Raw genomic sequence first — 45,576 nt, forward strand, 5'->3', positions numbered from 1 at the left:
GCACCATGTGGGTACCGGAGTGCCCCTGGGTTGCACCCTTGCGCCACTCGGCGTCGACGTGCGCGAGCACGACGTCGCCCTCGGTGATCTCGCCCTTCTGCACCGTCACCTTGTGCGTCCAGACCTTCTTGGCGATCTTCTGCACGTCGTTGACCTTGGCTTCGAGGCCCGGCGCGGTGAGCGAACCGATGTCGGCGATCTGTCCACCGGACTCTGCGTAGAGCGGGCTGCGGTCGAGGATGACCTCGACGTCCTGACCGGCCTTCGCGACCGGCACGCGGACACCGTCGACGATCAGTGCGAGGACGTGAGCCTCGGAGACGAGCTCGTCGAAACCGGTGAACTCGGTGGCACCTCGATCGAGCAGTTCCTTGTAGACCGTGAGGTCCGCATGCGCGTGCTTGCGCGCTTGAGCGTCGTCCTTGGCGCGCTTGCGCTGCTCGGCCATGAGCGTGCGGAAGCCGTCTTCGTCGACGGTGAGACCGGCCTCGGATGCCATTTCGAGCGTGAGATCGATCGGGAAGCCGTAGGTGTCGTGCAGTGCAAACGCCTGATCGCCGGCGATGACCGACTTTCCGGACGACTTGACCGTCTCGGCAGCATTCTCGAACAGGGCCGAACCCGACGCCAGCGTCTTGAGGAACGCGGTCTCCTCACCGACGGCAACGTTCTCGATGCGCGTGAAGTCGGTTTCCAGAACCGGGTACGACGGCGCCATCGTGTCGCGGACGACGATCATGAACTCGCGCATGGTGGGCTGCTCGCTGCCGAGCAGTTTGGCCGAGCGCACGATGCGACGCAGCAACCGGCGCAGGACGTATCCGCGGCCGTAGTTGCCGGGGTTCACACCGTCGGCGATCAACATCGCGGCGGTGCGTGCGTGGTCGGCGATGACGCGGAAACGGACGTCAGAAGTGTGATCGGTCCCGTACACGCTGCCGGTCAGTTCGGCGGCCTTGTCGATGACGGGGCGGAGAAGGTCTGTCTCGTAGACGTTTTCGACGCCCTGCAGGAGGAACGCAACGCGCTCGACGCCCATGCCGGTGTCGATGTTCTTCTTCGGCAGCGGTCCGAGGATCGGGTAGTCGCCCTTGTTGGTGCCCTCGCCGCGCTCGTTCTGCATGAACACGAGGTTCCAGATCTCGATGTAGCGATCCTCGTCGGCTTCCGGGCCACCCTCGACGCCGTACTCGGCGCCGCGGTCGTAGAAGATCTCCGAGCAGGGGCCGCACGGTCCGGGAATGCCCATGGACCAGTAGTTGTCCTTCATGCCGCGGCGCTGGATGCGCTCTTCGGGCACACCGACCTCGTCGCGCCAGATCGAGAACGCTTCGTCGTCGTCGAGATAGACGGTTGCCCACAAGCGCGTGGGATCGATGCCGTATCCGCCGTCCTCGACCGAACCTGTCAGCAACTGCCAGGCGTGGGAGATGGCTTCCTTCTTGAAGTAGTCACCGAAGGAGAAGTTGCCCGCCATCTGGAAGAAGGTGTTGTGGCGGGTGGTGATGCCGACCTCTTCGATGTCCAGGGTGCGGACACACTTCTGCACAGACGTCGCGCGCGAGTAGGACGGCGTCTGCTGCCCGAGGAAGAACGGCACGAACGGAACCATGCCCGCGTTGACGAACAGAAGGTTCGGGTCGTCGAGAATCAGCGAGGCGCTGGGCACCTCGGTGTGGCCGGCCTTGACGAAGTGGTCGAGGAATCGCCTGCGGATCTCGTGGGTTTGCACTAACCGGTCCTTACCTTCAAGAGCGTCGAGCTATGGGTGTCCAGACTAACGCGTCGACCGGTGGAACCTGGCAGGCGTCAGCCACGAACGATTCGGCGGAGTTTGCTCACCCGATCGGCGATCTCTCGCTCGTTGCCGTGTGCGGTGGGCTGGTAATAGTCGACACCCACCAGATCGTCCGGTGGATACTGTTGCCGCAGAACACCATCACGTGTGTCGTGCGGGTACTTGTATCCGACTGCGTTGCCCAATTGCTCGGCACCCTTGTAGTGCCCGTCACGCAGATGCGGCGGTACCAGTCCGGATTTTCCGGCGGCCACGTCGGCCATGGCTGCACCGAGAGCGGCGATCACCGCACCCGATTTGGGAGCCGTCGCCAGATGAATGGTGGCCTGTGCCAGCGCCAGACGAGCCTCCGGCATACCGATCAGCTGCACTGCCTGGGCAGCGGCGGTGGCAGTCTGCAGCGCCATCGGGTCCGCCATGCCGATGTCCTCGCTGGCATGAACCACCAGACGCCTCGCGATGAAACGAGGGTCTTCGCCCGCGGTCAGCATCCGAGCGAGGTAGTGCAGGGCGGCATCGACGTCGGAGCCGCGAATGCTCTTGATGAAGGCGCTGATGACGTCGTAGTGCTGATCCCCGGCACGGTCGTACCGAACCGCGGCCTTGTCGACACTGGCCTCGACGGTCGCGAGGTCGAGCACCACCGGGCCCGGAGCGTCACCGGCCGTGTCCAGTGCAGCTCCGGCAGCGGCCTCGAGTGCCGTCAGGGCTCGGCGTGCGTCACCGGCTGCCAGACGAACGAGGTGTTCCATCGCGTCGTCGTCGATCGCGATCGCTCCCCCGAACCCGCGCTCGTCGGTGACCGCACGCTCGAGCAGTTCCTGGACATCCGCAGCGGTGAGCGATTGCAGTTGCAGGACCAACGAGCGCGACAACAGCGCGGAGACGACCGAGAAGGACGGGTTCTCGGTGGTCGCGCCGACCAGGAGCACGATCCGGTTCTCGACCGCGGCGAGCAAGGCGTCCTGCTGGGTTTTGGAGAAACGATGGACCTCGTCGATGAACAAGACGGTCTGTTCGCCGTTCAGCAGACGACGGCGGGCAAGTTCGATGACACCGCGGACTTCCTTGACGCCGGCGGACAGGGCAGACAATGCCTCGAACCGACGGCCGGTAGCGCCCGAGATCAACGACGCGAGCGTGGTCTTGCCGGTGCCGGGAGGTCCGTACAGAAGTACCGATGCAGCGCCGGACCCCTCGACCATTCTGCGCAGCGGAGCACCAGGGCCGAGCAGGTGCTGTTGACCGACAACTTCACCGAGAGTGAGGGGGCGCATGCGGACAGCCAGAGGAGCACCAGGCGGCACCGAGGACAATGCGCGCTCGGCGACAGACACGACATCGGGTTCGTCGACGATCGCGGATTCCTCCGGAGTTGCCTCGAACAGGCCGTCTTCCGCCACCACGCCGTCTTCCGCCACCACGCCGTCTTTCGCCCCCACACTGTCTTCCGCTTGCCAATCGCTCACGAATCGACGCTACTAGAGACCACCGACGCTTGACACAACCCGCAGTTCCGCCAGCCCTCACGTCCTCGGCAAAGGCGCTGTAATAGCGTTGTCGCCATGAGCACCTCCGAGATCGCCACCGTCCTCGCGTGGCACGATGCACTCAACTCCCAAGACATCGACACGCTTCTGCAGTTGTCGAGTGACGACATCGAGGTAGGCGGCCCCAAGGGCGCGAGCCAGGGACTCGCTGCCCTGCGCGAGTGGGCCACCAACGCCGGCATCACGCTCGTCCCCGGGAAGATGTACGTCCACCATGGCGTGGTCGTCGTCGAACAGACCGCAACGTGGGCGGCCGAACCGGACAAGTCCGCGACCCTGGCCTCGGCTTTCCGAGTCGTGGCCGACCAGGTGACGTCGACGTTCCGCCATCCTGATCTGGCGACGGCGCTCGCGGCGACGGACCTGTCCGAGAACGATCTGGTCTCCGACAACTGAGCGGACTCGACCGAAAAAGGGCGCTCGTGCTGCATGCACGGGCGCCCTTCTGCGTGTGATCAGTCAGAAACTCAACTGAACTCGGTGCGCAGCGCCGCCACGACGTCGCGGGCGTGTGCCTCGACGGCGTCGTTGCCGGCGAGCTTCGCCGAACGCGCGAGTCTTGCCCAGCGTCCCACCAGTGCGTCGGCCCGTGGAATCGAGAGATAGTGCTCGCGGACAGCGGCGATACGTGAATGATCCTCGGGCAGGTACAGATAGGTGCTGAGCCAGACCCAGATGAGTTGGGCCTCGACGATCCTGCGCCCCAATTCGGCCTCGTCGGCCAGGGCCGGCCACATCCCGACGACCTCGGCCCGCCAGGCATCGACCATCGCCGACGCCCGCTCTTCGGTCAGGTCGATGTTGCACAGGCAACCGGGGAACGACACCAACGCGTAGGTGATGTCGAGGAGGGCGTCCCGGTAGCCACCCCACTCGTAGTCGAGGAACTGCACGCCGTCGTCGTTGACGATGATGTTGTCTGGGCACAGGTCCGACGGACTGAAGGCGCGGAATCGACCGCCACTGAACAGTGTCTGCGCGTGCTGAACCTGCTCGAGAATGTCCGAACTCACATCGATGCCGAGACTTTCCACCAACATCGCGGGAACACCGGCCACTGCGCGTCCCACCTGATCCGCCACTTCATCGGAGCAATGGGCGACCTCGGCTCGACGCAGCAGTGCGGTGAAGTCGTCCTCACGGCCGACGGTCGCGGCGTGCATGCGCCCCATGGCCTGCGCCATGGCCATCAGCGTGTGAGTGACGGTGTCCGGGTCGGAGTCTTCGAGTCGGACGCTGATTGCGGTGGCGTCGCCGAGATCACTCAGGATCAAGAGGCGAGCATCGAGGTCGGACGCCAACAGTTCGGCGCCGGGGCGTGCGTCCTTGGCAAGCGCGTTGGCGAACTGATACGACACCGCTTCACGAAGGAAAGCGGTCTCGACGTCGAAGTCACCTTCGGACGCGGCGGGGAGCGCAATCGCGGTTTTGGTGGCTCCCTGGAAGTTGTCGCGGACCTGCTTGATCACCAGCGTTCGAGGCAGCGAGAACGGGTTCTCGGCGACACGTACGCGTAGCACGACGGTGCGGCCACTCCCCCCGAGATCGACTGGATCCACCAGGGTTACGGGTGCCCCTGTGCGGCGTGTCAGCAACTGCTCAGCAGCTGCGACGACTTCGGAAACGGGGTCTGCCAGTAATGCGGTCATCACCGACCAACTTACCCGTTAGTGACTCCGATCATGCCCAGCTCATCCACTCACAGCGGCGAATTCAAGCTCTCACAGCGACAGAAATTGCCGTCTACCTGCGGTGATGACAAAAGTCCCTAATCGCCACACCGGCACACAGTTCTCGCGAGAATTTTGCTGTCGGTGAGCAGAACTCCGAACCGGCGATGTCATGGAGTTTTGTCCTCGTCGACAAATCGAGAAATGCCTTTCAACGCTGCTTCGAATTCCTCGTCGGCCCGGGTTCTGACCCAGAGGACGAGCACGCAGGCAGTGACGATCCCGACCAGGTTGACAGCCAGTTGCAGCGACGACAACCCGGCGATCCGCCATTCTCCGTTTGCTGCCGCAACCACCGCGAAACCGGCGGCAGGAACCGTGGTGACGGAGATGAACACTCCGACCAAGGCAGCGGACTTCGACGAGACGAGTGCCAGCATCCCAGCCGCACCGGCAAGAAGCGCGACGACAAACGAGATGGGCCCGACCTTGTAGACGAAATCGACCTCGTGGAGCGATTCGAGACTCACGACGTCCATCCACCCGAAGAACTTCACCACGAACGTTGCGGCGAGAGTCACGCCCATCGCGATGGGGAATCCGACGGCGAGCGCGAGAATCGAACGTCGACGCAACCGTCGATCCCGCCGTACGAGTGCCACAGCCAGCGCGGCCAGCGGCCCGAACTCCGGGCCGACGACCATGGCTCCCACGATCGTGATCTGAGAGTCGGTGACAACGCCGATTGCCGCGAGCAGACATGCGATCGTCAGGAACGCGACGAACAATCCGTTGAGAGTTGATTCTTCCCGAGTGCGGGACAGCAATTCCTCCCAGACGACGGAATCCGCGGGATCACCCGGCACGTCGCGCTCGGCTTTGCGTGCCGCCGCCGACAACACCGTCTCGACCGGTACGAGCGTCATTCCGCCGTCCTCGGCGACGCCGAGAGCCGTCAGAGCATCGACGACGTCGTTGGCCGCCTCACGGGCGACGTCGGCCTCCACCATGTCGCCGGCGGGATGAACCGCGACATCACGTAATACGACGATGTGTGTCGCGCCCCGCTGCGACGCGAGCGCACCGAGAACTTGCTCGGTGCGCTCGGTCGGGCAGATCACCCGCAAATGCAGCATGGCGATCCGGTGTCGGCTCTACTTGGCTTCGACGGTGTCGCCTTCGGACTTCTTGTCCTCTGACTTCTTCTCGGGCTTCGCGTCAATACCCGATTCCTTGCGCTGCTGCGCAGAAATCGGTGCCGGAGCATCCGTCAGCGGGTCGACGCCGCCGCCGGACTTCGGGAACGCGATGACCTCACGGATGGAATCCATGCCGGCGAGGAGAGCGGTGATGCGGTCCCAGCCGAAAGCAATTCCGCCGTGCGGAGGCGCGCCGAAGGCGAAGGCGTCGAGAAGGAAGCCGAACTGCTCCTGCGCCTCTTCCTCGGAGATACCCATCACCTTGAACACTCGTTCCTGAATGTCCTTGCGGTGGATACGAATACTGCCGCCGCCGATCTCGTTGCCGTTGCAGACGATGTCGTAGGCGTAGGCGAGAGCGGAATCCGGATCGGTGTCGAACGTGTCGAAGAACTCCGGCTTCGGCGACGTGAACGCATGGTGCACGGCCGTCCAGGCGGAGTGGCCGAGCGCAACGTCACCGGATGCAGTGGCGTCTGCGGTCGGCTCGAACATCGGAGCGTCGACGATCCACACGAAGGCCCACGCGTCGGGATCGATGAGATCCTTCTTGCGGGCGATCTCACCACGGGCCGCGCCGAGGAGGGCGCGCATCGGCTTCGTTGCGCCGGCTGCGAAGAAGATGCAGTCACCCGGCTGAGCTCCGACGTGAGCAGCAAGGCCTTCACGCTCGGCGTCGGTCAGGTTCTTGGCAACGGGACCACCGAGAGTGCCGTCTTCGCCGACCAACACGTACGCCAGGCCCTTGGCCCCGCGCTGCTTGGCCCATTCCTGCCAGGCGTCGAGTTGCTTGCGCGGCTGGCTTGCACCGCCGGGCATCACGACGGCGCCAACGTACTCCGCCTGGAACACGCGGAACGTCGTGTCCTTGAAGAAGTCCATGCACTCGACGAGTTCGATGTCGAAACGCAGGTCCGGCTTGTCGCTGCCGTAACGACGCATTGCCTCGTTGTAGGTCATGCGGTCGATCGGCGTCTTGATCTCGTGGCCGACGAGCTTCCAGAGCGCCGTCAGGATTTCCTCGGCAAGCAGGATGATGTCGTCCTGGTTGACGAAAGCCATCTCGATGTCGAGCTGAGTGAACTCGGGCTGACGATCGGCGCGGAAATCCTCGTCGCGGTAGCAACGCGCGATCTGGTAGTAGCGCTCGATGCCGCCGACCATGAGTAGCTGCTTGAACAGCTGCGGGCTCTGCGGCAGTGCGTAGAAGCTACCGGGCTGCAGGCGTGACGGTACGAGGAAGTCGCGGGCACCCTCTGGCGTCGAACGCGTGAGCGTCGGAGTCTCGACCTCGACGAACTCGTGGTGCGCGAGAACGCCGCGCGCTGCAGCACTTACCTTGGAACGCAAGCGAATTGCGGATCCGGGCCCTTCACGACGCAAGTCGAGGTATCGGTACTTGAGGCGAGCTTCTTCGCCGACCTGATCGTCGAGCTGGAACGGCAGCGGTGCGCTTTCGTTGAGAACCTCGAGTTCGGTGGCGTTGACCTCGATTGCTCCGGTGGGGATCTCGAAGTTCTGGTTGCCCTCGGGGCGAACCTCGACCGTTCCGGTTACGCGAACGCAGTATTCCGCGCGCAGACGGTGCGCCTGCTCGGCCACGTCACCTGCCCGGAAAACTACCTGCGCAACTCCGGATGCATCACGGAGATCGATGAAGATCACTCCGCCGTGATCACGACGCCTGGCTACCCAACCGGTGAGCGTTACGGTCTGCTCTGCCTGCTCGGGTCGCAATGAACCGGCGAGATGTGTGCGCAGCACGGGATTCCTTTCGAACTACTTCCAATAACCGACGACCGACTACTTTGCCTGCGATCCTACGGAGCGAACTGCGCAGAGCGGAAACGCGGACCCGCATCGCATGCGAAGCTATCTCCAGAAGTGACGGCAAGCACTTGTTCACGACAGCAGAAAGCGGACATAGATGACCTTCAACGAGGGGGCCCGCGCTGAAGCGGGACGCGTTCAGGTTCAAGGCGGCGGGGGCGGCGGTGGCCGCGGCGGCAAAATCGCGATCGGCGGTGGCGCGGGTGGCATTATCGTCCTGATCCTGGCGCTGTTGTTCGGCGGTGACCCCGGCTCACTACTGGGCACGTCCACCGAGACTTCGAGTTCGTCGACCGGACTGTCGTCGGTCGACGACTGCACCGGGGCGATGGCAAATACGGACATTAACTGCCGAGTCGCCTTGACTGCGGAAAGCCTCGACGATGTCTGGGATCAGCAGTTGGTCAAGCAGACCGGCACGGCGTACGTGCGACCCGAAGTCATTCTGTTCAGCGGTTCGGTCAACACCGGTTGCGGCCAGGCGTCGAGTGATGTCGGTCCGTTCTACTGCCCGGCGGACCAAACGGCGTATTTCGACACGAGCTTCTTCCAATTGCTCGTCGACCGTTTCGGTTCCAGTGCCGGACCGCTCGCACAGGAGTACGTGGTCGCTCACGAGTTCGGACATCACATCCAGAATCAGCTCGGCGACATCGGCCGCGCGCAAGCTGACCCACAGGGTGAGCAGTCCGGCGCGGTTCGCACCGAACTCCAGGCCGACTGCTATGCAGGCGTGTGGGCACACTTCGCGGCTACAACTCCCAACGCCGACTCCGGTCAACCATTCTTGAAGCCTTTGTCCGAGAGCGATATCCGGGACGCCCTCTCGGCGGCGTCATCGGTGGGCGACGACCGCATCCAGAAGTCCACGACTGGTCGGGTCAACCCCGAAGGCTGGACACACGGCTCCTCCGCACAGCGGCAGGCGTGGTTCAAGACCGGATACCAGACGGGCCAGATCTCGTCGTGTGACACGTACTCGGCGCGGGATCTGAACAATCCGCCCGATCTGAAGCGGTAGAGAACCCCCGAAATACCATCCCGTCGACAATTTTTTCTGTCTTGACAGATTTGATTGTCGGTGGGATGGTTTTCTCATGTTGGAAGTTGCAGTCATCGATCGTCCCGCAGCTGCCGAGGCCTCGCTCGATCCGATCCGCCAACGGATTCTGGCTGAACTGGCAGTCCCGGCATCAGCATCCTCGCTGGCACCCCGAGTGGGCTTGACGCGCCAGAAGATCAATTACCACTTGCGCACTCTCGAGGAACACGGACTCGTCGAACTCGTCGAGGAGCGCAAGCGGGGAAACATGACGGAGCGGATCATGCAGGCCAGCGCCGCGTCGTACGTCATCTCCCCCGCTGCAATGTCCGCGCTCGCGCCGGACCCGAGCCGGTTCCCGGATCAGCTCTCGGCGCGCTGGCTCGTCACTCTCGCGGCGCGGATCGTCCGAGAGGTCGGCGAACTGATCGCCGGCGCAACTGCGGCCGGAAAACCGTTGGCGTCCTTTGCCATCGACAGCGACATCATCTTTGCCACGGCGGCCGACCGCGCCGCCTTCGCCGGCGAACTCGGGGAGTCGATCAACTCACTTGTGGCCAAATACCACGACGGCAATTCCGAAGCCGGGCGCAAACACCGCTTGGTTGTCGCCCTGCATCCCAGTCTCACCACACCCCACGTCACCACACCCGAAACGGAGCACTAGCGATGTCCGAGAAATTCGAAATCCGCCGCGAGGTGGTCGTCCCCGGAACTCCCGAGCAGATCTGGGCCGCGATCTCGGCAGAGACGGCCGGCTGGATGTTCCCGTCTCCGCTCGAAATCCCTGCGGACGGCAGTAGTCCGGACAGCCCGATCATCGCGACGTGGGAGCCGCCCCGCGAGCTAGCCATCCACATGCAAGGCCCCGACGGCTGGTTCAACAACCTCGAGTATGTCGTCGAGGCCCGCGACGAGAGCACCGCCGTTGTCCGCTACGTCCACGCCGGAGTGTTTGCCGAGGACTGGGACAACCAGTACGACGGCGCGAGTAAGCACACGGACTTCTACCTGCACAGTCTCGGCCAATACGTGCGGTACTTCGCCGGCAAACCCGTCACCTATGTCTCGGCCGAAGGCCCGGAATCCTCGTCCTCGCCGCAAGCGATGGGAACGCTTCGCAGCGCCCTCGGAATCACCTCGGGCACCGCTGTCGGTGACGCCACGTCGGTGGAAGTCCCCGGAATCGGAACCGTCGACGCGATTGTCGACTACATCAACGACTGGTTCATCGGCTTGCGTACCGAGGACGCATTGCTGCGGTTCTACGGACGAAACGCCTTCGGCGGCACCGTCGACGCGGCCCATCACCTCTTCGCAGAGGGCGCTGACGGTGGATCAGCAACGGCAGCGTGGCAGGCCTGGCTCGACGGCGTGTTCGCCTGAGTCGTCACACTCCCCGCTCTGCTGACACGCGACCGTCGTCGATCGCGGTCAGCAAAGCGGCATGATCGCGTGCGTTGCGTTTGGCGTAGGCAGCCGCGAACTCCCCGATCGCGAAATCGAATTCGGTTCCGTCACCGAGATATTCGGCGATCGCAATCCGATCGGACGAGCGAGCATGCGCATAGGCCAGGACCCTCGCGCATAGTCGCCCGTAGAGTTCCATCCCTTCAGGTTTCATGGTTTCGATGACCGCTGATCCCTTGCCGTCCCGAAGTTGGCGGATGTAGAAGTCGTGCTCATCCTCGTCGAGTCCCGGTCCGCGCTCCCACCCCAGGAAGATGTCACTGGTGGCCTGCATCAGGCGCTGCCCGTTCACTACTCGTTCGCCCTCGTTGGAGAAGGTGGGGCCATCGACGTACGCCGAGAGAACGGACGGCTGCGCCTCCTTGACCTGCAGGATCAACGGATCGTCGTCGTCGACGCCTTTCATCAGGATCATCCACGCGCGCGTTCCGACGCTCCCGACACCGACAACTTTCCGCGCGATGTGCGTCATCTCGAAGCTTTCGAGCAACACCCGACGGTCCCACTGCAACGTGCTTCGATAGGAACGAACGCGCTGACGTAGCAACTCCTCGATCTGAGTGAGGTCGGTGCCCGCGAACAATTCCTCTGCCGGCACGATCAGCGGCGGGTCACTGATGAACCGCCTTCTCCCGTCGACGATTTCGGTGAATTTGCCGGCAGCCTGAGCGCTGTCTCGGCGACGAGCCTTGTCCAACGTCGCCTGGGTCCGCTCGAGCATTCGCTTCTTCAAATCGACGCGAAGTTCTTCCAGTCCGTCTTCGGGTGCGATGTGCGCGTACCAAACTGCGAGGTTCCCCAATCCTGCCTGAGCGATCAGGGTTTCGCGATACTCGGCCGCACACCCGCGAACGATCTTCTTACGCTCTTTGCCGGAGTATCCGTTGTCCTTCGCTGCGATCGCCAAACTGGCGGCCAGCCGTTTCACGTCCCATTCGAACGGCCCTGGGTACGTTTCGTCGAAGTCGTTGATGTCGAACGCGAGCTTTCGCTCGGGCGTCGCATAGATACCGAAGTTGCTCAGGTGTGCGTCGCCGCAGAGTTGGCTGTTCAGGCCGGAATCAGGGCTTCGGGACAAGTCGTCCGTCATCACCAGGGCAGCACCACGGAAGAACGAGAACCGGGACGCCGACATGCGCCCGTATCGGATGGGCACCAGGTCCTGTACCCGCGACTTCGCCTGCAATTCCAGCAGTGATATCGGATCGCGGTCACTCTCTGTCAGATCCGCGAGCGCGGCCAATGGCGTATCTCTACGCGCCTGGCGGCCGCGCGCCCGCCTCTCGTCGACAGTGGGATGCTCGGTACGCACTGCTGTCATCTGCCCGACCTTTCACTCGCAACGGCTATCGCTACGAACTCGACGCGTCGGGCGTCGTTCGGCCTCCTGATCCGCGCGCTGCGCGTACCAGGAGTTCCGGACTTGACACCAACGCCTTGCGCCACGGAAGTACCCCGTCGATCTCGATCTGAATCGACAGGCTCAACACGGTCCGAATCAGAACGATCATGCCCAGAACTGCGGCGTCGGTCAGCGACGGTGAAGACGTCACAGTCTTCACCAGATCAGCGGCGACAAGGATCTCGAGCCCGAGAAGGATGACCGCACCCATCGTCTCGCGCAGAGTGCGAAACGCTGAACTACCGTCGCGCGTTCGACTCCAGGCGCGCCCCGCGATCACGAATGCGAACACGAACCCGAGGACCATGGCGACAACACCGAGTACTTCGAACCATTCGGTGACAAGCTCGAAGAACCTGATTTTGTCCATGATCATGATTCTCGAGGTAATGCACCGATAAGTCGAGGTGACACGACGGAGTCAGCTGAAGATCCGCTCGATGTCGTCGAGTCGCAGCTCGGTCGCGCGAGGAGAATAGCCCGAGCCCCACAGGCTGTCGTCGACGTAATGGACGTTCCCCGAGCGGACAGCGGGAAGACGCTCCCAGAGCGGGTTCATTGCCAACTGCGCGCGGACGTCCTGCTGGTCCTGGAATGCACCCACGATGATCACGTCGCTGGTCACCTGATCGAGTTGCTCCGCTGTGAGTGTGCGGGTGAACTCCTCCGATGTAGCTCGATCGCCCGGGAAACCGAGAGCATCGAGAAGAGCGTCGACCTGGTTGTAGACGACACCGTTTTCGCCGGTACGCAGCAGCGTCACCGACGGTAGCGAGCCGAGGGCCGAGAGCCGATCCTTGATTGTGAGGAGGCGCTCTTCCGTTCTCGCGTTCAATTCCGCAGCAGCTTCTTCCCGTCGGACCGCGACGCCCATCGAGGTGACCAACTTCTTCATCTCGTCCCACGTGAGGTACCCGTTGAAGCCGGCGAACACTGGAACACCGGTCGCAGAGAGTTCGTCGTAGGACTTTGCCGCATAAGCATTTCCGGCGGTCAGGAGCATGACGATCAGATCCGGCGACGCGCCGATGATCGCTTCCTTGTTCCACGTTCCCGCCGTGCCGAGGTTCGGGATGTTCGCCGCCTCCGGCATCGTGCGCAACACCGCGTCGCCGCCCACCCCTTCGAGACCGAAGAAGCTGCCGACGATCTTCTCCGGCGGCACACCGAGGTCGAGGACCGTCGCCATGGCGCTGACGTGGGCGATGACCATTCGCTGCGGATCCGACGGAATCTCGACTCTGCCCGTCTCATCCTGCACTGTGACGAGACCACTTGGCGCCGAGCCGTTTTCGTCGCTGCTGCACGCTGCCAGCAATGTCGCAGCCGCGACACCGAGCCCGGCGCCGAGGAATCCCCTGCGTGTCAGCGCATCGACGATGCGTTCCCACTGCTCGTCTGTATCGAGTGTGGTGTTATCGAGTGCGGGCGCCAGGCAGATCGAGTTCGGCACAGTTCGGTCCATTCGTTCGAGCGGTCGAAGATCTCCTCGATTGTGGCTATCGAACCGTCGAAACTGAACAGGATTTCGAGCCGACATCTATCTCTGTCCGGTCACACCTTCTTGACGACGCTCGACTTCAATTGCATCGGTCCGATGCCGTCGACCTTGCAGTCGATGTCGTGGTCGCCAACGCCCTGAACAAGGCGGATGTTGCGCACTTTCGTACCTGACTTGATGCCGGTCGGACTGCCCTTCACCTTGAGCGTCTTGACGACCGTCACCGTGTCTCCGTCCGCAAGGATGTTGCCTACGGCATCTTTCACCACACCCAGTTTCACCACACCCGAGTCCTCGCCGGCACTATCGGTCGGCGCCCACTCGTGCGCGCAGGACGGGCAGACCATCAACGCGCCCATCTCGTAGGTGTATTCGCCGGCGCATTCGGGGCAAGGGGGCAAGGTGTCTTCCACGCGGTTCATCCTATCCACCAGGCACCCGATCCCCATTTTTGCATTTCATGAGGCATTCTTGGGCGAAATATTGCATTCGATGAAACTTTGCACTCTGTGCAATTATGGATGAAATGGGAACCGAAACTCTCGGATTGCGCGAACGAAAACGAATTGCGACGAGGCAGCTGATCGAGCACACTGCCGTCGAACTCGTCCTCGACCTGGGCTATGACGAAGTGACCGTCGAGAAGATCTGCGAGGCCTGCAATCTGTCGACCCGCACGTTCTTCAACTACTTCCCCACCAAGGACGCGGCGATCGGTGGGCTCATGCTCGTCGTGCCAAGTGAGGCAACCATGCTCACGCTCATCGGCGAGCACCCGGACGATCCGCTGCGCGGCGCCCTCGCGGTCTTCGAGGCGGCGATGCAGATCGTCGACGAGCGACCCGATCTGCTCGCGCATCGACGCGAATTGTTCGAACGTCATCCCACGCTGTTGCAACAACATCTGGCCACCTTCCACGATCTTGAAGACACGCTCACCCGGATCCTCACGCGGGAGTTGTCGCACAGAACCGAGTATCGCCGCCTGCACTCGGATACAGCCGCTGCCGACGAAGCCACGGCAACGGTCATCACCGCAGGCGCCGCGATGCGTTACGTCTTCCGAAAATGGCAGAACAGTGAACGGGCAAGCCCCAGAACCGACTTGCTTGATCCGGCGCTACTCCTGATGGCTCGAATACTCAGGTCCGAGAGCTGATCCACACTCTCTCGCACCAGCTGTCACTCAACTAAGGAACTACATGTCCACTCGAGAAGCTGCGACCGTCGAGCCCGACGGCACGCATACCGATACCGAGGCCGCGCCGGACAAACGGTCGATCATCCTCGTTTTTGTCGGGCTTATGATCACGATGCTTCTGGCATCGCTCGACCAGATGATCTTCAGCACCGCGCTCCCGACCATCGTGGGCGAATTGAACGGCGTCAACCACATGGTCTGGGTGACGACGGCATACATCCTCGCCTCGACCGTCATGATGCCGGTGTACGGAAAACTCGGTGACCTGATCGGGCGCAAGGGCCTCTTCATCGGCGCCATCAGCATTTTCATCGTCGGTTCGGTGATCGGCGGTCTGTCCCACGACATGACCACACTCATCGCTGGTCGAGCCGTGCAAGGACTCGGCGGCGGCGGATTGATCCTGCTGTCCCAGGCGATCATCGCCGACGTCGTCCCGGCCAGGCAACGCGGCCGGTACATGGGTGCGATGGGCGGCGTGTTCGCACTGGCTTCGGTTGCCGGCCCCCTTCTCGGTGGATGGTTCACCGAGGGCATCGGCTGGCGCTGGGCATTCTGGATCAACATCCCCCTCGGGCTCCTCGCAATCGCGAGCGCAATGGCATTCCTTCACCTGCGGAAGCCGAACCTCGGCAAACCTCGCATCGACTATCTGGGAATGATCCTCGTCGCAACGGCCGCAACCTGTCTGATCCTGTTCACCACCTGGGGCGGCAACACCTACGCCTGGGGGTCAGGCGTCATCATCGGGTTGATCATCGGCTGCATCGTGACCGCAGTGGCGTTTGTCTTCGTCGAGAAGCGTGCTGACGAACCGGTAATTCCGATGCACCTGTTCGCTCAGCGAAACTTCGTGTTGACCACCGTCGCGGGCCTGATCATCGGCATCGCGATGTTCGGTGCGCTCGCCTACCTGCCGACCTATATCCAGATGGTGACAGGCAAGAACGCCACCGAAGCAGGACTGATGATGATTCCGATGATGGCAGGCCTGCTGGTCGCCTCCATCGGATCCGGTCAGCTGGTCAGCAAGACCGGCCGCTACAAGATCTTCCCCATCGTCGGAACATCCATCGTCGCAGTCGCTCTTGTCCTGCTCTCACGTCTGACGCCGTCGACCTCACTGCTGGTCTTCGGTTGCTACATCGCACTCATGGGTATCGGCCTCGGCCTCGTCATGCAGATCTTGATCTTGATCGTGCAGAACACCTTCCCCGCGGCCGAAGTGGGAACGGCCACCGCGTCGAACAACTTCTTCCGTCAGATCGGTGCGTCGTTGGGCAGCGCGATCGTGGGCAGCCTGTTCGCCTCGCGTCTGACCAATCTCCTGGCCGAGCGACTCCCCGCGAATGGCGGCGCGGTCGGTGGTGACGAGAACTCCTTGACCCCGGGAATCCTCTGGAAGTTGCCCAGCCAGGTTCGCGAGATCATCGTCGGTGCGTACAACGACGCGCTGGCGCCGATCTTCCTGTACCTCGTCCCCTTGGTCATCGCGGCAGTTGTCCTGTTGCTCTTCGTCAAGGAGAAGCCACTCGCGACGACGATCGATCGCTCGGCACCCCCGCTCGAGTAATTGACTATCGTGGCGTGATGTCGCACGCACCGAATACGCCCAGACGCACTCTCGCTGTTCTGGGCGTATTCGGCGTTGTGGTGGTCGTAGCTGTCGCCGGCGCACTGTGGTGGTTCGCGCGCGGCGACGACGCTCTTGCCGGCGAGAATCTCGATTCGTTCCCGGCCGTCGACCACGGCATTCTCAGCGCTCAGCAGAGTGCGCTACTGGGCGTCCTCGAGCAAGAGTGGGAGTCAGGGAGTCCCGGCACCAAGTACGCCGAGGGCGTCGAGGAATCGTGGTGTGCCGATTTCGTGAGCTGGTCGATGAACCAGATCGGCACGCCGTTCTCGAACCCCAACTCAGGGTCGTGGCGCATCCCCGGGGTGTACACGCTGCAGGAGTATTACGAGTCGGTCGACGCGTTTGTCCCCTACGGTCAGGACTACCAGCCCAAGGTCGGCGACACGATCCTGTACGGCGACTCGAGCCCCTTCGGCCAACACGTCAACGTCGTTCTGGTCAACGACGGCGGCACTCTGACGACCGTCGGCGGCAACGAGAACAACAAGGTCATGCTCCATCGCATCGTCCCGTCGGAAGTCCCGGGGATCGTCGGGTTCGGCGTCATCTGAGCCACCCCCGCCGTCTTTGCGTGATGAAACTTGATTGCTGTGAGCGGTGAGATTTCCGAATTGGTTCAACCGTTGATTGGTGCGAACGGATCGACATTGTTCGGATAATTCCTTGTTTCCGTCGTCGACAGATTTTGATATCGAACGAAGGATCAGACCTGGCAACTAGATTCATATCCAGCTGCCCCCTACCTCAGACAGGAATTCGATGCGCCCTGGTGAGCTGACCACCCTCGAGCAGATACAGCTCATGGCCCGCGCGGCTGCTGCGCAGGCCATGAGCACGCCGTCGATGCTCCGGCTGCGGCTCGGCCGCTACCCCACTCGCACACCCGAACTGCGCAAACGCCCACTCCCCGACACCAAGCTGTGCAGCGAAGCGCTCGATCACGCCAGAGGAACCCTCTCCCCCGCGGTCTTGAACCACAGCCTGCGCTGCTGGATCTGGGCCGACGCCTTCGCGCAGATCGATGCGATCGAGTACGACCCCGAAGATCTCTTCACTGCGTGCGCCCTTCACGATGTCGGACTGGGCGCAAAAGGATCGGCCGAGCACGGGTGTTTCACCTACATCAGTGCCGCAGACGCAGAAGAACTCGCGACCAGAGTGGGAACTTCGGAGAGGTCGGTACAGCGAATCGGCGAAGCGATCCGTCTGCACATGGATCTGACCGTCGACCGCGGCGCGGGCGCTGACGCCTATCTACTGCATGCCGCAGCGCATTTCGACGTTGCCGGTCGGCGTGCGCCCGAAATTCCGCGAGCAACTGTTGATGCAACAATCGCGGAGTACCCGCGAACAGGGTTCACCGACGAGTTCGCGCAGTCGATGCGGCGCGAGGTCGAGCTCCGTCCGCACTCTCGCGCGGCGACGCTCTGGAGATCGGGGATGGCCCTGCCGTTGCGTACCAATCCCCTGGATTGGAAGAGCCGGTAACTACGAAAAGTCCTCGAGCACTGCGGTTCGCGCCCCTCCGACGTTCCCGGTATTCACCACGCCGACGGGTTCGATCAACATCACCTCCGCTTCGTCCTCGGCGATCGGGCAATGTTCGACTCCGCGAGGTACCACGAACAGTTCACCGGGCCCCAGTGGAACATCTCCGTTTCGGAGTTGGATTCGAATCTGCCCCTTCGTCACCAGGAACATTTCGTCGGTGTCGGTGTGGGAGTGCCAGACGAATTCACCTTTGATCTTGACGATCTTGATCTCGTAATCATTGAGGGCCGCAATCTTCTTGGGCGACCAGTGCTCGGTGAACTGACCGAACTTCTCGCGGAGCGATACCGCTGTTGCCGAACTGTTCATGTTGTTCCTCCCTCGGGCGCGCCACCACCGCGATGACGACCCCGCCACTCTTCGTCACCCGAGGCAGCTGCGTCTTGTACGTTTCTGACATGGATCCCCGCGGCGCACAGATCACCGCGTGGGCACCGGGCCTCGCGGGAATCACCGAGGTCTTCCATGCCGATTTCGTCGGACACGCCTATCCCAAACACACGCACGATCAGTGGTCCCTGATGCTCGTCGACCGGGGCACGATTGCATACGACCTCGATCATCGCGCTCATGGCGCAGCACCCGAGATCGTGACTCTGTTGCCGCCAGGCATCGCACACGACGGAGTTCCGGTCACCGAGGCCGGATTTCGTCAACGAATCCTTTACCTCGACACGTCAGTTCTCGGTGAGGTCCTCATAGGCCCGGCGGTGGACAGCCCCGAGATTCGAGACCCTCTGCTGCGCCACCGCATCGATCAACTGCACTCTGCACTCGGCCCACACGGCGAATCACTCGAAGCCGAAAGTCGCCTGGGGTTCCTCGCTGAAAGATTAAACGAGATCCTCACACCGGCCACAGGTCGATCCCGTCACGCGCCGACCGTTGACGAACGCGTTGCCGATCAACTTCGGGACCTGCTCGATGCGCGACTCACAACGGGAATCACGATGCGGGAAGCGTCGAACATCCTGCAACGGAACCCCACGTATCTGATCAAGAACTTCGCGAAGCATTTCGGGCTTCCGCCTCACAAGTACGTGACGGGACGTCGAATCGATCTGGCGCGACGCGCAATCCTCGCCGGGCGCGAATTGGCGGACGTGGCCGTCGACGTCGGATTCCACGATCAATCCCACCTGTCGCGGCACTTCGTCAAGCATGTCGGGGCGCCGCCCGGTAAATACGCACTGAACGTGGTCGGCAGAGCGCGCTAGTCGAAGCACCTGGCACAGGTTTCGTCGAGCAGACACTGGTTCCGGTCAGCTGGAGTCAGTGTCCACTGAATGAAAACGGTGTCTGGTCCCGACGATCAAGCAGCCGTCTCGAGGTCGACCAGGAGGAAGTCCTCGCGCAGCGGCCCGTATTGACGATCGGTCAGCTGATACGAGCGCAACGCGCGAGGCGCGCGGGCCAACTCGTAGAACCGCTCGGACCCGGACACGAACTGCCTCGATGCCCAACCCCAGTTCGGGCGGTGCGGAAACTGCGGGTCGGGCAGCATGTCGGACTCCATCGACATCAGCCGTAGACGGCGAACCACTCCGGTAGTGGAGGCATTCTCGTCGAAATCGGTCCACGCCTGACGGGCATTTGTGTCGTCACGAGGAGTTCCGGCGCGTAGTTGCAAAGCGCCCGCGGCTTCGATCCGAGACGGCAACGGTGGTTCGGCGTCGAACATGAATTGCAGTGCACCGACGCGAGCGATCGCCGGCTGGACCGGCTCCCGGATGTCTGACCCGTCGCGAGGCAGTCTCCACATCAACGGTTTCGAACTCGTGCGCACTTCCGCCGTCAAGACCCACGCCGGCTCGACTACCACCCACCTGCTCGGGCTGTCGACATTCCAGGAGAGTCCCCACCGGACGGTCTCCCCCAATTCGGGAGGAACGAACCACCGAAGACGCAGAGCGTCGACCACTACCGGCGTGATCATCGTGTCGAAGTTCGCCGACGCACCGACCACTCGACCGGCTCCACCGCATCGTCCAGCCCGAGAACCACGCGAGCTGCATTGCGCCCTTGATCGAACAGGGACTGGCGAACTGTGGTCAAGCCGGCGTCCGATGCGGCTGTTGTGTCGTCCCATCCGACGACTGCGACATCGTCGGGCAGCGCGAGGCCGAGTTCACGGATCGCGTCCAGAACCCCCAGAGCCAGTTCGTCACTCATCGCCAAGATGACATCGGGCCTTCGGCTCTCGGGAACGTCGAGCAGGGACCGAGCCATCCGCGCACCCTCGCTCCGCTCGTTGACGGTGACGACCCCCACCCGCACCGAGGGCCAATCGAGGCCCGCGTCGCGGACGGCGCGCTCGTAGCCCTCGAGCCGATGGCGGGACACCGGAAAGAACGCTTCACTTGAAACCACGTCCATCCGAATCTCGGACCGACGCTCACGATCCCACGGAAGGCTGATCACCGCGGGGCGCTGCGCCCCCGACAACCCGACTGCCGCGATCGCAACGGCGCCGGCAACATCGTCCATCCCGACGAGATCCACACCCTCGTGCAACGGCCCACCCTGGATGCATGCGGGTTTTCCGGTGCCGACAATCGCGTCGAGGATGGGATCGTCGAAGACGGTGGTCCAGACGACAAAGCCGTCTACTGCCGCGTCGCGAACTCTGTCGACGTCTCCCGGTTTCCCCGAGTTCGGCAGCATCATCAGCCCGGCGTTCGCATCCAGGCACGCTTCGGCGACTCCCGAGAGGAATCGCCGAGCTACTGCGTCTTCGAAGGCGTACGTCAGCTTCTCGCTGAAGACGACCGCGATGTTGTTGAATTTCCCGCTCCGCAAGGACTGCGCCGCCCGGTTAGGGCCCGCGTACTCGAGCTCTTCGGCGGCGGCGAACACCTTGGCCCGCGTTGATTCAGACACGCGCTCGGGCTGCGCGAAGGAGTACGACACCGACATCACCGACACGCCTGCGGCCTTGGCGACGTCGGCCATCGTCGGACGACTCGAACGCTGCGCACGTATGGCCATGAGCATCAGCATAGCGAGTGCAAAATATCCATTGCGCAGGTGTGTATCGATACATGTATCGTTACACAACATGACTGTTCGACTGCCGAAGGCAACCACGCTACGGCTGATGACACTGGCCGGAGCAGCCTTCGCCTACGTGACGGCCGAAATGCTCCCCGTCGGACTGCTCAGCGAAATCTCGACGGACCTCGACGTCACCGAAGGGCGTGTCGGCCTACTGCTGACCTTCTACGCATACGGTGTCGCGGCCTTGACGCTTCCGCTGATCGGAGCGGTCAAAACCTGGCCGCGCCGACGTGTTGTCGTTCTGACGGTGGCCACCCTCGCGGTGTCGCAACTGGTCGCAGCATTGGCCGTCAACTATCCGATGCTGGTGATCGGACGATTGCTCTGCGCTGCGACGCACGGAGTGTTCTGGGCTGTCGTTGCCCCGGTCGCAGCCACTCTGGTTCCGCGCGGACAACAGGGCAAGGCAATCGCGATGGTGTATGCCGGTACGTCTCTCGCTTTTGTTCTCGGAGGTCCACTGTCTTCGGCGATCGGCCAATCCTGGGGTTGGCGGACTGCGTCGGCGGCAATCGGTGTGGTGGCAGTGGTCATCGCTTTCTCACTGCATCGTGCGTTGCCCGAAATGCCGGTCGATCAACACCATCGGAGCAAGCGAGACAAACCGAAGCCGACACCGGCGATGAAACGGGCACTCGCCGTCATCTGCGCGGCAACGCTGTTTGCCGCCCTGGGGCAGTTCGCTTCGTACACGTTCTTCACACTTCTGGTGGAGGAAAGCCTCGGCTCGTCCGGTGGCATCCGTACCGCGATGCTTCTGGTCTACGGCGCCGCCGGCGCAGTCGGAGTGTGGGTCGCCGGCAAGTACTACGACCGCCGACCGCGTCTCTTCACGCTCATCTCGATCGCGACGGTGGCAGGCGCGCTGGCCATCTTCTGGCTCTTGGCGCCGTCGATGGGAGCGTTCGCAGTTGTCGCCACGATCTTGTGGGGTGCGGCGTTCACCACCGTTCCGATCTGCCTCCAGTCCTCGGTTCTGCGCGCCGTCCCGATCGGGACCGACCGAGCCTCCGCCGTCTACGTGGTCGTTTTCCAAATCGCGATTGCTACGGGTGCCTTGCTCGGCTCTGCCGTCGTCGACGGTGGCGGGCTCTCACATCTGGCGGGCATCGGGGCCACTCTGATGATCGGTTCGTTGGTGATAGTCGGGTTCGGCCGACGCGCATTTCCCCGCGAACCGCAGCGGTCTACTCACTCCCCCACCGACGCGGCAGCGACGGTCGCGTCGTAGATCAGGGTGTATCGCCAGAACAGTCGTCTCCTGATCCGGCTACCTGGCAAATACAACGCGGCCGCGCGTCGGACGTCAGCCATCGACTCACTCGGTTCCGCGGTGGGAACCGTCATCGCCTTCAGTGGCTCGGAGGCAACCCGTCGATGCTTGACGACGCCGACGACGGGATTGCACACGGTCGCCAACACCGACAGGAGTGCGTCGGTGGCTGTGGTCGATCGATAACACCCGACCACGACGAGCCGGCCGCCCGGTTCGAGCAGGCCGCTCAGCCGCTTCATCGACTCTTCGAGTGGAAGATGATGCAACGCCGCGACGACTGTGATCGCGTCGTACTTCGCCTCGGATGCAAAGTCCTCGATCCGCCGTGCTTCGATGATCACGTTCTCGTCGTCGACAAACCTTGCGCGCACGGCGGCAGACGTCGTCAGGTCAGGTTCCACACCGACCACCACGTCGAACCGCCGCCGCAAGAGGTCGATCAGATTGCCGGTCCCGCTCCCCACGTCGAGAGCGCGACCCGACCTGACTCCGCGCAGATTACGTAGAACCCACCGGCCGTAGTGATCGTTGTGACTCCACGGATGGCGTCGGTTGAAACCGTCCAAGCGCGCAATCACACCCATACCCGACGGTATCAATCCGAGCCCGGGCACCGGCCGTCACAACCGCGGGTCGACCGGCTCCGATTCGAGAGCCAACACTGCGAACACGGCCTGGTGCGCTCGCCACAATGGTTCACGGTCGACGAGCCTGGATACCGCCTCCATGCCGAGCGCGTACTCGCGCAGCGCCATCGACTGCTTGTGTCCGAGGTTGCGGTTACGCAATCTCGCAAGCGTCGACGGTTCGAGGTAGTCGGCACCGTAGATCAATCGCAGGTACTCCCGGCCGCGAACCTTGATCCCCGGCTGAACCTTCGCGTTGTACCCCCGCGGTCCGTGAATCTGATTCGCCAGCGGTTTGACGACCATCCCCTCACCACCGTCACCGGTGAGCGACTCCCACCACTTCGTCGCTTCGGACACCGAGTCTTCGGAACCGAGATCGACCACCAGGCGACGTGTAGTGGTAAATCGACTCGGGTCGGCCGCGGCCAGGCGGTCCGAAATACCCAGGTGCCATTCGTGATCCCGTTCCCCGTACGACTTGCCCTCGGCCGCCAGAATCTGGAACGGCGCGATGGTGACGCCGTCCAGTCCGTTCGTCGGCCACACGTACCGTCGGTACGCCTCGCCGAAGCGCTCGATACTGGCGGCCCGAACAGTTGTCTGTTCGAACATCTCCGCCACGTCCAGGCCCCGCGACCCGGCCCGCGCCAACACGGCCTCGCGAGCTGTGAGGTCTGATCGCCCGGCCGCCGCGACCGACGCGTACTGCGAGCGCAGCAGACCTTCCGCTTTGACGTTCCACGGCAACAATTCGCAGTCGAGGAGCAGCCAGTCGGTGCCCAACTCTTCCCACAACGCAGCGGAGGTGACTGCGGCGGCGATGTCGTCGATCAACTGCTGAGTCAGGTCGTCGTCGAAGAACTGGCGGCCGGTGCGGGTGTGCACCATCCCGCTGAGCGCATCCGGTGCGTCGAAGCGGGACTGAGCAACCGATCGATCACGGCACACGAGCACCACTGCCCGCGAACCCATGTGCTTCTCTTCGCAGATCACTGTTCCGATTCCGCCGGCCCGGTATGCGTCGAACGCGGTCGACGGGTGTTCCAGATAATCATCGGATTGGGCGCTCGCGCAGGGCGCCATGGTCGGCGGTAGGTACCGCAGCCATTGCGGCGCGACGGCGAATCGGCTCATCACTTCCAAGGCGCCGGCAGCGTTGTCGGTGCGAACGGACACTCGACCGCGCAGTTCGGTGTCGACGCCGGTTGTTTCGAGGACGTCGGCGAGATCGAGCACATCCGGATCACGAGTCGGCGGTGCCAGCGGTACCACCGGCTCGTACCAAACCTGCTCCGCCGGAACCGACACGATCTCTCGTTCCGGGTATCGAAGGGCGGTGAGGGATCCACCGAACACACAGCCGGTGTCGAGGCACGCGGTGTTGTTGATCCATTCCACCTCGTGCACCGGAGTGTGACCGTAGAGGACCATCGCTGATCCTCGGTAGTCCTGCGCCCACGGGTATCGAACGGGCAGGCCGAATTCGTCCGTCTCACCGGTGGTTTCACCGTAGAGCGCAAAGCTTCGCACTCGGCCGGACGCCCTGTTGTGGTAGTCCTCCTTGAGACCGGCGTGCGCGACAACGAGTTTGCCGTCGTCCAGGACGAGGTGCGCGACGAGACCGTCACAGAAGTCGACGACGCTTTCGCGGAACTCCGCCGACTCGCTGGCCATCTGCTCGAGGGTCTCGGCGAGTCCGTGACTCGGCGTGACCTTCTTACCGCGCAGCGCCTTGACGAGTTTGTTCTCGTGGTTACCCGGAACCGCTATCGCATGTCCCGCCGCGACCATCCCCATGACCAGACGCAGCACACCGACCGAATCCGGTCCCCGATCCACGTAGTCACCGAGGAAGACGGCAGTTCGCCCGACCGGCGGCACCGCATCGACAGCTCTGCCATCCGTCCCGAAGTCGACGGTGTAGCCGAGTTTCACGAGGAGCGTCTCGAGCTCACTTCGACATCCGTGGATGTCACCGATGACGTCGAACGGACCACGCTCGACACGCAGATCGCTGCGGAGCGGGTGGCGCAAGAATGTGGCTTCGGAAACCGCGTCCTCACCTCTGAGGATGTGAACCGAACGGAAACCTTCCTTACCCAACCCGCGGAGCGAGCGAGTCAACTGTTGGTGCTGGCGACGAATCACGTCGCGTCCGAACGTCCGATCAGAGCGTGCGTCGTTTCGTGCAGAACAGACCGATTCCGGAACATCGAGCACGACTGCCACCGGCAGTATGTCGTGCTCGCGAGCCAACGCAACGAGTCGCTTGCGCGCAGCGGGCTGGACGTTGGTCGCGTCGACCACCGTGAGGCGTCCGCGTCGCAAACGCTTGGCCGCGACGAACTCCAGCACTTCGAAAGCATCGGACGTCGACTCCTGTGAGTTCGGATCGTCACTGACCCACCCTCTGAATGTGTCACTCGAGAGGGTTTCGTACTCACCGAAGTGGCGCGCCGCAAAGGTCGACTTTCCCGAGCCACTGACGCCGATGAGTACTACCAGGGCGAGATCTGGAATCTCGTACACCGTCATGACGTTCGTGCCTCCTTCGTGAAGATTGCCATCTGTGTCGGCCCGCCGAGGACCGGATCAATTGCTCCGATAAATTCGAACTCCACGCAATAGCCGTGGACTCGGGCCGTTTCGGTTGCCCAGTCGTCGAATTGGGTCCGTGAGAACTCGAACCTGTGATCGGGGTGCCTGAACTCTCCCGCGGCCAATGCCGGATACAGCACGTTGTAGTCGGCATTCGGAGTAGTCAGCAGCACATACTGCGGTGCTGCGTCCACGAAGACCGATCTGACCAGCGCCGGCAGGCGCGCCGTATCGACGTGCTCGACCACCTCCATCAGCACGGCTGCGTCGAAGCCTTTCAAGCGTGCGTCGCGGTACGTCGCGGACGACTGCATCAAAGACACACGTTCACGCTGGACGTCGGACATTTCGGTGAACTTCAATCTGCGTTGCGCCCGTGTCAGTTCGCGCGCGCTCACATCGACGCCGACAAGTTTGTCGAATCGAGCGTGCGGCATCAGCGCCTCGAGCAATTTACCTTCGCCACAACCGATATCGACAATTGTTCTCACGTGCAGTCGCTGAAGCGTCGCCAAAACTGCGTCGACGCGAAGGCGTGCCAGCGGCGGATCCGGTCTCGGGGCTTCGATCTGCGCCTCGGCTTGTTCGGGAATCAGTCGATCGACCACCGATTCGACCAGGTCGCGTCGACGAGCCAGGTAGCGGGACATGATCAGCGCGGAATCCGGATGCGACGCCAACCACTCTCCAGCGACGCGGATCAATTTGTCTGCCTCGTCAGGTCCCACCCAGTAGTGCTTCACATCGTCGAGGACGGGCAACAGCACGTAGAGGTGCCGTAGGGCACTCTGCACCGTGTGTTCCCCGGTCACTGTCAGCGACACGAAGTCGGAGTTTCCCCACGTCGGTAGGTGCGGATCAAGCTGCACCGGTATCGCGGTCACGTCCCAGCCCAGCGGCTCGAACAGCCGACGAGGCAATTCCGCATCGCCGCCACACGGAACCACCGGAATCGAGACGGTCAACGCGAGTTCGGCTCCGACGAGTTCCGGGTGCGACTTGCACGTTCCCGTCAACGCGGTGCGAAACAGCTTCGACAGAGCAACCGAGAGTATGGACGACGCCGCATACGGCCGATCGTTGACGTACTCCCCCAGCGAAAAGTTGTCGCCACTCTTGCCGCGTCGATACCTACTCTGCACAAGTTCGATGGGGTCGACGTCCACAATCACTGCCACCGTGGTCTTTTCGGCCGTGGCCTCCGGGTACAGAACCGTGGCGGTGCCGATCGCCAAGTCGAAGCTTTGCACGCGGTCGGGATGTTTGTGCAGCAGGTAGCTCAACGCGGTCGCATCAGGAGTCTGCGGGGTCGGGGTGGACGTCAGTGTGAGTAGCACCAGGCGAATGTAGCCCGGCAAACGTCCGGGGCGCCTCCGATTTACGCGCCCGCGGCCGTCAGAACAAAGTGAGAGCTGCTCCCGCACCCACCAGTTCCCGAGGCGCCTCACGCGGTTCACTGCCAGCCGCACTGACGTCTCGATGCTCCGAACGACCACCCAACCCATGACGCTCGACCAATGGCTCGACACGGCTTGTGAGCCAACGCTTGTATTCGGGAGTGACATACGCACCCCGCCCGTACAGCTCGCGGTAGCGACGGATGAGTGCCGGATGTTCCTGAGCAAGCCAATTCATGAACCAACCCCGAGTACTCCCCCGCAGGTGCATCGGGAAGACCGTCACACTCGTCGCACCGGCTTCGGACAGTGCCTCGAACAGACCGTCGAGGTGACTGGTGGAATCGGTGAGGAACGGAATGACCGGCGCCACCATGACATTGCACGAGAATCCCGCGTCGGTGATGGCCCGGATCATCTCGAGACGCGCCCGCGGTGACGGGGTACCAGGCTCGATCTGCTTCTGAAGTGCAGCGTCGTTGATCGCCAATGACACTCCGATTCCGACGTCGACCTGCGCCGCCGCCATCTTCAACAGCGGCAGGTCCCGTCGGAGCAGAGTTCCCTTCGTCAAGATCGAGAAGGGAGTTCCCGATTCGGTCAACGCGCGAATAATGCCGGGCATCAAGCGGTATCGGCCCTCCGCTCGCTGATAAGGATCAGTGTTGGTACCCAGTGCCACTGCCTCCCGTTTCCAGGACTTTCGCGCCAATTCCTTGCGGAGCACCGCGGCAATGTTCGTCTTCACGACCACTTGGGAATCGAAATCCGCGCCGGCGTCGAGGTCGAGGTACTCGTGACTCGGTCTCGCGAAGCAATATCGGCATGCGTGCGAGCAACCACGAAAAGCGTTGACGGTGAAGCTGAACGGCAACGTCGACTCTTCGGGCATCTTGTTGAGCGCGCTCTTGCAGAGCACCTCGTGAAACGTGATTCCCTCGAACTCGGGAGTCTGCACGGAGCGAACCAACCCGGCCCGTTCGAGTCCGGGTAGCGCTCCGTCATCTGCATCCAATGCCTGACCCGACCACCTCATGGCCCCAAGTCGAACACTTGTTCTAAGGTATGTCAAGATGGAGCGAATACCCGACCGTGCCTCACCACGGCCGGGAAGTTGTTGGCAGAATTCGGGGCATGTCGAACAGAATCAATATTTCGTCCGGTTCCGAATGGGAACCCAAGATCGGTTACTCCCGTGCCGTGCGCATCGGTAACCAGATCGCAGTCTCTGGCACCACCGCTCCTGGTGAGACCCTCACAGATCAGACCCGCGCAGCGCTCGAAACTATCAAGGCAGCACTTGCCGAGGCCGGCGCCTCGCTCGACGACGTCATCCGCACTCGCATGTACCTGCGCGACATGACGCAGTGGGAGCAGGCCGCTCTCGCGCACGGTGAAGTGTTCGGCGAGATTCGTCCCGCCACGACCATCCTCGAGGTCAGCTCGCTGATCGACCCCGCTCTGCTCATCGAGATCGAGGCCGACGCGGTTCTCAGCTGATCGCCAATCCGGACATTTGTGAAATGGGCGCCTAGTCTGAGCCGATGAAACCGATGCGGCTGTATCCGTTGACGCTCGCGCTCGGCATCACCGCCGCTTTCCTCTCGCCCGGTTCTGCACTCGCAGATCCGGGCGAGAGTCTTTCGACGGCTTGCGGCAGCCAGTTGAGCAATGCCGAGGTGGGCCGGATTGCCGAACTCAGCGACGTCACGACGCTGAACGGTGCCGGACTGCCTCGGCTCGAGACCGCTGTCGAACGTCATCGTGAGATCACGTCGATCCTCGTCTCACACCACGATTGGCGAGGCTTGTTCTCCATCGGCCTCGACGCTGTCGAACACGAGGCGGTGATGCCGCTGCAGCGAGACCCTGCAGCCTTCGCCGATGACGAGTGGGCCCATTCCGTCAGCTTCGAATTGCTGCGCAGGTACCTGGTGAACGTCCATGCGGAGTTCACCGGTACTCCCACCGATCCGGCGTGGACCAACTACTTCGCCCTGACACGTCAGTGCGACGCCAGTCCAGCACGGGTTGCCATGGCCGGCTACAACGCGCATCTCACCGTCGACCTCGCTCACGCCGTCGCCACGTCCGGAACCACTGCGGAGGATGTCACCGATTTCTACAAGATCGTCGATTCCATTGCCGTCAAGGGTGGTTCGATCGTGACCCTCACCAAGGCCGAGTACGACGCCGATCTGGGGCCGCTCTGGCGGTTCTACTTCGTCGGCGAAGGACTCGACCGATTGGCCGGAAACTCGCAACCCTCGGAACTGCTGCTCCGCGCCGCCGACAGCGGATACAACACCATCACACTGGCCAACGGATTCGCCCTCCAGAATCCGCAGACACGTCCCGGCGCAGAACAGGAGATCGACGCACTCTGGCGTACTACAGATTCCGCTCTCGACGTACTCTCGCGGCTCGGTGGTCTCTGACATCTCACCCTCCGCTGCCTGAAACGGACACACCTGCGACAATGACCCCATGACGGGGCACTCGGCGGGGCAAGGCATCCAGAGTCCCGCCATGCGCCGGGTGCGAGACCTGTTGCGCGGGCCCGCAATTGTCTGCGACGGCCAGGCAACCATCCGCGAGGCCGCGAAGTTGATGACCGATGCGGGCCGCCGTGCTGTTGTGATCCCGACGGAGACAAGCGGTTTCGGAATCTTCACCGAAGGTGACCTACGCGCTCGCGTGGTAGTCGGTGGTATCGACAGCAATCAGCCGGTATCAACAGTGATGACGCCGTCAGCAGTGACAGTCGATCCGGATCGATTGGGCGCCGACGCCGTGACCGACATGCTCGAGTACGGATTGCGCCATCTCCCGGTCGTGACCGAGGCAGGCGCACTGATGGGTGTGCTCGAACTCAGCGATCTCCTGACTTCGGCCACCAATCAGGGTTTCGAACTGCGCGCAGCGCTCGCCACAGCACAGGACGACGCCCACCTCGTCGAAACAGCCCGCGCGGTCCCTGTTCTGGTGACGGAATTGGTGGCCTCACGGGTCTCACCGCTCGACATCGGCGCGACGCTGGCCGTGCTGATCGACGTGACGGTCAGGCGAGCCATCGAATTGGTGGTGGGCGGAGACGAGCGACCGGATTTCGCGTGGCTGTCGCTCGGCAGCGTCGCCAGGCGTGAAGCGCTCCCCTCTTCGGATATCGACAGTGCGCTGGTGTGGGGCGGCGAATCACATCACGAGGGAGCCGACGCCGCGAAGACCATCCACGACATCCTCGATCTCTGCGGGTTCCCTCGCGACACCAAGAACGCCGTCGCGACCCAGGCCAGGTTTGCTCGGACGCTCCCACAATGGCGCACTGCGCTGCGGAAATGGGTGTCCAACCCGTATCAGGACCAAGCCCTGGTCATGTTGTCGATGCTGGCGGATGCCCGCGTCGTCGCAGGCGATCCGGCGTTGGATCCTCGTCCCGCGGCGTTGGATCAACTGCGACTGCACCCGGCCGTCATGCGACTACTCCTTCGCGAAGCGGTCGGAGACAAGGCAAAGCTCCATTCGTTCAAGGACGTGATGACGCGTCGGACCGGAACCGTCGACCTCAAAGCCAGCGCCGTCCAACCGATCGTGAACATCGCTCGATGGGCGGGGATTTCCGTGGGCGCCCGCACGAGTTCGACACTCGAACGCCTCAAGGCTGCAGCGGGAAGCGGTTTCCTACTCGACGACGACGCCCAGGTACTGATCGAATCTTTCGAAGTGTTGCAGCAGATTCGTGTCCGCCACCAGACCGATCAGTTCGCGGCAGGTCGGCCACCGACCGACGAAGTCGTGATCTCCGAACTCACTCCGCTCTCGCGGAGCTTGCTGAGCAATGCAGTGCGCGAGGTCGCAGGTGTGCAACGACGACTCGAATATGCCGCGTCCGCGTCGGCGCTACCCGACATCGACCCGTGAATCGCACTGCGCTCGAACAGGTTCTGGCGGCGGAGCGCCTCGAAGGCTGGGATCCGAGTAACGAGCAGATCGCGGAACTCGAGGCCGTCATGATCGGGATGCTTTCTCGGCGTGAGTATTTCGAGCAGGAGTTGGCGCGAGCCGTCGGCCTGTCGTCACCAATTCCCCCGCGGATCCGCTGGCGAAGATCAGCGCCGTACGTCTATCGCGGTACATCGGTGCTCGAGAACAATTTCGACGTGCGAGATCCCGCCGCACTGCAATCACTCGAGTTCGCGGCGACCGCGCTTCGTCTGGGTGAGGCGCATCTCGGCGGCGACCTCGTACCGCACACGCGAGACACAGCCGAACTTCTCCTACTTCACCAGCACGTTTTCCAAGATCTGTACCAGTGGGCCGGACACATCAGAACCGTCGACATCAGGAAAGGTGCGGCAACGTTTGCCCCGGTCTCGGCGATTCGGAACTACCTGTCCGAGGTGGAAGAGATCATCGCCGCCGTCGATTGGGTAGCGCTCGATCACGGCGCTGCGTCGTTCGCGCTCGCATCGGTGTACTCGACGCTCAATCATGCCCACCCGTTTCGGGAAGGAAACGGGCGAACCGGAACACTCTTCCTGCACCGACTCGCCGCCGACACCCGGTATCAGCTCGACTTGTCGCGGGTGAGCAGAACCGAGTGGGTATCCGCGTCGAGGGATTCTGCGCCTTTCCGGCCCACCGGGACCCCGTCGCCTCGCCCGTTCATCGATCTGTTCAATCGCGCGCTGACTCGCTGACGAGCCCGGTGAACGGAGCGCCGCTTTGCACTATCACCACAAGCATCCCGTCATCCGAACCGGACTCGTGGATCTCGCCAGGGCTCCACAACACTGCCTCGCCTGACGCCATCGAGACCCGTCGACCGTCGTCTTCGGCTACCCAGCCCGAGCCGTCCACGACGACGTACAGCTGCCAGAGGTTCGCAGAGTGCTTCCCCAACAGGCTGTTCGGCCGACACCACGCGAAGTGACTCCTGAATTCTCCACCGTCCACCGAACGGGCGAGCTGCATCATGGTGATGTTCCGGCTGCCGTACTCGTCGGCGTCCAGGCTTCCTTGGGGCAGTGTCACGAATCGCATGGCTGAGTGTCGCTCACCTCGTCGACCTCCACAATGACCAACCCATGAATGACCAATGATGACAACCACCGCGGACTGAACACCGTTACTGCTGAGTGAGCACCGCTTCCGACACGCTGGAAGCGGTGCTCACTCGAAGAAAAGGGTGCTCACTCGACCATCAACCGGGTAGCGCGAACTCTCCTGCGTCGGACCAGCGCTGACGCTCGGCTCCGAATGCGACGGACTGCATCGCGCGGAACTCCTCGATCGAGCGCGAGTTCGACGCAAGGAACTCCTGATGCTCGGCCAGCGAGAAGCTGCCGTCCTCGATCTCGACTCCCCCGCCGCGGCCGGCCGCAGTGTCCGCGCGCAGATCCATCAGCTCTTCCGGCTCGACGGGGTACCAGGAGATCCGGTCGAAAAATCGCAGCAACCACGGAGTGCCCTCCTCGAACGGGCCCGACTTCGCGGGGTGGCGGTGATTCCACACCTGCGTCGTACGCCCGACGAACTGGTACCCGCCCGGGCCTTCCATGCCGTAGATGCAGAGGTAAGCCCCACCGATCCCGACGGCGTTTTCGGGGGTCCAGGTGCGGGCGGGGTTGTATTTGGTCGTGACAAGGCGATGACGTGGGTCGAGCGGCGTCGCGACCGGAGCTCCGAGGTAGACGTCGCCGAGTCCGAGCACCATGTATTCGGCGCCGAAAACGGTGTCGAACACGTCGTTCACGGATTCGAGACCGTTCATCCGGCGGATGAACTCGATATTCCACGGGCACCACGGCGCGTCCGCACGCACTCCGTGCATGTACCGCTGGATCGCTTCGCGCGTAGCCGGGTCGTCCCACGACAGTGGCATCCGCACAGTGCGACTGGGCACAACGAGTTCGTTGGCCGCAGGCAAGGTGTCCTCCGCCTCGGCGAGCATTCCCATCAGTTTGCCGACGGGCAGCACGTCTGGGTCGACGCGGACCTGCAGGCTGCGGATTCCCGGGGTGAGATCGAGTAGTCCGGCCGGCTTCTCGGCTTCGAGTCGCTGATGCAGTGCATGTGCACGCGCACGTAGCGCCAGGTCGAGATTCATGTCGCCGTATTCGACCAACACGTTGTCATCGCCTGAGCGCCGGTACGTGACCGCGGTGTCGCCGTCACGGCGGGCTATAACGCCGTCGTCGCCGTCACCACCGGAGGAATGCACAACCGAATTGGACGCTCGACGCGATACTCCGAGGTCACGGCGGGAGGCTGCCCGTTCGGCGCGGACCGGCACGAAGCGAATCTTGTTCCCGGGAGCCAACTGTCCAAGCTTCCAGCGATCAGCAGACACCACCGTGATCGGGCAGACGAAGCCGCCGAGGCTCGGTCCGTCGGGCCCGAGGAGGATGGGCGTGTCGCCGGTGAAGTCGAGTGCACCGATCGAATACGCGTTGTCGTGGATGTTCGAAGGGTGAAGTCCCGCTTCGCCGCCGGTGGTTCTGGCCCAGTCAGGTTTCGGACCGATCAACCGGACTCCGGTGCGGTCGGAGTTGAAGTGGACCTCGTACTCGGTCGCGTACAGCGTGTCGATGTCGGAGCGGGTGAAGAACTCCGGCGCCCCGTGCGGGCCCTCGGTCACCGCAAGTTCCCAGCACGTGTGTATCGCCGGAACATGCTCGGCGGGAACACCTCCCGCTGCGCCGCTCGCCTGTCCGAGTTTGAGAACGTCCCCCGCCCGCAAAGTCCTACCTTCGTGTCCACCGAACCTGCCCAGGGTGAAGGTCGACGCACTGCCGAGATAGTCGTCGGTCTCGATTCCGCCCTGTACGAGTACGTAGATGCGCAGTCCTGGGCCGCTGAGCGTTCCGACGTCGAGCACCGCTCCAGCGGGGACGAAAACAGGACGCCACTGACCGTGGGCGATGCCGTCGACGGTCACAGACACCGGAGCGCCCGTGACGCACACCGTGGTGTCCTCGTCGAACGTCATCGCAGGTCCGGCCATCGCGCATTCGATGCCGGGTGCGCCTTCGGGATTTCCGAGTGCGGTGTTTCCCAACCGAAACGACAGGTCGTCCATCGGGCCCGACGGTGGGACACCGATCTGCCAGTACCCGACGCGCCCTGGATAGTCCTGAACCGTCGTCAACATTCCGGGACGCACGATGGTCAGTTTTGCGTTCATTCGTCTGCCTCCGGCCGTGTGACGATCATGCGGACGGCCGTCGGATCGAAGCCGTTGCACGGGTTGTTGATCTGCGGGCAGTTGGACACGAGGACGAGCGCGTCGCGTTCGGCACGCAACGCGAGCCGCTTGCCTGGCGCAGACAGTCCGTCGACGATTCCGAGTGTGCCGTCGGGGTCGACCGGGACGTTCATGAAGAAATTGATGTTGGACACCAGGTCCCGCTTACCGAGCCCCCATTTTGCGCCCTCGACGAGGAAGTTCTCGACGCACGCGTGCTGGTGCTTGGTGTGGTGGCCGTATCGCAGGGTGTTCGATTCCTGTGAGCACGCGCCGCCGACGGTGTCGTGGTTTCCGACCTCGTCCGCGATCAGGGTCATGAGCGGAGTTCCGTCGTCACTGCGGAGCACGGATCCTGTGGTCAGAAACAGATTCTGCTGCGCTGTGACCGTCGCTGCTGCCGAGTACCGAACGCTGTGATCGTCACTGGCATAGACGAGTGTGTCGACGGCTTGATTTCCGTGCAGATCGACGATGGTCAGGACGTCGCCGGCGCGGACAACTGCGGACCACGGCCCGAACGCTTCAGCAATCTCGTCGAGGATCACCGTTCCGGGAACGAGGGCGGGGACATCCAGGGTGGTGGTCATGCGATCTCCTCCAGGTTCGAAGCCGTCCAGGCGTCTTCGGTATTGAGCACTGCGCGTTGGTATTCCGGCCCGAGATCGTCAAGGCTGCCGAGTTCGTCGGCCGCGTTCCACGCGAGCACTTCGAGGGACGTGGTGGGAAACTCCAGCGCCGGATCGAGTGGGTGCGCGGTGTTGGCGATCATCACGATGACCGGCAGGTGGATCAGAAGGTCGACCGTTGCGCCGGCGCCGGCGGAACCCGTACTGGTGAGAGCGCCGTCGGCCTCGACGCGGACACCATGGAAGAAGGACAACGGTGGCGCTATGTCCTGCGGCCCGAGTCCGTTCTTCGCGGCAGCGACGGTGAACAGTTCACGACCGGCGGGTGAGGCACTGTGCAGCGAACCCTGCCCGTACTTCGCCTCGTTGGTAGCGCGTGACGTCGTTCCACAGAACGCGTCGTGGTGCCCCGACGTGTCGGCGACCACCGTCGCGAGTACTCGCCCCTGATCGGAGAGCAACGGGTGCCCGACACCGAGATAGGCCTGCCATGGCACCTTTACGGTATCGGCGACGTTGAGACGCTCCCAGGGGGCGTCGGCGCGGTAGAGCAAGATGTTTGCACAGGCGCTGCCGACGATGTCGCAAAGTCGTAATCGGGTTCCACGGGCGAGAACCTTGGTCGTGTATCGCCCACCCGGCACTGTTTCAGCCCAGGTCAGACGTTCGGGAGCGACGTCCTCGGGCGGGTTCGGCCAGCGGGTGGCCGGCAACACCGGCATGGAATCGGTGATCGTTCCGGCTTGAGAACGGGCATGCTCACGCGCTCCGGCGGTGGTCTGAGTACTCATGGTCAGGCTCCGATCGTGACGGGATTCGGGGTGGCGCGGCCACGTGGGAAGCAAGCGACTCCCAGCCCCACGACCAGCGCTACCGTGATGGGCGCGGCCCACTGCAGAATGGGGTACTCCCCCGTAGGGTTGAAGATCTCGGCTCGTGGCCAGGACAGGTTGATCACCATCAGCGCGCCGTACACAACCGCGGCGATGTTGACCGGAACTCCCCAGATGCCCAGGGAGAAAAGCTTTTTGCCTTCGGCGTCGAACTTGGGGCCGACTGCCGTGCGAGGCCATCCCTTGAGACGCTGAACCAGCAGCGGCACGGTCACCATGAGGTAGGCCAAGTAGATCAAGATGATGCATACGCTGGACAGGGTTGCGAAAATTGCCGAGTTGCCCACGTTGACGGCCAGGACGGCAATGCAGACCAGACCGATGAGGACGGACGGCGCGATAGGTGTTCCGGTGCGGGGGTTGACCTTTGCCAGTACCTGCGAGGCAGGCAGCCGCCCGTCGCGGGCCATGGAGAACATCAGCCGTGAAGCAGCAGTCTGAATGGCCAAGGTGCACACGAACACTGCGATCGAGACGTCGATCAACAAGACCGTGCCCCACGGCGAACTCAGAATAGAGGTCAGTACGTACGGCAAACCTTCCGTCGCCAGGCGTCCGTCGGTCAGTGAGGGCGCTGCCATCAACGCGCCGAGGATCATCAAGCCGCCGCCGAGCGCGGAAGCGGAGAGTGCAAGGCGGATCGTACGAGGTGCGACGCGTCGGGGGTTGCGGGTCTCCTCGGCCAGTTCGCCTGCCGAACCGAAGCCGACCATGACGTAGGCAGCCATCAGTCCGGACATGATCCACGCCCAGGCGTATCCGGGCTGACCGCCGGCACTGCCGGTGTCGAAGACGACGTCCGGTCCGCGCTGAGCGTGGGTGAAGAACATCCCGATCACCGCGATGACACCGACGATTTCGCAGGTCACGCCTATGTTGTTGATACGCGACATCCAGTTGACGCCGATGCAGTTGATGAAGGTGGTCAGAACCAGAAGTACCGAACCGAGCAGCACGGCATTGGCAGCGCCGCTCGAGGAGGTGAGTGCACTGTCCTCACCGATGATCTGGAACCCGCTCCACACATTCGGGAGCACGACCTGCAAGGCGATCGCGGCGGCCGACGCGGTGACGATCTGAGCGAGAATCATGAACCAACCGGCGAACCAGCCGACGATTTCGCCACCCATCCGCCGCGACCACTGGTAGATGGCACCCGAAATCGGATATCTGGCAGCAAGTTCCGCGAAGTTGAGGGCCACCATGAACTGACCGATGAAGACGACAGGCCAGGTCCAGAAGAACGCCGGACCCGCGAAACCGAAACCGAGGCCGAACAATTGGAAGATCGTGGTCAGGATGGAAACGAAGGAGAAGCCCGCGGCGAACGACGCGAACTTTCCCAGCGATCGATGCAGCTGCTGCTCGTAGCCGAACTCCGCGAGGTCACCGTCGTCGTGAGGCGAAGAGGCGAGTGCGGATGCGGTGGTGGGCTGCGCAGCCGGGGTGGTTGCACTCAACGGCGTACTCCTTCGGCGAAGCGATTCAGAGGCGAATAACTGTCGATTGATAGTTTTCGCGAAATCCACTCGCCGCAGGTGACGCCCGCGTATACGATTCGCCTGATTCTGTAACAGGCTCGTTGAGTACGTTTCGAGCACGTGACCGAATGCTCACAGCGACGGCCACCCCGCATGTAAGGCCAGAGCCTGCCACTATGGAAGGCGTGACCAACGCCGGCCCCGGACGACCCCGCCTGACCGCTCGCCGACGCCCGGGTGGGACTGCCCGGGCGGAGATCTTGGATGCAGCCGCTGAACTGTTCACCACCCGAGGCTTCGCCGCGACGTCGACACGCCACATCGCCGAAGCAGTCGGAATGCGTCAGGCGTCGCTGTACAACCATTTCGCCACCAAGGACGACATCCTGGTTGCACTGCTCGCCGACACCGTGACTCCGGCGCTGGACTTCGCGGAGAATCTCAGGCCACTCGGCACCTCACCCGAGGTGAAGCTGTACGCGCTTTCGTACATCGACGCGGCCCAACTGATCACCGGACGGTGGAACCTCGGCGTCCTCTATCTCTTACCGGAACTGAGAAGCGACAGGTTCATGTCGTTCCGAGCCGATCGCGATCGGCTTCGCGAGCAATACCGGGCCCTCGCCCAGGCAGTGCTCGACGCGATTGACGATCCAGCATCAACTCACCTGGCCGAGCTTCCGTTTCGCCTGGTGGAAAGCGTGATCAGCGCGCGAGCCGACGCACTCGAAGGCACCCCGATCCCCGACTCCGCCGTCATCGCCGGGTCGGCACTGCACATTCTGGGGTGGCGCCAGGATCTTGATCCCATCCACACGGAAGCAGCAGAGCTCATTGCGAACGCAGAAACGTCGAAATTGTCCGGGGCTGCATCAGCTCCGGACAATTTCGACGCAATGAGGACCTAACGGCCACGAGACTAGACCGAGAGGGACTGTCCCGGGAAGATCAGGTTGATGTTCGGGACCTGGCTGGCGAGGTTCTCGAGCGAGATGCCGTGTGCAGCAGCGATCTTCGACAGGGTGTCGCCTGCCTTGACCACGTAGTTGCCGCTTCCGGTGCTTGCTGCCGGAGCCGACTCGACGGAAGCCTCAGCGGTGACGGGGGCTGCTGCGGCCTCGTAGTTGCCTGCGGTGGTGCCGGTGGTCAGGTACTGACCGCAGACGGGCCATGCGCCGACGCCCTGGCCTGCGAGAACGTTCTCGGCGACACGGATCTGCTCAGACTGGCTGGCGTTGGCAGCGTTGCCCGATCCACCGAACGCGTTCCAGGTGCTCTGCGTGAACTGCAGTCCGCCGTAGAAGCCGTTTCCGGTGTTGGCGGCCCAGTTACCGGAGGACTCGCAGTTTGCGACTCCGGACCAGTCGTGGCCGGCTGCCGAAGCGGTGCCGGTGCTCATGGCGAGCGGGATTGCGACGACTGCGCCTGCGGTTGCAACTGCGCCGAGGGCGCGCTTGAAGGTGATGCTGGTCATTGGGTAAATCCTCTCCGCTACCGCGGACGAGGTCGGCCCGGACGCTTTCACGTCTCGTCGATCGACTCGTCTTTTTCACTCCTGCCCCGCGAAGGTTTCGGGAGTACCGGACCCGCGGGGCAGAAGCACGCAGTTGCGGGTCGGTGTTTGCCCGGTAGTTTCGGGCTGTCAACGACCGTAGGCGATGGTCACGGATTGGTCACGGGGCAGTTTTCCGGCACTGCCGTACCAGATTCAGTCGAGATTCAAGAAATAACCACAGGTCAACTAGTTGATTCGAGCTTCAACCATACCGATCGTTATCCGTCCGTTATGTGGCAACCGTCACTGCAATTTTGTGACCCACCGCACCGAAACAGGCCGTGTCGGAACGCAAAACAGCCCCATTCAGATGTTAAGAGAGTCCTGGCAACGAGCAAAAACCAACCGCCCCAATCATTATGGAGAATGAACTGGTGATCGTCGCAGTAGAAGGACCCAGCGCCGCCGGCAAGACCACCTGGTGCCGAACCCAACTCGGTGGACAAACGGCAGCGGAAGGATTCGTCGCCGAGTATCAGCCCACGGGGCGCGAGCCGGACGGCACGGATCTCGACGTCCAGGCAAGTTACTGGGCAACCGTCAATTCGAAGCGATGGTCGCAAGCGGAAGAACTCGAATCGAGAACCGGGATCGCGCTCTGCGACAGCGACCCGCTGAAACTGCACTACAGCTGGTGTCTCGCCGCGGTGGGCGCCGCACCTCGGGAGCGATTCGAGTACGAGCTCGAGGCAGTCGAGACGGCTTTTACGCGCCTCGAACTGGGTCTCGCGGATCTGACCGTCATCTCGATACCGTCACCGAAGCAACTTCGACTGCAGCGCGAAGGAGACCCCAGCCGCCGACGACGGCATTTCGAGCTTCACGCGGCGCTCGCCGAGCCGCTCACCCACTGGTACTCGGCGGTGGACAGTGTGGATCCAGGTCGCGTTCTGTGGGGCTTCCCGACACTGCTCGATCTTTCGCGCTGTCCCCCACCTCGATCGGATCGCAGCGATCCGGGCCTCCTGCGCGCGATGATCAACGAGTTGCCGCCACTCCCCAGGTAGCAAGCGGCTGCTCGATCTCAGCGCGCTCGTTCGACCCTGGCCTCGTCCCACACCGGAGACTCGCTCTCGTACACGTTCCCGTCCGATCCGAATACCAGGAACCTGTCGAACCCGCGCGCGAACCAACGATCGTGGGTTACCGAGATGACGGTGCCGGCAAACTGTGCGATGCCCTGTTCGAGCGCGTCAGCCGAATGAAGGTCGAGGTTGTCGGTCGGCTCGTCGAGCAGCAACATCGTGGCGCCGGAAAGCTCGAGGAGCAGAATCTGCAGGCGCGCCTGCTGTCCGCCGGACAGGTCGTCGTACTTCTGTTCGGCTGCTTGGGACAATCCGTAACGGTCGAGCGCGCGGCTCGCCGCTTCACGCCCCATTCCGTTTCGGTGTTCGTCGCCCATGTGCAGGATCTCGAGCAGCGTGTTCCCGGTCAGATCAGGCCTGGAATGGGTCTGCGCAAACAATCCGGGACGTACCCGGGCACCCAGCGTCGCAGTACCCCCGTGCTCGACCGGGGCGATGTCGAGCGCCTCGACGGGCAGATGCTCGGTCCCCGGATCGGTCCCACCACCCGCCAAGAGACGAAGGAAATGTGACTTCCCGGATCCATTGGAGCCCAGCACGGCAACCCGATCTCCGTACCAGATCTCGGTGTCGAAAGGCTTCATCAATCCGGTCAGCTCGAGATCCTGACATACCAACGCGCGCTTGGCGGTTCGCCCGCCCGCCAGCCGAACTGTCACCTTCTGCTGAAGTGGAATCGCTTCGGGTGGCCCTGCCTCCTCGAACTTCGCCAACCTGGTTTGCGAGGCGTGATACCGCGCAGCGACGCCGTCGTTGAACTTGGCCTTTTCACGCAATCGCAGAACCAGGGCACGCAGTTTCGCGTGCTCCTCGTCCCAGCGTCGACGCAGTTCTTCGAATCGAGCGTTGCGATCCTCGCGGGCCTGGTGGTAGCTGGCCAGCCCAGCGCCGTGGGTCCACGACGTTGCGCCGCTGATTCCGGGCTCGAGCGTCACGATGTGGGTGGCCGCGTTGGCGATCAGTTCGCGGTCGTGGCTGACGAACAAAACCACTTTCGACGATTCCGAGATCGTCTTTTCCAGCCATCGCTTGCCCGGAACATCGAGGTAGTTGTCCGGCTCGTCCAGCAGGAGTGCGTCGTCGGGCCCAGCGAACAGTGCTTCGAGAACCAACCGTTTCTGCTCGCCACCGCTGAGCGAGTTGGCCGCGCGCCACTTCGCACGGTCATAAGGAACACCGAGAGCCGCAGTAGTGACCTTGTCCCAGAAGTCTTCGGTCTCGTAGCCGCCCACATCGGCCCAATCGGCCAGCGCGTGCGAATATTTCATTTGAGTTGATTCCTCGTCGCGCTCGATCATCGCGTTTTCTGCCGTATCGAGCGCCAGTGCTGCATCCCGGATCCGCGCCGGAGAGACGGACAACAGAAGATCGCGCACGGTGGACTCGTCGCGAACCTGGCCGACGAATTGCCGCATCACGCCCAGTGTTCCGGATCGAGTGACAGCTCCCTCGTCGGCGACGGCGTCTCCGGCGACAATCCGAAGCAATGTCGTCTTACCAGTCCCGTTGGGCCCGATCAGTGCAGTTTTTGCACCGTTTCCGACCCGAAAGCTGACACCGCTGAGCAGTTGTCGACCATCAGGAAGGAAGTAGTCGACGTCGGCGATGTTGAGGTGGGTCACGCTCTCAAGGGAACCCTACCCGCGGCGATCTGCCAAACCATTATTCCTGCCTTCGGTGTCGAGTTCACGACCGTCATGGGATCGTCCGACCGCATCGAGCGCCGCCAGATATCCGAAAACCATTGCGGGACCGATAGTTGCACCTGGACCGGCATAGGTATGACCCATAACCGGCGAGCTGGTATTACCTGCTGCGTAGAGCCCGTCGATGACCGAACCGTCGGCGCGCAACGCTCGCGCGCGAGCGTCCGTGTTGATGCCGCCTTTGGTCCCCAGGTCTCCGGGCACCATCTTCGCGGCATAGAACGGACCCTTCGTGAGTTCTCCGAGGCTGGGGTTGGGCTTGTTGGTGCAGTCGCCGTAGTAGTGGTCGTATCTGCTTGTCCCACGGCCGAAGTCGCGATCGACTCCGTCGCGCGCGTGACTGTTGAATCGTGTGATGGTCGCGGACAGCGCATCGCCCGGCACTCCGATCTCGGCAGCGAGTTCGGCAATCGATCCAGCTCGCACGATCGCACCCGATTCGATCCACGACCGAGGTATCGGCCTGCGCGCCGGCACTCCCGCGAACAGGTAACGGTCACGGTACGTCTGATCGAAGATCAGCCAAGCCGGGATGTTTTCAGCGGGTCCTTCACCTCGGCCGTACTTTCCGCCGAACATGGCGTGCGCGGCTTCGACGTAGGGAAGCGACTCGTTCATGAAGCGCTGACCGCTGGCGTTGACCATCAGGCTTCGAGGCAACGAGCGTTCCGCCAAGGCGAACCACGGGCCTTTGGGCAGCGGAATCGACGGGGCCCACCACGCGTCGTCCATGTACGAAATTGCCGCGTCGACGCGTAGAGCTGCACGGATACCGTCTCCGGTATTGGTCGGTGCCCCGAGAGTCCACTGCGCACTACTCGGCCGGCGCTGATACTCGCCTCGCATGTCGTCGTTGTTGTCGAACCCGCCGCACGCGAGGATGACACCGCATCGAGCGTGCATGGTTCTCTCCACTCCCCCGGACTCGAGTCGCGCACCCACGACACGATCATTGTCGGTAACCAAATCCACAAGCCTCGTTCCGAGCTCGACCGTCACTCCGGCGTCCCGAACTCCGAGCATCAGTTCCGCCATGAGCGCCGGCCCGAGCCCGATCAGCTTCTTCTTCCGAGCTTTTGCGACCAGGGATCTCGTTCCCACCCGAAGCATTCGCACCGGCCCCCGCCAATGCCGAACCCCCGTGCTCAGCCAACGGTAATCAGATTGTTGGACAACCATGTTGAGCGGCACCTTCATGTACGGCGGATGAAGGGTCGCGAGATCGTCGCCCAGAGCTCGCGCGTCGAACGGGCGCGGCTCGCACGAGCGGCCGCTTGCAAGTCCTCCAGGTGCCTCCGGAAAGTAGTCGGAGTAACCCTTCACCCATTCGAGCTCGAGTGCGGAGTGCCGAATCAGGAAATCGAGAGCTTCCGGGCCTCGATCGATATACGTGTCGATGCGGTCGGTGTCTGCATCCTCTCCGACAATGCTCTTCAGATATGTTCGCGCAGAGTCGATATCATCCGCCGGCGCCTCGCGGCGAAGTATCGAGTTTCCCGGAATCCACACTCCGCCCCCGGACCGGGACGACGAACCGCCCCAGTACTCCGACTTCTCCACGAGAATTGTCGAGAGTCCGTTGCGTGCTGCAGTGATGGCTGCGGACATGCCGGCAGCCCCCGATCCCACAACGATCACATCCACCACTGGCACATCCACTACCGAGAGCTCGGAGTTTCGAGAGTTTTCGTTCATCACTGGTCACGACCTTTCGTGTCATCGTCATCCTGCGTGCGCCACCGGGATCCCTGAACCGCGTCGAGTGCCCCCTCGACGCACACGGGAAGTGATGCCCCACGCTTCTGGGGGTTACGTATCCATTGCCGATAGCCGAACTCCGCCGCCGCCAACATCAAGTGAACGAGTAGTCCTGGTCGGCTGTCATTTTCAGGATCGAGTTTCATTCGTTGTGCCACCAACTCCACCAACCGATCACGATGCTCGGGCGCGATCAGCGCGACTCGATCCATCAGGTGCGGCGCGGTGCGGAACGCTGCTCGCCACTGATCGATCTCCGCGGACTCGAAAGCATTGGAACGCTCGAGGATTGCCCGCGAGATCGCAAGATCAGCCGACTCAGATGCCGGGCGATCCTCGAGCAGTGTCACGATCCCGGCACCGCCCTGCCTGACCGGGTCCAACAGCAGATCCTCTTTGTTACGAACGTGCCGGAAGTACGTACTCGCCGACACCCCCGCTGCTGCCGCAATCTGCTCGGTGGTCACATCCTCGAAACCGTCACGCGCGAACAGATCGAATGCCGCACGTTGAATGTCTGCTCGCACCTGCAACCGTTGTCTCTCCCGTAGTGACATCAGCAACGTCCTCCCGCCTCGGCCGAGATCCGGCCATTCTCGATAATGCGAGTCTCACCTATTGTGACAGTCACTGTCAATATCCAATTCTCTGTCAGATATCAGCAGACCCCGGCATTTCGTTGACAGGGCATTCGATGCCACGACAAGCTTCGAAGATGAAACGATGGTTCGCGGCGGGCTTCGGAACGGCGATCGTCTCGCGATCACTTCTGCGCAAAGCACTCATCTTCAAGTTCCGACGCGACGTACGTGCACTCAATTCCGGCAACTACCGGCCGCTGTTGAATTCCTATCACCACCACGCGGTGCTCAGATTCGCAGAGGGTGATCATCGGTGGGCAGGAGTGCATGCCGGACGGGACCAAATCGAGGCGTTTCTCCAGGAATTTGTCGACGCGGGGCTTCAAGGCGCGGTCACCGAAGCGTATTTCGGTGGTCCGCTCTGGCGCATGACACTGCTCGCCCGTTTCGACGACCGAGCCCTTGGCCCGGACGGCGCCGTCATCTATCAAAATCGAACAGTGCTTCTCGTTCGAACCAAGTGGGGAAGAATCGTCGAGCAGGAGGACTACTACGAGGACACCGCCAGAATCGGTGACTTCGACAGACGGCTCCGCGAAATCGAAGCCGGACGAGCCTGAGGCACAGTCGCGGAATGACAGACGTCAGGATTGACCGCCACCGGAAACTATCAGCATTCCTGTCTTCCCAGAACGATGTCGAACTGGCCCGACTGGTCGACACCGCTCGAGTCTCGAGCGTAGGCGTGGGCGGCGCCGCAGGACTCGTCGGTGTCTGCGAAAACAGGTTCGACAGCGTTCCGGTATTCACCAAACGCATCCCACTGACCGAACAGGAACTCGCCGACGTGGGCTCTACTTCCAACCATTTCGACTTGCCGACGTTCTGCCAGTACGGCATTGGGGGCCCGAGCTTCAACGCCTGGCGAGAGTTGGCCGCGAACGTCATGGTCACCGAAGCCGTTCTGGCCGGCGAAACACAGTCGTTCCCAATGCTTTACCACTGGCGAGTGCTTCCCGGTCGATCGCCGGCTGCACCCGAACACGCCGACATCGCTTCCGTTCCCACCGCCTGCGCCAGTAGTGAAGCGCGGGTCCGCCTCGAAGCACTCGCCACTGCGCCGTGCAGCCTCGTACTGTTCTGCGAGTACATCGCACACCCGATCTCGGATTGGCTGCAAGACAACCCGGCCGCCAAAGCTGCCGAAGTCGAGCGACAGTTTTCGGAGATCGTGGCGTTCTTACGCGATCGACAGTTGCTGCACATGGACGGACATTTCGGCAACATGCGCACCGATATGGAGCGGATCTATCTCACCGACTTCGGACTGGCCACATCCCCACACTTCGACCTGTCGACTACCGAACATGACTTCGTCCGGCGCCATGCCACCCATGACGCCGACTACGCCGCCATGCTTCTGGTCAACTGGCTGGTCACCGAGGTCTGCGGAGTGCCGAGACCGAAACACGGCGGACCAGTCGCCCGCAACCAGTACGTACGACGATGCGCCACAGGTCATGTCCCAGGTGATGTGGCACCGGAGGTGGCCGCGATCTTGACCCGGCACGCGCCCGCCGCTGCGAGAATGAACGACTTCTACTGGCGATTGTTCGACGGCGACTTCGACGCGCCCTACCCTCATGCCGCGGCAGTTCCGACTTCCGGTCGAGGACAGGGTTTTCCCTGAACTGCCGTCTTCACATCTCAGGGTCCATGTCATCCTCCGGACCGATGTGCTGGTCAGCGCCGTAAGGCACAGTTCTCCTCATGATTGAACTGAGGGGATTGACCAAGGTTTACGGACCGACGAAAGCGGTGGACGATTTGTCGTT

The 45,576-nt window shown here is 62.7% G+C and carries 43 protein-coding genes (1 of these 43 running past the window's edge); 18 read left to right on the plus strand and 25 right to left on the minus strand.

The window, feature by feature from the left end:
* Both alaS and QMA15_RS09670 read right to left on the minus strand, forming a co-directional pair.
* Positions 1-1,732: the 5' portion of an alanine--tRNA ligase gene (alaS, locus tag QMA15_RS09665; RefSeq protein WP_019748361.1), read on the minus strand. The gene continues 941 nt to the left of window position 1, outside the view; 1,732 of the gene's 2,673 nt are visible here — the first part of the coding sequence; it begins with the start codon at positions 1,730-1,732; its stop codon lies off the left edge, out of view.
* A gap of 77 nt (positions 1,733-1,809) precedes the next feature.
* Complete coding sequence (locus tag QMA15_RS09670; RefSeq protein WP_223257843.1) at positions 1,810-3,135, minus strand: replication-associated recombination protein A; 1,326 nt, start codon at positions 3,133-3,135, stop codon at positions 1,810-1,812.
* A 228-nt stretch (positions 3,136-3,363) separates the two neighbouring features.
* Between QMA15_RS09670 and QMA15_RS09675 the strand changes: the two genes are divergently transcribed.
* Positions 3,364-3,744, plus strand: a complete 381-nt coding sequence (locus QMA15_RS09675; RefSeq protein WP_019748359.1) for a nuclear transport factor 2 family protein — start codon at positions 3,364-3,366, stop codon at positions 3,742-3,744.
* Between the two features lie 71 nt (positions 3,745-3,815).
* Here the strand turns inward: QMA15_RS09675 and QMA15_RS09680 are convergent, their stop codons facing one another.
* The 3 genes from QMA15_RS09680 to aspS form a co-directional block, all read right to left on the minus strand.
* A complete protein-coding gene (locus QMA15_RS09680) occupies positions 3,816-4,997 on the minus strand; it encodes a kinase (protein WP_024487255.1) in 1,182 nt (393 codons plus the stop codon).
* Positions 4,998-5,188: 191 nt separating this feature from the next.
* Positions 5,189-6,154 (minus strand): DUF389 domain-containing protein, encoded by a 966-nt coding sequence (locus QMA15_RS09685; RefSeq protein ID WP_019748357.1) that lies wholly within the window; start codon positions 6,152-6,154, stop codon positions 5,189-5,191.
* Between the two features lie 18 nt (positions 6,155-6,172).
* The gene (aspS, locus tag QMA15_RS09690) at positions 6,173-7,981 is read right to left on the minus strand and encodes an aspartate--tRNA ligase (protein WP_279163857.1); all 1,809 of its coding nucleotides are present in this window, start codon (positions 7,979-7,981) and stop codon (positions 6,173-6,175) included.
* Between the two features lie 163 nt (positions 7,982-8,144).
* On the opposite strand from aspS, the gene QMA15_RS09695 reads away from it, so the two are divergent.
* From QMA15_RS09695 to QMA15_RS09705, 3 genes are all read left to right on the plus strand, one after another.
* Positions 8,145-9,068 (plus strand): neutral zinc metallopeptidase, encoded by a 924-nt coding sequence (locus QMA15_RS09695; protein ID WP_279163856.1) that lies wholly within the window; start codon positions 8,145-8,147, stop codon positions 9,066-9,068.
* Between the two features lie 76 nt (positions 9,069-9,144).
* The gene (locus QMA15_RS09700; RefSeq protein ID WP_070386063.1) at positions 9,145-9,756 is read left to right on the plus strand and encodes a helix-turn-helix domain-containing protein; all 612 of its coding nucleotides are present in this window, start codon (positions 9,145-9,147) and stop codon (positions 9,754-9,756) included.
* Positions 9,757-9,758: 2 nt separating this feature from the next.
* Positions 9,759-10,475, plus strand: coding sequence for an SRPBCC domain-containing protein (locus QMA15_RS09705; protein ID WP_279163855.1), 717 nt, complete (start codon positions 9,759-9,761; stop codon positions 10,473-10,475).
* A 4-nt stretch (positions 10,476-10,479) separates the two neighbouring features.
* Here the strand turns inward: QMA15_RS09705 and QMA15_RS09710 are convergent, their stop codons facing one another.
* From QMA15_RS09710 to QMA15_RS09725, 4 genes are all read right to left on the minus strand, one after another.
* Entirely contained in the window at positions 10,480-11,880 is a 1,401-nt protein-coding gene (locus QMA15_RS09710) for a DUF2252 domain-containing protein (RefSeq protein WP_019748352.1), read from the minus strand.
* Positions 11,881-11,911: 31 nt separating this feature from the next.
* Complete coding sequence (locus tag QMA15_RS09715) at positions 11,912-12,331, minus strand: DUF1622 domain-containing protein (protein WP_007728052.1); 420 nt, start codon at positions 12,329-12,331, stop codon at positions 11,912-11,914.
* A gap of 51 nt (positions 12,332-12,382) precedes the next feature.
* Entirely contained in the window at positions 12,383-13,414 is a 1,032-nt protein-coding gene (locus QMA15_RS09720; protein WP_279163854.1) for an ABC transporter substrate-binding protein, read from the minus strand.
* A gap of 101 nt (positions 13,415-13,515) precedes the next feature.
* Entirely contained in the window at positions 13,516-13,884 is a 369-nt protein-coding gene (locus QMA15_RS09725; protein ID WP_019748349.1) for a zinc ribbon domain-containing protein YjdM, read from the minus strand.
* 104 nt (positions 13,885-13,988) lie between these two features.
* Between QMA15_RS09725 and QMA15_RS09730 the strand changes: the two genes are divergently transcribed.
* From QMA15_RS09730 to QMA15_RS09745, 4 genes are all read left to right on the plus strand, one after another.
* On the plus strand, positions 13,989-14,621 hold the full coding sequence (locus QMA15_RS09730; RefSeq protein WP_024487257.1) for a TetR/AcrR family transcriptional regulator: 633 nt from the start codon (positions 13,989-13,991) through the stop codon (positions 14,619-14,621).
* A gap of 43 nt (positions 14,622-14,664) precedes the next feature.
* A complete protein-coding gene (locus QMA15_RS09735) occupies positions 14,665-16,236 on the plus strand; it encodes an MDR family MFS transporter (protein ID WP_019748347.1) in 1,572 nt (523 codons plus the stop codon).
* A gap of 17 nt (positions 16,237-16,253) precedes the next feature.
* Entirely contained in the window at positions 16,254-16,850 is a 597-nt protein-coding gene (locus tag QMA15_RS09740) for a CHAP domain-containing protein (RefSeq protein WP_021344205.1), read from the plus strand.
* Between the two features lie 208 nt (positions 16,851-17,058).
* On the plus strand, positions 17,059-17,787 hold the full coding sequence (locus tag QMA15_RS09745) for an HD domain-containing protein (protein ID WP_029538083.1): 729 nt from the start codon (positions 17,059-17,061) through the stop codon (positions 17,785-17,787).
* On the opposite strand, the gene QMA15_RS09750 is transcribed toward QMA15_RS09745, so the two are convergent.
* Complete coding sequence (locus QMA15_RS09750; protein ID WP_003945018.1) at positions 17,788-18,159, minus strand: cupin domain-containing protein; 372 nt, start codon at positions 18,157-18,159, stop codon at positions 17,788-17,790.
* 89 nt (positions 18,160-18,248) lie between these two features.
* Between QMA15_RS09750 and QMA15_RS09755 the strand changes: the two genes are divergently transcribed.
* Complete coding sequence (locus QMA15_RS09755; protein ID WP_019748344.1) at positions 18,249-19,067, plus strand: AraC family transcriptional regulator; 819 nt, start codon at positions 18,249-18,251, stop codon at positions 19,065-19,067.
* Positions 19,068-19,162: 95 nt separating this feature from the next.
* On the opposite strand, the gene QMA15_RS09760 is transcribed toward QMA15_RS09755, so the two are convergent.
* Complete coding sequence (locus QMA15_RS09760) at positions 19,163-19,786, minus strand: hypothetical protein (protein WP_290284165.1); 624 nt, start codon at positions 19,784-19,786, stop codon at positions 19,163-19,165.
* A complete protein-coding gene (locus QMA15_RS09765) occupies positions 19,783-20,838 on the minus strand; it encodes a LacI family DNA-binding transcriptional regulator (RefSeq protein WP_228117894.1) in 1,056 nt (351 codons plus the stop codon). Before QMA15_RS09765 ends, QMA15_RS09760 begins: the two co-directional genes overlap by 4 nt.
* A gap of 70 nt (positions 20,839-20,908) precedes the next feature.
* Here QMA15_RS09765 and QMA15_RS09770 point away from each other — a divergent pair, with 70 nt between their 5' ends.
* A complete protein-coding gene (locus QMA15_RS09770) occupies positions 20,909-22,138 on the plus strand; it encodes an MFS transporter (RefSeq protein ID WP_290284168.1) in 1,230 nt (409 codons plus the stop codon).
* Here the strand turns inward: QMA15_RS09770 and QMA15_RS09775 are convergent.
* From QMA15_RS09775 to QMA15_RS09790, 4 genes are read right to left on the minus strand one after another with little or no spacing between them, the layout of a single operon-like run.
* Entirely contained in the window at positions 22,099-22,767 is a 669-nt protein-coding gene (locus QMA15_RS09775; RefSeq protein WP_021332950.1) for a class I SAM-dependent methyltransferase, read from the minus strand. The two genes, QMA15_RS09770 and QMA15_RS09775, sit on opposite strands and share 40 nt — an antisense overlap.
* Before the next feature lie 36 nt (positions 22,768-22,803).
* Positions 22,804-25,347, minus strand: a complete 2,544-nt coding sequence (locus QMA15_RS09780) for a polynucleotide kinase-phosphatase (protein WP_084325908.1) — start codon at positions 25,345-25,347, stop codon at positions 22,804-22,806.
* A complete protein-coding gene (locus QMA15_RS09785) occupies positions 25,344-26,768 on the minus strand; it encodes a 3' terminal RNA ribose 2'-O-methyltransferase Hen1 (protein WP_279163850.1) in 1,425 nt (474 codons plus the stop codon). The genes QMA15_RS09780 and QMA15_RS09785 overlap by 4 nt, the downstream gene beginning before the upstream one ends.
* A gap of 37 nt (positions 26,769-26,805) precedes the next feature.
* A complete protein-coding gene (locus QMA15_RS09790; RefSeq protein ID WP_279163849.1) occupies positions 26,806-27,843 on the minus strand; it encodes an Rv2578c family radical SAM protein in 1,038 nt (345 codons plus the stop codon).
* Between the two features lie 98 nt (positions 27,844-27,941).
* On the opposite strand from QMA15_RS09790, the gene QMA15_RS09795 reads away from it, so the two are divergent.
* Genes QMA15_RS09795 through QMA15_RS09810 form a run of 4 tightly spaced genes read left to right on the plus strand, consistent with a single transcriptional unit; the run spans position 27,942 to position 31,507 of the window.
* Positions 27,942-28,307 (plus strand): RidA family protein, encoded by a 366-nt coding sequence (locus QMA15_RS09795; protein WP_019748335.1) that lies wholly within the window; start codon positions 27,942-27,944, stop codon positions 28,305-28,307.
* A gap of 44 nt (positions 28,308-28,351) precedes the next feature.
* Entirely contained in the window at positions 28,352-29,245 is an 894-nt protein-coding gene (locus tag QMA15_RS09800) for a DUF5995 family protein (RefSeq protein WP_019748334.1), read from the plus strand.
* A 49-nt stretch (positions 29,246-29,294) separates the two neighbouring features.
* Entirely contained in the window at positions 29,295-30,728 is a 1,434-nt protein-coding gene (locus QMA15_RS09805) for a putative nucleotidyltransferase substrate binding domain-containing protein (RefSeq protein ID WP_223257836.1), read from the plus strand.
* A complete protein-coding gene (locus QMA15_RS09810; protein ID WP_021344194.1) occupies positions 30,725-31,507 on the plus strand; it encodes a Fic family protein in 783 nt (260 codons plus the stop codon). Before QMA15_RS09805 ends, QMA15_RS09810 begins: the two co-directional genes overlap by 4 nt.
* Here the strand turns inward: QMA15_RS09810 and QMA15_RS09815 are convergent.
* From QMA15_RS09815 to QMA15_RS09835, 5 genes are all read right to left on the minus strand, one after another.
* Positions 31,485-31,850 carry an AraC family ligand binding domain-containing protein gene (locus QMA15_RS09815; protein WP_019748331.1) on the minus strand — a complete coding sequence of 122 codons (366 nt, stop codon included), beginning with the start codon at positions 31,848-31,850 and terminating at the stop codon, positions 31,485-31,487. The genes QMA15_RS09810 and QMA15_RS09815 overlap by 23 nt on opposite strands.
* 160 nt (positions 31,851-32,010) lie before the next feature.
* Complete coding sequence (locus QMA15_RS09820) at positions 32,011-33,993, minus strand: 5-oxoprolinase/urea amidolyase family protein (RefSeq protein ID WP_029255307.1); 1,983 nt, start codon at positions 33,991-33,993, stop codon at positions 32,011-32,013.
* Positions 33,990-34,643, minus strand: coding sequence for an urea amidolyase associated protein UAAP2 (locus QMA15_RS09825; RefSeq protein ID WP_269577242.1), 654 nt, complete (start codon positions 34,641-34,643; stop codon positions 33,990-33,992). The genes QMA15_RS09820 and QMA15_RS09825 overlap by 4 nt, the downstream gene beginning before the upstream one ends.
* Positions 34,640-35,473 (minus strand): urea amidolyase associated protein UAAP1, encoded by an 834-nt coding sequence (locus tag QMA15_RS09830; RefSeq protein ID WP_141487319.1) that lies wholly within the window; start codon positions 35,471-35,473, stop codon positions 34,640-34,642. Before QMA15_RS09830 ends, QMA15_RS09825 begins: the two co-directional genes overlap by 4 nt.
* Positions 35,474-35,475: 2 nt before the next feature.
* The gene (locus QMA15_RS09835) at positions 35,476-37,035 is read right to left on the minus strand and encodes an amino acid permease (protein WP_042951823.1); all 1,560 of its coding nucleotides are present in this window, start codon (positions 37,033-37,035) and stop codon (positions 35,476-35,478) included.
* 197 nt (positions 37,036-37,232) lie between these two features.
* Between QMA15_RS09835 and QMA15_RS09840 the strand changes: the two genes are divergently transcribed.
* Positions 37,233-37,964, plus strand: a complete 732-nt coding sequence (locus QMA15_RS09840; RefSeq protein ID WP_113683597.1) for a TetR/AcrR family transcriptional regulator — start codon at positions 37,233-37,235, stop codon at positions 37,962-37,964.
* 11 nt (positions 37,965-37,975) lie between these two features.
* Here the strand turns inward: QMA15_RS09840 and QMA15_RS09845 are convergent, their stop codons facing one another.
* Positions 37,976-38,530: a transglycosylase family protein gene (locus QMA15_RS09845; RefSeq protein WP_019748325.1), complete on the minus strand. Its 555-nt coding sequence runs from the start codon at positions 38,528-38,530 to the stop codon at positions 37,976-37,978.
* 440 nt (positions 38,531-38,970) lie between these two features.
* Between QMA15_RS09845 and QMA15_RS09850 the strand changes: the two genes are divergently transcribed.
* Complete coding sequence (locus QMA15_RS09850; RefSeq protein ID WP_279163847.1) at positions 38,971-39,618, plus strand: hypothetical protein; 648 nt, start codon at positions 38,971-38,973, stop codon at positions 39,616-39,618.
* 17 nt (positions 39,619-39,635) lie between these two features.
* Here the strand turns inward: QMA15_RS09850 and QMA15_RS09855 are convergent, their stop codons facing one another.
* From QMA15_RS09855 to QMA15_RS09865, 3 genes are read right to left on the minus strand one after another with little or no spacing between them, the layout of a single operon-like run.
* Positions 39,636-41,318, minus strand: coding sequence for an ATP-binding cassette domain-containing protein (locus QMA15_RS09855; RefSeq protein WP_020969548.1), 1,683 nt, complete (start codon positions 41,316-41,318; stop codon positions 39,636-39,638).
* 15 nt (positions 41,319-41,333) lie between these two features.
* The gene (kstD, locus tag QMA15_RS09860) at positions 41,334-43,097 is read right to left on the minus strand and encodes a 3-oxosteroid 1-dehydrogenase (RefSeq protein WP_269577244.1); all 1,764 of its coding nucleotides are present in this window, start codon (positions 43,095-43,097) and stop codon (positions 41,334-41,336) included.
* Positions 43,097-43,717 (minus strand): TetR/AcrR family transcriptional regulator, encoded by a 621-nt coding sequence (locus tag QMA15_RS09865; protein ID WP_269577245.1) that lies wholly within the window; start codon positions 43,715-43,717, stop codon positions 43,097-43,099. Before QMA15_RS09865 ends, kstD begins: the two co-directional genes overlap by 1 nt.
* 158 nt (positions 43,718-43,875) lie before the next feature.
* Between QMA15_RS09865 and QMA15_RS09870 the strand changes: the two genes are divergently transcribed.
* Together QMA15_RS09870 and QMA15_RS09875 are read left to right on the plus strand one after the other, a co-directional pair.
* Positions 43,876-44,361, plus strand: coding sequence for a hypothetical protein (locus tag QMA15_RS09870; RefSeq protein ID WP_279163846.1), 486 nt, complete (start codon positions 43,876-43,878; stop codon positions 44,359-44,361).
* Positions 44,362-44,375: 14 nt separating this feature from the next.
* Complete coding sequence (locus QMA15_RS09875; protein WP_269577247.1) at positions 44,376-45,431, plus strand: serine/threonine protein phosphatase; 1,056 nt, start codon at positions 44,376-44,378, stop codon at positions 45,429-45,431.
* Positions 45,432-45,576 lie beyond the last annotated feature (145 nt).

The sequence above is a fragment of the Rhodococcus sp. APC 3903 genome (genome assembly GCF_030407755.1).
Classification (GTDB): domain Bacteria; phylum Actinomycetota; class Actinomycetes; order Mycobacteriales; family Mycobacteriaceae; genus Rhodococcus_F; species Rhodococcus_F erythropolis.

Bases quoted from the DNA above. Each gene is read 5' to 3' on its own strand.
- QMA15_RS09685 (WP_019748357.1), bottom strand. From the start codon at position 6,154: ATGCTGCATTTGCGGGTGATCTGCCCGACCGAGCGCACCGAGCAAGTT.
- QMA15_RS09840 (WP_113683597.1), top strand. From the start codon at position 37,233: ATGGAAGGCGTGACCAACGCCGGCCCCGGACGACCCCGCCTGACCGCT.
- QMA15_RS09865 (WP_269577245.1), bottom strand. From the start codon at position 43,717: ATGTCACTACGGGAGAGACAACGGTTGCAGGTGCGAGCAGACATTCAA.
- QMA15_RS09675 (WP_019748359.1), top strand. From the start codon at position 3,364: ATGAGCACCTCCGAGATCGCCACCGTCCTCGCGTGGCACGATGCACTC.
- QMA15_RS09790 (WP_279163849.1), bottom strand. From the start codon at position 27,843: ATGAGGTGGTCGGGTCAGGCATTGGATGCAGATGACGGAGCGCTACCC.
- QMA15_RS09695 (WP_279163856.1), top strand. From the start codon at position 8,145: ATGACCTTCAACGAGGGGGCCCGCGCTGAAGCGGGACGCGTTCAGGTT.
- QMA15_RS09815 (WP_019748331.1), bottom strand. From the start codon at position 31,850: ATGCGATTCGTGACACTGCCCCAAGGAAGCCTGGACGCCGACGAGTAC.
- QMA15_RS09870 (WP_279163846.1), top strand. From the start codon at position 43,876: ATGAAACGATGGTTCGCGGCGGGCTTCGGAACGGCGATCGTCTCGCGA.
- QMA15_RS09680 (WP_024487255.1), bottom strand. From the start codon at position 4,997: ATGACCGCATTACTGGCAGACCCCGTTTCCGAAGTCGTCGCAGCTGCT.
- QMA15_RS09770 (WP_290284168.1), top strand. From the start codon at position 20,909: ATGACTGTTCGACTGCCGAAGGCAACCACGCTACGGCTGATGACACTG.
- QMA15_RS09750 (WP_003945018.1), bottom strand. From the start codon at position 18,159: ATGAACAGTTCGGCAACAGCGGTATCGCTCCGCGAGAAGTTCGGTCAG.
- QMA15_RS09795 (WP_019748335.1), top strand. From the start codon at position 27,942: ATGTCGAACAGAATCAATATTTCGTCCGGTTCCGAATGGGAACCCAAG.
- QMA15_RS09735 (WP_019748347.1), top strand. From the start codon at position 14,665: ATGTCCACTCGAGAAGCTGCGACCGTCGAGCCCGACGGCACGCATACC.
- QMA15_RS09820 (WP_029255307.1), bottom strand. From the start codon at position 33,993: ATGAACGCAAAACTGACCATCGTGCGTCCCGGAATGTTGACGACGGTT.
- QMA15_RS09780 (WP_084325908.1), bottom strand. From the start codon at position 25,347: ATGACGGTGTACGAGATTCCAGATCTCGCCCTGGTAGTACTCATCGGC.
- QMA15_RS09850 (WP_279163847.1), top strand. From the start codon at position 38,971: ATGGAGAATGAACTGGTGATCGTCGCAGTAGAAGGACCCAGCGCCGCC.
- QMA15_RS09830 (WP_141487319.1), bottom strand. From the start codon at position 35,473: ATGAGTACTCAGACCACCGCCGGAGCGCGTGAGCATGCCCGTTCTCAA.
- QMA15_RS09765 (WP_228117894.1), bottom strand. From the start codon at position 20,838: ATGGCCATACGTGCGCAGCGTTCGAGTCGTCCGACGATGGCCGACGTC.
- QMA15_RS09805 (WP_223257836.1), top strand. From the start codon at position 29,295: ATGACGGGGCACTCGGCGGGGCAAGGCATCCAGAGTCCCGCCATGCGC.
- QMA15_RS09710 (WP_019748352.1), bottom strand. From the start codon at position 11,880: ATGACAGCAGTGCGTACCGAGCATCCCACTGTCGACGAGAGGCGGGCG.
- QMA15_RS09730 (WP_024487257.1), top strand. From the start codon at position 13,989: ATGGGAACCGAAACTCTCGGATTGCGCGAACGAAAACGAATTGCGACG.
- QMA15_RS09705 (WP_279163855.1), top strand. From the start codon at position 9,759: ATGTCCGAGAAATTCGAAATCCGCCGCGAGGTGGTCGTCCCCGGAACT.
- QMA15_RS09845 (WP_019748325.1), bottom strand. From the start codon at position 38,530: ATGACCAGCATCACCTTCAAGCGCGCCCTCGGCGCAGTTGCAACCGCA.
- QMA15_RS09760 (WP_290284165.1), bottom strand. From the start codon at position 19,786: ATGATCACGCCGGTAGTGGTCGACGCTCTGCGTCTTCGGTGGTTCGTT.
- QMA15_RS09875 (WP_269577247.1), top strand. From the start codon at position 44,376: ATGACAGACGTCAGGATTGACCGCCACCGGAAACTATCAGCATTCCTG.
- QMA15_RS09725 (WP_019748349.1), bottom strand. From the start codon at position 13,884: ATGAACCGCGTGGAAGACACCTTGCCCCCTTGCCCCGAATGCGCCGGC.
- QMA15_RS09745 (WP_029538083.1), top strand. From the start codon at position 17,059: ATGCGCCCTGGTGAGCTGACCACCCTCGAGCAGATACAGCTCATGGCC.
- QMA15_RS09715 (WP_007728052.1), bottom strand. From the start codon at position 12,331: ATGGACAAAATCAGGTTCTTCGAGCTTGTCACCGAATGGTTCGAAGTA.
- QMA15_RS09755 (WP_019748344.1), top strand. From the start codon at position 18,249: ATGGATCCCCGCGGCGCACAGATCACCGCGTGGGCACCGGGCCTCGCG.
- QMA15_RS09825 (WP_269577242.1), bottom strand. From the start codon at position 34,643: ATGACCACCACCCTGGATGTCCCCGCCCTCGTTCCCGGAACGGTGATC.
- QMA15_RS09775 (WP_021332950.1), bottom strand. From the start codon at position 22,767: ATGGGTGTGATTGCGCGCTTGGACGGTTTCAACCGACGCCATCCGTGG.
- QMA15_RS09740 (WP_021344205.1), top strand. From the start codon at position 16,254: ATGTCGCACGCACCGAATACGCCCAGACGCACTCTCGCTGTTCTGGGC.
- QMA15_RS09700 (WP_070386063.1), top strand. From the start codon at position 9,145: ATGTTGGAAGTTGCAGTCATCGATCGTCCCGCAGCTGCCGAGGCCTCG.
- kstD (WP_269577244.1), bottom strand. From the start codon at position 43,097: ATGAACGAAAACTCTCGAAACTCCGAGCTCTCGGTAGTGGATGTGCCA.
- QMA15_RS09800 (WP_019748334.1), top strand. From the start codon at position 28,352: ATGAAACCGATGCGGCTGTATCCGTTGACGCTCGCGCTCGGCATCACC.